The 51035-nt window shown below is 61.5% G+C and carries 37 protein-coding genes and 3 pseudogenes; 17 read left to right on the top strand and 23 right to left on the bottom strand.

Annotated elements, in window-relative coordinates; genetic code table 11:
- The first annotated feature begins 468 nt into the window (after window positions 1–468).
- The 4 genes from ACS5PJ_RS21255 (at window position 469) to ACS5PJ_RS21240 (ending at window position 5371) form a co-directional block, all read left to right on the top strand.
- Entirely contained in the window at window positions 469–1854 is a 1386-nt protein-coding gene (locus tag ACS5PJ_RS21255; protein ID WP_439436835.1) for a dihydroorotase, read from the top strand.
- 2 nt (window positions 1855–1856) lie between these two features.
- Complete coding sequence (locus ACS5PJ_RS21250; RefSeq protein ID WP_439436834.1) at window positions 1857–2663, top strand: IclR family transcriptional regulator; 807 nt, start codon at window positions 1857–1859, stop codon at window positions 2661–2663.
- 2 nt (window positions 2664–2665) lie between these two features.
- Complete coding sequence (gene ertE / locus ACS5PJ_RS21245; protein WP_439436833.1) at window positions 2666–3940, top strand: N-carbamyl-l-glutamate amidohydrolase ErtE; 1275 nt, start codon at window positions 2666–2668, stop codon at window positions 3938–3940.
- Between the two features lie 63 nt (window positions 3941–4003).
- The gene (locus ACS5PJ_RS21240; protein WP_439436832.1) at window positions 4004–5371 is read left to right on the top strand and encodes an MFS transporter; all 1368 of its coding nucleotides are present in this window, start codon (window positions 4004–4006) and stop codon (window positions 5369–5371) included.
- Between the two features lie 434 nt (window positions 5372–5805).
- Here the strand turns inward: ACS5PJ_RS21240 and ACS5PJ_RS21235 are convergent, their stop codons facing one another.
- From ACS5PJ_RS21235 to ACS5PJ_RS21215, 5 genes are all read right to left on the bottom strand, one after another.
- Window positions 5806–7197 (bottom strand): ApeA N-terminal domain 1-containing protein, encoded by a 1392-nt coding sequence (locus ACS5PJ_RS21235; protein ID WP_439436831.1) that lies wholly within the window; start codon window positions 7195–7197, stop codon window positions 5806–5808.
- 1510 nt (window positions 7198–8707) lie between these two features.
- Window positions 8708–9721, bottom strand: coding sequence for an inositol 2-dehydrogenase (iolG, locus tag ACS5PJ_RS21230; RefSeq protein WP_439436830.1), 1014 nt, complete (start codon window positions 9719–9721; stop codon window positions 8708–8710).
- Window positions 9722–9766: 45 nt separating this feature from the next.
- A complete protein-coding gene (locus ACS5PJ_RS21225; protein ID WP_439436829.1) occupies window positions 9767–10633 on the bottom strand; it encodes a sugar phosphate isomerase/epimerase family protein in 867 nt (288 codons plus the stop codon).
- A 14-nt stretch (window positions 10634–10647) separates the two neighbouring features.
- Window positions 10648–11730 (bottom strand): Gfo/Idh/MocA family protein, encoded by a 1083-nt coding sequence (locus ACS5PJ_RS21220; protein WP_439436828.1) that lies wholly within the window; start codon window positions 11728–11730, stop codon window positions 10648–10650.
- 147 nt (window positions 11731–11877) lie between these two features.
- On the bottom strand, window positions 11878–13506 hold the full coding sequence (locus ACS5PJ_RS21215; RefSeq protein ID WP_439436827.1) for an IclR family transcriptional regulator: 1629 nt from the start codon (window positions 13504–13506) through the stop codon (window positions 11878–11880).
- A gap of 303 nt (window positions 13507–13809) precedes the next feature.
- Here ACS5PJ_RS21215 and ACS5PJ_RS21210 point away from each other — a divergent pair, with 303 nt between their 5' ends.
- The 9 genes and pseudogenes from ACS5PJ_RS21210 (at window position 13810) to ACS5PJ_RS21170 (ending at window position 26025) form a co-directional block, all read left to right on the top strand.
- A complete protein-coding gene (locus ACS5PJ_RS21210) occupies window positions 13810–14967 on the top strand; it encodes a substrate-binding domain-containing protein (protein ID WP_439436826.1) in 1158 nt (385 codons plus the stop codon).
- Window positions 14968–15051: 84 nt separating this feature from the next.
- Window positions 15052–16590 carry a multiple monosaccharide ABC transporter ATP-binding protein gene (gene mmsA / locus ACS5PJ_RS21205; protein WP_439436825.1) on the top strand — a complete coding sequence of 513 codons (1539 nt, stop codon included), beginning with the start codon at window positions 15052–15054 and terminating at the stop codon, window positions 16588–16590.
- Window positions 16591–16691: 101 nt separating this feature from the next.
- Window positions 16692–17828: a multiple monosaccharide ABC transporter permease gene (mmsB, locus tag ACS5PJ_RS21200; RefSeq protein WP_439436837.1), complete on the top strand. Its 1137-nt coding sequence runs from the start codon at window positions 16692–16694 to the stop codon at window positions 17826–17828.
- 77 nt (window positions 17829–17905) lie between these two features.
- Window positions 17906–18985: a maleylacetate reductase gene (locus ACS5PJ_RS21195; RefSeq protein WP_439436824.1), complete on the top strand. Its 1080-nt coding sequence runs from the start codon at window positions 17906–17908 to the stop codon at window positions 18983–18985.
- 50 nt (window positions 18986–19035) lie between these two features.
- Window positions 19036–19986 carry an aldo/keto reductase gene (locus tag ACS5PJ_RS21190; protein WP_439436823.1) on the top strand — a complete coding sequence of 317 codons (951 nt, stop codon included), beginning with the start codon at window positions 19036–19038 and terminating at the stop codon, window positions 19984–19986.
- Window positions 19987–20137: 151 nt separating this feature from the next.
- On the top strand, window positions 20138–20983 hold the full coding sequence (locus tag ACS5PJ_RS21185) for an intradiol ring-cleavage dioxygenase (RefSeq protein ID WP_439436836.1): 846 nt from the start codon (window positions 20138–20140) through the stop codon (window positions 20981–20983).
- Between the two features lie 146 nt (window positions 20984–21129).
- On the top strand, window positions 21130–21837 hold the full coding sequence (locus tag ACS5PJ_RS21180) for a molybdate ABC transporter substrate-binding protein (RefSeq protein WP_439436822.1): 708 nt from the start codon (window positions 21130–21132) through the stop codon (window positions 21835–21837).
- Between the two features lie 353 nt (window positions 21838–22190).
- Window positions 22191–23753 (top strand): IclR family transcriptional regulator, encoded by a 1563-nt coding sequence (locus ACS5PJ_RS21175; protein WP_439436821.1) that lies wholly within the window; start codon window positions 22191–22193, stop codon window positions 23751–23753.
- 1298 nt (window positions 23754–25051) lie between these two features.
- Window positions 25052–26025 (top strand): annotated as a pseudogene (locus tag ACS5PJ_RS21170) (aldo/keto reductase).
- Between the two features lie 418 nt (window positions 26026–26443).
- Here the strand turns inward: ACS5PJ_RS21170 and ACS5PJ_RS21165 are convergent.
- Window positions 26444–27787, bottom strand: coding sequence for an MFS transporter (locus tag ACS5PJ_RS21165; protein ID WP_439436820.1), 1344 nt, complete (start codon window positions 27785–27787; stop codon window positions 26444–26446).
- A 177-nt stretch (window positions 27788–27964) separates the two neighbouring features.
- On the opposite strand from ACS5PJ_RS21165, the gene ACS5PJ_RS21160 reads away from it, so the two are divergent.
- On the top strand, window positions 27965–28492 hold the full coding sequence (locus tag ACS5PJ_RS21160) for a VOC family protein (protein ID WP_439436819.1): 528 nt from the start codon (window positions 27965–27967) through the stop codon (window positions 28490–28492).
- 279 nt (window positions 28493–28771) lie between these two features.
- On the opposite strand, the gene ACS5PJ_RS21155 is transcribed toward ACS5PJ_RS21160, so the two are convergent.
- The 3 genes from ACS5PJ_RS21155 to ACS5PJ_RS21145 form a co-directional block, all read right to left on the bottom strand.
- Entirely contained in the window at window positions 28772–28975 is a 204-nt protein-coding gene (locus tag ACS5PJ_RS21155; protein ID WP_439436818.1) for a GntR family transcriptional regulator, read from the bottom strand.
- Window positions 28976–29146: 171 nt separating this feature from the next.
- A complete protein-coding gene (locus ACS5PJ_RS21150) occupies window positions 29147–29896 on the bottom strand; it encodes an SDR family NAD(P)-dependent oxidoreductase (protein ID WP_439436817.1) in 750 nt (249 codons plus the stop codon).
- Window positions 29893–30657, bottom strand: coding sequence for an SDR family NAD(P)-dependent oxidoreductase (locus tag ACS5PJ_RS21145; RefSeq protein ID WP_439436816.1), 765 nt, complete (start codon window positions 30655–30657; stop codon window positions 29893–29895). Before ACS5PJ_RS21145 ends, ACS5PJ_RS21150 begins: the two co-directional genes overlap by 4 nt.
- 205 nt (window positions 30658–30862) lie before the next feature.
- On the opposite strand from ACS5PJ_RS21145, the gene ACS5PJ_RS21140 reads away from it, so the two are divergent.
- From ACS5PJ_RS21140 to ACS5PJ_RS21130, 3 genes and pseudogenes are all read left to right on the top strand, one after another.
- A complete protein-coding gene (locus ACS5PJ_RS21140) occupies window positions 30863–33073 on the top strand; it encodes an alpha-ketoacid dehydrogenase subunit alpha/beta (RefSeq protein WP_439436815.1) in 2211 nt (736 codons plus the stop codon).
- A gap of 64 nt (window positions 33074–33137) precedes the next feature.
- Window positions 33138–34394 carry a dihydrolipoamide acetyltransferase family protein gene (locus ACS5PJ_RS21135; protein WP_439436814.1) on the top strand — a complete coding sequence of 419 codons (1257 nt, stop codon included), beginning with the start codon at window positions 33138–33140 and terminating at the stop codon, window positions 34392–34394.
- Window positions 34395–34707: 313 nt separating this feature from the next.
- A pseudogene (locus ACS5PJ_RS21130) lies at window positions 34708–34836 on the top strand (transposase); the annotation flags it as partial.
- Window positions 34837–35832: 996 nt separating this feature from the next.
- On the opposite strand, the gene ACS5PJ_RS21125 reads toward ACS5PJ_RS21130, so the two are convergent.
- The 14 genes and pseudogenes from ACS5PJ_RS21125 to ACS5PJ_RS21060 form a co-directional block, all read right to left on the bottom strand.
- Window positions 35833–37542, bottom strand: a complete 1710-nt coding sequence (locus ACS5PJ_RS21125; protein WP_439436813.1) for an acetolactate synthase catalytic subunit — start codon at window positions 37540–37542, stop codon at window positions 35833–35835.
- A gap of 27 nt (window positions 37543–37569) precedes the next feature.
- Entirely contained in the window at window positions 37570–38394 is an 825-nt protein-coding gene (locus tag ACS5PJ_RS21120; protein WP_439436812.1) for an SDR family NAD(P)-dependent oxidoreductase, read from the bottom strand.
- A gap of 48 nt (window positions 38395–38442) precedes the next feature.
- Window positions 38443–39639 carry an L-2-hydroxyglutarate dehydrogenase gene (lhgD, locus tag ACS5PJ_RS21115; protein WP_439436811.1) on the bottom strand — a complete coding sequence of 399 codons (1197 nt, stop codon included), beginning with the start codon at window positions 39637–39639 and terminating at the stop codon, window positions 38443–38445.
- 2 nt (window positions 39640–39641) lie between these two features.
- Window positions 39642–40616, bottom strand: coding sequence for an ornithine cyclodeaminase family protein (locus tag ACS5PJ_RS21110; protein ID WP_439436810.1), 975 nt, complete (start codon window positions 40614–40616; stop codon window positions 39642–39644).
- Between the two features lie 16 nt (window positions 40617–40632).
- A complete protein-coding gene (locus tag ACS5PJ_RS21105; protein ID WP_439436809.1) occupies window positions 40633–41667 on the bottom strand; it encodes a zinc-dependent alcohol dehydrogenase in 1035 nt (344 codons plus the stop codon).
- Between the two features lie 42 nt (window positions 41668–41709).
- Window positions 41710–42414: an ABC transporter ATP-binding protein gene (locus ACS5PJ_RS21100; protein WP_254753236.1), complete on the bottom strand. Its 705-nt coding sequence runs from the start codon at window positions 42412–42414 to the stop codon at window positions 41710–41712.
- Entirely contained in the window at window positions 42414–43136 is a 723-nt protein-coding gene (locus ACS5PJ_RS21095) for an ABC transporter ATP-binding protein (RefSeq protein WP_439436808.1), read from the bottom strand. The genes ACS5PJ_RS21100 and ACS5PJ_RS21095 overlap by 1 nt, the downstream gene beginning before the upstream one ends.
- Window positions 43136–44188 carry a branched-chain amino acid ABC transporter permease gene (locus ACS5PJ_RS21090; protein ID WP_439436807.1) on the bottom strand — a complete coding sequence of 351 codons (1053 nt, stop codon included), beginning with the start codon at window positions 44186–44188 and terminating at the stop codon, window positions 43136–43138. The genes ACS5PJ_RS21095 and ACS5PJ_RS21090 overlap by 1 nt, the downstream gene beginning before the upstream one ends.
- Entirely contained in the window at window positions 44185–45072 is an 888-nt protein-coding gene (locus ACS5PJ_RS21085) for a branched-chain amino acid ABC transporter permease (RefSeq protein ID WP_439436806.1), read from the bottom strand. Before ACS5PJ_RS21085 ends, ACS5PJ_RS21090 begins: the two co-directional genes overlap by 4 nt.
- A gap of 18 nt (window positions 45073–45090) precedes the next feature.
- Complete coding sequence (locus ACS5PJ_RS21080) at window positions 45091–46356, bottom strand: ABC transporter substrate-binding protein (protein WP_439436805.1); 1266 nt, start codon at window positions 46354–46356, stop codon at window positions 45091–45093.
- Between the two features lie 64 nt (window positions 46357–46420).
- Window positions 46421–47185 (bottom strand): SDR family oxidoreductase, encoded by a 765-nt coding sequence (locus tag ACS5PJ_RS21075; RefSeq protein ID WP_439436804.1) that lies wholly within the window; start codon window positions 47183–47185, stop codon window positions 46421–46423.
- A 20-nt stretch (window positions 47186–47205) separates the two neighbouring features.
- On the bottom strand, window positions 47206–48657 hold the full coding sequence (locus tag ACS5PJ_RS21070; protein WP_439436803.1) for an aldehyde dehydrogenase family protein: 1452 nt from the start codon (window positions 48655–48657) through the stop codon (window positions 47206–47208).
- A gap of 51 nt (window positions 48658–48708) precedes the next feature.
- Complete coding sequence (locus tag ACS5PJ_RS21065) at window positions 48709–49926, bottom strand: iron-containing alcohol dehydrogenase (RefSeq protein ID WP_439436802.1); 1218 nt, start codon at window positions 49924–49926, stop codon at window positions 48709–48711.
- Window positions 49927–50702: 776 nt separating this feature from the next.
- Window positions 50703–50915, bottom strand: a pseudogene (locus tag ACS5PJ_RS21060) (integrase core domain-containing protein); the annotation flags it as partial.
- Window positions 50916–51035: the final 120 nt, after the last annotated feature.

Below are 51035 nucleotides of genomic sequence, written 5' to 3'. Positions count from 1 at the left end.
CCATTATCTCCCGCGTCGAACGAGGCATCATCCGCAACGACGAACTCGCAACAAGCTACCGGACATGGCTCGAGGAGCAAGCGACTCAAGAAATGAATTGACAACCATAGGAGCATCACTGGGCTTCCGCGGAAACATGCGGAATCCGGCCCAATCCGACCCACATATGGCCCAGTCCGAGACCCAGAGTGTGGACATTGTCCACACCCCAATTCGCCCCTCCGCGCTAGCCCACAACGGCAACCGGCGCTCCCTCCCTCATTGAGGGTATTTCGTACCCGGGAAACACTTCGATTGTCGGTAGCCCCCCGTCTTCAGCTTCCACCGGCGGATACGACCCCAGCGACGCTGGCCGACAACCCCTGAATGCTGTCCAAAAGCGGCCATCAGCTGGCGTGACATAAGCGAAATTCTCAATCTACGGGAATCGCTTTGCTGTTCGGGAGAGGCCCCCGTCACACTCGAAGCATGAATTCTTCACCACGCCCTACGCTCGTCGTCACCGGGACGCTGCGCCTTCCCAACGGCAGCTACGGCCAAGGCTCGGTTTGGATCTCCGGTGAGACCATTGACCGCATCACCCCCGGCTCCCCCGGGAGCGAAGCCGAGCTCGACGGCGCCCGCCACATCGACGTCGGCGACGCCTACGTCCTCCCGGGCGCGATCGACGCCCACGTCCACTGCTACTCCCACGAGGGCGAGGGCATGCTTGCTGCAACCTGCTCTGCCGCGGCGGGCGGAGTCACGACCATCGTCGAGATGCCCTTCGACCGGACCGGCCCCGTCCGGGACGCGGACCTCGTCAACCGAAAGCGCGAGATCATCACCCGTGAGGCGGTCACCGACGTTGCCCTCATGGGCACGCTCTGGCCGGGCGGCGGGTGGCGCGAGGCTGAACCGATGGCGGAGGCCGGCGTCGTGGGCTACAAGGTCTCGCTCTACCACACTGACACGAACCGCTTCCCGCGCGTCGACGACGCCGAGCTGCTCAACATCATGGCTGCCACCACGGACGTCAAGCGCACTCTTGCCGTGCATGCCGAGAACAACGAGATCGTCCAGCACCTACAGCGCGTTGAGCGCGAGTCCAACCCCCTCGACCCGCTCACCCACGTGCGCACCCGTCCGCCAGTCTCCGAATCCCTCGGCGTCCTGACCGCGATGGAGATCGCCCACGACCGCGGCACGCGCCTGCACCTGTGCCACATGTCCATCCCCCGCGCGGTCAAGCTCGCGGCCTGGTGGAACGAGGACGGCGCGGACATCTCCCTCGAGACGTGCCCGCACTACCTCACGTTCACGGCGGACGACATGCACGCCCAGGGCGCCCGCCTCAAGATCAACCCGCCGTTGCGCGACCGTGAGCATGTGGAGGGCCTCTGGCAAGGAATCGGCGACGGACTCGTCCCCATCATCTCCTCTGACCACGCTCCCTGGCCCCTGTCGATGAAGTCCCACGAACACATCCTCGAGAACGCCTCGGGCGCTCCCGGCGTCGAGACCCTCGTGAACGTCACACTCGGAGGGGCCCTCAAACGGAGCCCGGACCCTGCCGCCTACTTCCACAACGCCGTCGCCGCTCTCACGTCCGGCCCTGCGGACCGGTTCGGCATCGGGGACCGCAAAGGCCGCCTCGAGCCGGGCTTCGACGCGGACCTCATGATATTCCGCCCCGACGCCGGCTACACCGTCGAAGACGACGCAATGCACTCCAACGCCGGCTGGACCCCGTACTCGGGCATGCGCCCGGGCGGGTTCGTCGAGAAGACGTTCCTGCGCGGCCGCCTCATCTGGGATTCCGCCAGCGGCGAGCTCGGGCAGGCCGGCTACGGCCGCCACGTGACGCGGGCCTAACCATGGACAGCGAACTGGAGAGGATCCTCGCCACGGGCCAGGAGGGATCGTCGATCCTGGCCCGCGGCCTGGGATTCCTGCACCTCGTCGCCGCTTCGAGCGGAGCGAGCGTGAAGGAACTCTCCGAGCGCGCCGGGCTACCCCTGGCCACCACCTACCGGATCGTGAACCAACTCCGCGAGGCAGGGTTCGTCGTCGAGTACGACGGCCGCATCCGCGCCGGCGCCGCCATGGCACCGGCCTCCACGGAGGGCCCCCACCTCGTGGACTACGCCCGTCCGGCACTTATTCGGGCAGCCCGGGCCACGGGTATCACCGCGGTCCTCACTGTCCGTGTCCACACCCTTGCCTTGTGTCTCGACGTTGTCCCGGCGGGGAGCTCGGGTGCCCCGGCCTTCCGGATCGGCGCGACCCGAACCCTCTATGCCGGAGCGAGCGCGACGCCGCTGCTCGCCTTCGCGGCGCCTGCCGTGGTCTCCAACGTTCTCGCCTCGGGTATCAAGCGATACACCGCCGCGACGCCAACGGCGGAGGCCCTGCCGGCCAAGCTGGCAGACATACGCCAGCGCGGCTACGACCTCTCCCATGGCGAGATCCAGCCGCAATGGACGGCCTTGGGCCTGCCCGTGTTCGACAGGGGCAGCGTCTTCTGCTGCCTCTCGCTCACAGCGCCCTCTGCCCAGTTCACCGACGTCGACCGCCTTCTGGGGACACTCCACGAAGCAGCGGAACACCTCACGAAGCACCTCCCGGCGTCGTCCGACGGCCTGCCGTGGAACGCCACCGACCCCACCGAAACCGGAGACTGATCATGACCCAGACGCTCATCGAGCCGGACGCCCAATCCGTCGAGGCGGCCATCGCCGACCTCGCCGGCTACGTCGACTCCACCCAGGACGGATGGACACGGCAGGTCTTCAGCGACCCCTACCGCGCCTCCCGCGAGTTCGTCGCCAAACGGATGCACGACGCCGGCCTGGAAGTCACGCACGATGCCGGCGGGAACATCGTGGGTCGCCTCCCCGGCCGCGCATCCACGGCCGGGCTAACCCTCAAACCGATCATGACCGGGTCCCACACGGACACGGTGCGCGGCGGCGGCCGATTCGACGGAATCGTCGGAGTGCTCGGCGCGATCGAAGCCGTCGAGGCACTGCGCCGCGCGGGCGTTACCCTCAACCGCGACCTCTACGTGGTGGACTTCCTCGGCGAAGAGCCGAACGAGTTCGGCATCTCCTGCGTCGGCTCCCGCTCGATCGCCGGCATCCTCCTTCCCGAGCACCTGGACATGACCGGCGCAAGCGGGCAGAGCATGGGCAACACCCTTACGGCCGTGGGCCTTGACCCCCAGGCTGCCCTCGGGAACGCGTGGGCGCCAGGCTCGCTGCACGCCTACATCGAGCTGCACATCGAGCAGGGGCCCTTGCTTGAGCAATCGGGTCACGAGATCGGCGTCGTGACCGCAATCGCGGGCATCGACCGGCTCATGGCGAAGTTCATCGGCCGCTCCGACCATGCCGGCGCGACCCCGATGGACGCGCGCCTCGACGCACTCACGGCCGCCGCGGCGGCCGTGCTCACGATCGAGCGCGAGGGCTGCGGGGCGCCCGTGCACGGCGTCGCCACAACGGGCCGCATCGAATCCTATCCAGGCTCGTTCAACGTGGTCCCGTCCGAGGCACGGCTGTGGGCCGAGCTCCGCTCCACGGATTCGGAGTGGCTTTCCGGGGCCAAGGGTCGGCTCGCTCAGGAGATCGGCCTAGAGGCGGACCGCCGCGGCGTGTCCCACATGATCGAGTGGCTCACGGACCAGGACGCCGTCCCCACGGCGCCTGCGATCCGGGACGTCATCGCGGCCAGCGCGGACCGACTCGGCCACACGTGGTCGCCCGTCCCGTCCGGGGCCGGGCACGACGCTGCACACATGGTCCATCTCGGGCCCATGGGCATGATCTTCATCCCCTCCACCGGCGGGCGGAGCCACTGCGCTGAGGAATTCACGCCCACCGCCGACATCGTGCGCGGCATCCGCGTCCTTGCAGAGACCCTGTCCGAGCTGGACCGCGCCGAGACCCTTGCCGCCTGAGCGGCGCAGGTCACCCCATTTCCCCTTATCCTGTTCACACCACATCCATCCAAGGACCCCTCTATGTCCAAGACCCTCCCGTCTAAAGCAACCCCCGCCATGGGCCACGCGAAGCCAGCAGGCTCTGCCAAGCCCGGCAAGGATCCGCTGCGCAAGGTCGTTATCGCCGCTGCCGCCGGTAACGCCCTTGAATGGTTCGACTTCTCGAGCTACGCGTTCTTCGCCTCATACATCAGCGTCAACTTCTTCATGCAGGGCGACTCCTCGTCCGGCCTTATCGCGACGTTCCTCGTCTTCGCCGTCGGGTTCCTCGCCCGCCCGCTCGGTGCCATCGTCCTCGGCTCCTACGGCGACACACACGGCCGCAAGGCAACGCTGACCCTGACGGTTTCGCTGATGGCCGTGGGCACGTTCATCATCGGCTTCGCCCCGCCGTTCTGGGCGATCGGCATCGGCGCCCCCATCCTCCTGCTCGTCGGGCGGTTGTTCCAGGGCTTCTCCGCGGGCGGCGAGATCGGCGGCGCGACAGCGTACCTCGTCGAGAGGGCCCCCGTGGAGCGGCGTGCCGGCCTGACCGGCTGGCTGCAGGGCTCGATGGGCCTCGCCAATGCGATGTCGGCGCTCATCGGCGTCGTCATCACGTCCACGTTCTCCCAGAGCGAGCTTACGGAGTGGGCATGGCGCATCCCGTTCTTCATCGGACTGCTGATCGTCCCGGTCGCGGTGTACATCCGCAAACAACTGGACGAGACCGAGGAGTTCCTCAGCATGAAGGAATCGATGGGCGCCGAGAAGCGCTCACCGATCCGGGAGCTCTTCAAGCACTACCCGAAGCAGCTCGTCGTGGCCGCGCTAATGGCCATCCTGTGGACCGTGAGTGTCTACGCACTCGTCATCTACGCACCCACGTACTACTCATCCAAAACCGTGGCCCTCGGATTCACGCCGAACGAGGCCTTCTGGGCCTCGCTCGTGGGGAACGTGTTCATGATTTTTGCGTGCGTCTACGCAGGCCGCCTCGCCGACCGGTTCGGCACCGAACGCACCCTGCGGTGGATGACATGGGTGCTCATCGCCGTCCCCGTGCCCGCCCTCTTGGTGCTGCACGCGGTCCCGACGCTACCGGTGCTCATCGTGGTCCACATCGTGCTGTGCATCGCGGTCTCCGGCTTCGCGGGCATCATCCCCTCGGCCCTCGCCCGCGTGTTCCCAGCGAAGGTCCGCTCGACCGGAACATCATTCTCCTACAACATCGCGGCGATCTTCTTCGCCGGCTTCACCCCGGCGCTCATGACCTGGGCCGTGCAAATCACCTCTTTCGCGACGGGCATCTACGTGGTCCTCGCCGGGCTCGTGGCCCTCGCGACACTCCCGGCCTTCCTCCGGCTCATCGCCAAGCAGGAGGCGGAATCCGCGATCGCCGCCAGGTGACTTTCGACGGACCGAGTACACCGCACCTGGGCCCGTAGACGCACGATGCCGGTGGCTCGCCTTCCCAAGGCGAGCCACCGGTTTCACGTAAACGCCGCCCATACGCCTGTGCCGGCATGGGGAACCCGTAGCGCAGCGCCGATTCAGCGGAGGAAGGATTCAATTCTTCTTGGTTGGCCGCTCTGTTCAAAGCCACCTTCGAATACGGATCGCCGAGCGCCTCCCGCAGCTGCGCGGGCCCTTGATCGCTGGCATTCGGTTCCAGGTGGCCGAACAGTACACATGCCAGTTCTCGGCACCGCCGGGAAGTTTTTACAACTCGGCCGGGCGACGAGGACTACTGCGTGATCCCGAGCATGACGCTGACAGTCGCGACCCATTGCCGTCTACATGGACGGGAAAAGTACCGGCTGTGATCAACGACGGAGCTGTCCTCAAGCTTCCTCAAGGGCAAGAATCTCCTCCGGGCGGGCGCCGAACTTGCCCTCGGAATTGACGTAGACATTCATATCGACGATCTGCTTTTTGAACTGTACGAACTCCCAGTCCTTCCCGATTGTCTCTATCAGCCTCATAGTCGGATCGAGTAGCTTTAGGGCCAAGGTCCGCACGACCATAAGGGCAACCTTCCCGGCGACGTATGTATCCTCGGGAGAAGGCATCGGTCCGCGTTTGGCATGCTTGACGTCGTTATAGTTTCCCGCAATTGCCTTGGCTAGTGCCATTCGGGACTCCGCAATTTCGGACCAATCGAGATTCGCCGCGTCCAGGCAACGGAAGACAAAGGTGGCAGTAGTCGGGCGCCCTCGGAACCACGAAGATTTCTCTCCCTCAACCTCGCCGATGATGAGGCCCGCCGCCTCCAAACTCACGGATGCGTTGAGGATGTGGTCTTCCAAATAGGACTCTGGTCGTCGCAGCGTTCCGGCGGCGGGGTGAATAACGCGCTGCCACTGGTCGAATTCAGCCATCCAACGCTCCAGTCCCTCGGCCCCTATGTCCGAAGCAGTCGCCAGTGGATGCTTCAGTTCCTTTGGGAGAGGCCGCCAGTAATCGGAGACAGTGTTCTCGGACACCATTTCAAAGAAGGGCACGTCAACAACCTTGCCGGTCAGAACCTTTGCATTGAACCGCGAGTCACGTATCTCGTGGCGCCTGAAGACGACCGGCTGACCGTACATCAGCGTCAACAGCGCTGCGACTTTTCGTTGCTCCTCGAAGTGGTCCGCGCATGGTCGGGACGTTTCATACTTCGTCGTCAGACAAACCCACTCCCGTACGCGAAAGCCTGCCTCCTCTTGGTCCGTCACCCAATTGGTGCTCAGCTCGAACGTCACGTCCCCGTGTGTCCAGGTCAAAGCGGGAGGAGACTCCACCGCAACATTAATTTTTTGAACGCGATTCCTTTCGTCCGGCACGAAGGAGTACGAGGTGGCACCCATGTTCGTCCACTCGGTAAGCCCGTCGATATTCGAGCGGAGTTCCGTGACCTCCAAGGCGTCCTCGAAATCGCCGTCACGATCCTTGAAGACCACCTCCCTCGGCGTCACCTGAACTGTCGAAAAGCCCTGGCCCCCGAAGTTGAGCGAAGATCCAGATGTTCGGCACCCGTACAACGTGAACCGACCGCTGCCCGTCAGCAACTGAAGATTGGACGGCGGTCGGCCTGCCCGCGCCCAACCTTTCACTGACTCGAACTGGGGAGTGTTGTTGAGAAACGGGACCACGAGGCTGATCCCCTTCCCCTCCTCAAAGGCCAGCATCCCCGTTACGTATGGCGTTCCATCAACATTGTCGACTATCAGACCCGGAACGGTTTCTCCCATTGCCAAACCTTGCTTGTTCACTACGGTCCCCCGATGTTTGAGCTGAGATTTGGAGTGTAGCTTGCCGTACTGACAGCCGTCCTAAGGATGTACTTGTCATGTCGGCCGAGCAATATGTAACGGGTCAATCCCGTTCCCGGGCAGCCTGAAAGCGTCAGGCCGTTGGCGCGGTGATGGGGGCGAGATAAGCGTTTCCGGCTGGGTAGTCCTGATCAAGGCCTCCTGCCAGTACCGCGGTCGTCGCCAGTCCTATTGCTCTGGCTTCAGACAACTGTGGCGCCGTGGGCGTCGATGCCGTAGGCCAGTGCGCTGGCGGCGCTGATTAGGGTGAGTAAAAGGTGGGTCCAATGGGAGCAGCTCCTTCTCCTGACTGCTATCTGTAGTACCACTGCAGGTCAGAGCACTGTTGGGTCGGCAGACGATTCGAACCGAAGATCCGGCCCTTACTTCCTGGACAAACTTGCGACTGGGTGCAAAAAGCATTCGGAGTAAGACTGCAGGTCAGGGCCATTTACCAGCCGTGTGGACGGATTGGCACCGAGCAAAGTCCCCGGATATCGGCCAAAATTCGGTCCTGCGCAACGCGGGACCCCAGAGTAAAACCGCAGGTCAAAGCAACAATCTGGAGCCTCCTGTCGGAGTCGAACCGACGACCCCCGCTTTAGGTCCGGACGCCTACTGACAGACCGGGAAGGTGCTGTTTTGCCCGGAATCTAGGGGTTTCGGCTATCTACGATGATTGATGAATGCTTGTGGATTGTCGTTGATTGGGGTGAGTAAAAGGTGACTCGGTTGCAGTTACTGGCGGCTGGAGGGGCGTCTGCTGCCCTTCCGAGAAATCCTCCTCTCAATCAGAGATTCTGGACTTCTTGCCCTCTTCATGGCAGAAGTTCGCGCCAAGCTCATGCTCGATGGCCCTATAGGTACCAGACAGCCCTGTGGTAAGCCGCCCTTCCGAGGCTCGGAGCCAGCCCAGTTCATCGAGCTGCTTCCATAACGGGACGACCCCTATGACGAAAGGCCGGTTATCGGCGTAGTAACCAACAACAGCAGAAATACTTGCGAGAACTCACGTTTCCATGTCAAATTCCGGTTTGCGCAGGAGTTTCCTCTTTAGGAGCAGGCGCAGCCGAGTCAATCCCGCGCTGCAGCCCGTCTTCCGTTACATCGGGCACTGATACTGGTCCGAGGATGAGTCCTATTGGTTACGCCAGGATACTTCCGGGACAAGATCTGACATTAGTAGCATGCGTCGTTCCCCGAGTTCATTTTCGAGGATCCACACCACACCGATCTCCGGGGAGGCTTCCACTACTTGCCCGCGAACCGGAGACCCGTCGTTTATTGTGCCGGCCACAAAGTCGCCTTTTTGGACCTTGTAGGCCCACCCTTTGGTCGTCATACTCGTCTCCTACATTCCGGTGGTGTTAGCCGAATTTTCAATCCTCGGACGGTGGTCATATATGCCGGAGGCCTCACCTGGTGCGTTGGAAGCCTCCGGCCGGCAGGACTAGAACTCGACGACGCTCACGGACTTTCCGGTGGCGGCGGACTCGGCGGCTGCGTTCGCCAGGACCAGTGCCGATACGCCATCCGCGAAGTTGGGTGAGGTGGGTGCTCCTGTGCGGATGGAGTGGGCGAAGGCCTCGAGTTCGGCGTAGTAGGCCTGGGGGTAGCGCTGGAGGAAGAACGGGAAGTAGGGGTCTGACTCTTCCGTCCCGGAGGCACCGGACTTGCGAACGGTCGTCGGGGCCACGTTGCCGGCGGACAGCATGCCTTTGGCGCCGAAGGCTTCCAGTCGCTGGTCGTAGCCGAAGGCGCAGTGGCGGGAGTTTGTGATGGTGACGAGTTCGCCTTCACTGCCGCGCAGTGTCACGACGGCGGAATCGAAGTCGTTCAGCTCGGCGATGTCTTTGCTGAAGACGTTCGTTGCTACGGCGGTGACCTCGACGATGTTCGGGATGAAGGAACGTGCCATGTCCAAGTCGTGGATTGTCATGTCCCTGAAGATGCCGCCGGAGGTGGCGATGTAGTCGCGTGGGGCGGGTTCGGGGTCGCGGCTTGTGATGGTGAGCTGTTCGAGCTTGCCGATTTCGCCTGCCTCGACCCGGTTCCGTACGGCGGCGAAGGAGGGATCGAAGCGTCGGTTGAATCCGAGCATGATGGGAACGTTGGAGTCTTTGATCTGTTCGCGGCATGCCAGGACGGTGTCGATATCGAGGTCGATGGGCTTTTCGCAAAGGACGGCGAGGCCCTGTGCGACCGAGCGTGAAATGAGGTCGACGTGGGTGTTGGTGGGCGAGCCGATGATGACACCGTCGAGTCCGGTTTCGGCGAAGACTTCCTCGGGGTCCTGCACTGCCCGGGCGCCGGTGTCCTCTGCCAGCCGGCGGGCCCCGTCGATGAAGGGGTCGGCGATGAGAACGAGGTCAATGTCCGGGTGGGCTGCGATGTTGCGGGCGTGTACCTGCCCGATGCGGCCTGAGCCGAACAGGGCCAGGCGCAGGCGTCGGTCTTTAGACATGGTGTGTGAACCTTTCAAGATGGTTTGGTGAGGCGGGCGGGGTGGTCAGCGCTGGTGCTGCGCGCCGGGAAAGCAGGCGATCGCGGTTTCGTACGCCCGCTTGAGGCCTTCGGTGAGGGGGAGGCTGCGGTGTTCGGCCGAGATGATCTCAACGCCCCACGGACCTTGGTACCCGGCGTCGAGGGTCCGTTCGATGAACGTGCGGGTGTCGAAGTCACCCTCGCCGCAGTAGGCCCGGTTGTTGATTGTGTCCTCGAAGAGGGTGCCCACGACGTCCTTGTAGCCGTCGTCGATCTCAACGGCGGCGACCCTTTCCATGGGCACGACGTCCCACAGGTCCTTGTGCGACAGGCCGCCCCTGTAGGTGTGCCAGATGTCAATCATGAGCCCGGCAGCGGGGCTGTCGGACTGGGTGACTACTTCGACCGCTTCCTGCGTGGTGCGCAGGTGGGAGAAGGGCGTCGCCTCCAGTGCCAGGCGGATGCCGGATTCGGCGGCCTCATCTGCGAGGTCGGAGAAGGCACTGGCAAGGGTTGCGAGCGGAAGCGGGTCATCCGCCATGCCGGCGCCAACCTTGATGTGGCGGGCACCCAGGGCTCTGGCGGCTTCGAAAAGCTCGGAACGGTGGATGTCCGATTCTGCGCGTTCAGCTCCGGTGGCCCACCAGCCGTTGAGGAACTCGACCTCCACGATGCCGATGCCGGCCTCCCGGATCAGTCGTGAGAGTTCGGCGTACCCGATGGTGTCGCGGGCCTGGACAAGGTCTGCATGAACGAGCCCGACGCCGGACCATCCGGTCTGCGCGATCGAAGCGATGCGCTCGGCCATCGAAAGGGGGCTGCGTTCGTCGGGGCGCCCGGGCGCGGCGTCGCCGGCGCTGATCCAGCAGGATGCAATCAGCTGTGGGGTCATCGTGTTCTCCTTGGTCATGCTGACTCCACCTCGATCGAGGCTCCCAGCTCTTTTTCCGAACGGTAGCAGGCGTCGACAATGCGGGCGACGGCCAGTGCATCCGCCACAGGTGCCACAACCGGAGAACCCGTGCGGATACTGTCGACCCACCCGCGCATTTCGGGGTGGAAGTTGCTGATGTTCTCCAGCTCGGGCAGCTCGGAGAACTTGTTCGTTTCGGTGCGGGCAAACGGGGGCGTGAAGTAGCTTTCAGTCCATTCAGTCCAGCCGGCCTTCCATCCTGCCCGGTCCTGGTCGACATAGACGCGAAGTTTCTGGGGGAGGACGCCGATTTCGATCATCCCGGCGGTGCCGTACACGGAAATGCGTGAGCTCTCGAACCACTCAAGACGATCGTGACCGTCGAAACTGAACGTCACGGACATGTCCCGATAGTTCAGCAGGACGGCTGCGGAGTCCTCGCGGCTGGTTTCATCGGAGAGGCGGGGTGACTTGTGCACGCGGGCGTTGACGGAGTCCGGGACTCCGAAGATATGCACAAGGGAGTCGAGCATGTGGCATCCGATGATCCAGAGCGCTCCGCCCATGTCTGCCGGCTGGTTGAGGTGTGCGGTGAGATGTTCGCCCACGAGCGCGGCGCCTCGGGCCGAAACACTGACCACGTCCCCGATCACGCCGGTCTCTATCAGCTCCTTCGCCTGGCCGATGGACCGGGCCAGCCGGACGTTGTAGCCGACCTGCACGACCAGGCCGGGCCCTGCCTGCGCTTCGGCCTGGGCCAGCTGCAGAAGGTCCTCGACCGTACCGCCGCCCGGCTTTTCCACAACCACTGATTTCCCGGCCGCCAGTGCCCGGAGTGCATGCGGGACCATGTCTTTGCTCTTGGAATGAACCATGACCGCATCGATGCGGCCATCCTGGAGCACTTCGTCGACGGTCCTGGCCTCCACGCCGTACTTCTCGGTGAAGTATGTCAGGCGCGGGTCGTCGTCGGCAGCAGCGACCACTTCAACTCCTTCAATCTCACGCAGGGCGCGAACCCTGGCCGAGGCGTGCGGGTGGGTTATTCCCAGAAGTCCTACGACAATCGGTTTCACGGCATTGTCTCCTGTCGATTGAGCCCTGAGGCTCGGTCGGGGTTTTTGTGTGGTTGTGCTTGTGGGCCAAGGCTGTCCCCGCTCCGGTGCGAGAGATCTACAGGCAGCATTTGGTGTCATCTAATGGACAAGCTGTCCAGAATCATGTCATGCCGGGGATGCGTGGTCAACTATGGCGCGAAACACATCCATGTGATTCGTGACAGGGAGGGACGGTGCCCCGAGGTAGTCTGACAGCGCCCGCGCTCCCCGGAGAACGAGCTCAGCTACGGGGTCGCCGTCGGTGCGAGCGAGAAGCCCCTCGCGCATGCCACTGACCGACAGCGAAGCGGCCACTTCACCACGGTGGTTGAAGATGGGCGCGCCGACGGCGGCAATGCCCGGGGTCACCTGGTTGTCGCTGCGCACGAAGCCCTGCGCCTTGATCTCTTCAAGTTCCGCGTAGAACTCGGACCGCGACCGGCCCCGGAGCCATGGTTCGCCAGTATTGGCCGCGATCGCGGCGTACTCCTCCCAGGATTCACGTCCCTCGAACGCGAGGAGGGCGCGCGGAGCGGAACCGACGTGCAGGGGAAGTGACTCCCCCAACTGAAGGACACGGCTGTTAACGCGAATCCCATCGATACGCTCGATGCAGACGGCCCGCGTGCCGCGCCGGATGCACAGGAAGGTTGTTTCTCCGGTCGCTTCATGGATTTCCCGAAGGATCGGGGCGGCCGCCCGCCGGATATCTGCCCGACGCGAGAACTCGCCTGAGAGCGCAACCAGCTTGCTGCCCACACGGTAAGCCCCCCGGTGACCGATCTGTTCCACCCAGCCCGCTTCCGTCAAAGTAGCCAGCATGCGGTAAACCGAACTCACGGGTTCTTCGAGGAGTTCGGTGAGCCGGGCCGAGGTGGCGATCCGTTCTTCAGCCAGCGCCGCCATCAGGGCACTTGCCTTGGCGATGACGGCGGGGGTCCGCGGAGCTTCCCGCCCAGGGTCCTGCGGTTCCTCGGCTCTGGCGGTATGCCGGGGGACGACAGTGGCGCCGTCTTCGGCCGTGAACGCTGTGATGGCCTGCGCTGCTGCATTCAGCGCCTGCCTGGCGACCGCTTCCTGCCCCAGCACGCTTCCCCGAAGTCCGGCAGCCGCTATGGCTCCCAGCAGGGTGCCGTCGCGGCGGAAAACCGGGACACCTACCGAGGCGACGCCTTCGATTACTTCGCTGTCCTCGATGGTCCATCCGCGCAGGGCTGTCTGCTGAATTTTCTTCCTGAGCGCATCGGCGGTGAGGGGCGTCTGTGATGCGATGCGCTCAAAGGGGCCACATTGGAGAAGAGCTTTCTGGAATTCCGGGGAAGCAAAGGCGAGCAGGGACCGGGACGCTGCCCCTGCATGAAGGGGAATGGTGCGGCCCGGGGCCAGATCGAGGAGATTGACATCGGAACCCTCAACCTGGTCGAGGCACACCGCGCCGTTCTCACGCAGGACACAGAAGTACGCGCTCATTCCCAACTGCCCGCGGACCCAGCGCAGCTGGGCATGCAACCCTGCGCGGTCGACGAGGGCATCGGCCGCAGCGTCCCCCAGCGTGAGTATGGCCGTGCCAAGTTCAAGCCTGCCCTCACCTGCCGGGCGGACCAGCCGGGCCTGTTCCAACGCCGCAACGATGCGGTAGACGGTCGGCCGCGGCTCAGAGATGACCTTCGCCAACTCCGCCGGCGTCGACTGCCCGATGCGGGCAAGCTCGTCGATCACCTGGCTGGCCTTCTTCAACAACTGAATGGTGCTCATTGACCGCCTCTTCCATCGCCCTCGAGGGGACTAGCGCTTGTAGTTCCCGGGCCCCGCGGACGCCCTGGCCCGTGACTGCAAATCCATGTTCTGTACGTCCGGCTGCGGTGCATCATGCTGGCCATGACCGACGCGGCGCGAATGTAATGTGCGACACCACTAGCTTTCTTAGGTAGTACTGTGCGAACATGTTGTCCATTGTACGGCACTAAGTGCTGGCAGTCACAGATAAAACTTAGGCGCGGCATTCATGACGCGCGGAAGTGGCCCCAAGGGCCACTCGGGCTCCAAAGGAGGAGAACGGTGCAAAAGAAATTTTTCCTGGTCGCTGCAGCTACGGCCGCTTCACTGGTACTGGCGGGATGTGCCGGTGGCGGCGCCGGTTCCGGCGGCGGATCCAACGGCTCCCCCGCCGCACCCAAGGACACCCGAATCGGTGTTTCCCTGCCGAGTCAGGATGAGGAGCGGTGGATCACCGACGGTTCCGCCATCAAGGAGGGCCTGGAGAAGATCGGTTACCAGGTGGACCTGCAGTACGCCAACAACGACATTCCCACCCAGCAGCAGCAGGTGGACCAGATGATCACCCAGGGCGCTGACCTTCTTCTCCTGGCCCCGCTGGACGGGACCGCGCTGACCCCCCAGCTTCAGGCTGCCGCGGGCTCGAACATCCCGATCATTTCCTATGACAGGTTTGTCAGGAACAGCGCCGACGTTGACGTCTACGTCACCTTCGACAACTTCAAAGTTGGAGCACAACAGGCAACCTCGCTCCTCATCGGCCTGGGCGTGCTCAACAAGGACGGATCCGAGGGCAGTGCGAAAGGCCCGTTCAATATCGAACTGTTCGGCGGCTCGCTGGACGATAACAACGCGACGTTCGTTTTCAACGGCGGCATGTCCGTCCTGCAGAAATACATCGACAACGGCACTCTCATCATCACCTCGGGGCAGAACAAACTCGCCCAGGTCGCCACGGAAAACTGGTCCCAGCAGAAGGCCCAGGAACGCATGGACAACCTGCTGACCGCCAGCTACACCGGCGGGCCGGCGCTCCACGGCGTTCTGACCCCCAACGACAGCGTCGCCCGCGGCGTCATCACCTCGCTGCGCAACGCCGGTTACGGCCCGACCCTCACCTCCACTCCGAAGCCGATGCCGGTGACAACCGGTCAGGACGCCGAGGTCGCCACGGTGAAGCTGATCAACGACGGCGTCCAGTTCTCCACCGTCTTCAAAGACACCCGGACCCTGGCCGCGCAGGCGGTAAGCGCCGCGGAGGATCTCCTGGCCGGCAAAGAGCCCCAGGTTAACGACACCAAGTCCTACGACAACGGATCCAAGATCGTCCCCTCGTTCCTCGTGCCCATCCAGCCGATCTACAAGGAAACCATCAAAACCGCTCTGATCGACAGCGGCTACTACACCGCTGCAGAGGTCGAAGCCGGCCGGCTTCAGTAGCACCCGGGAGGGGCGCCGGTCCTTCGCAGGCGCCCCTCCCCCAAACCCTTTTCCCTTCAAGACCCCTGAATAGGACGGCGTGCCATGGTCGAACACATCCTGGAAATGCAATCCATTACCAAGTCCTTCCCCGGCGTCAAAGCGCTGTCCGGCGTGTCCCTGGCAGTGGAGCGCGGCGAGGTCCATGCGATCTGCGGCGAGAACGGCGCCGGCAAGTCCACCCTGATGAAGGTACTCTCCGGGGTCTACCCGGCCGGTAGTTACGGCGGCGAGATCCTCTTCAAAGGGCAAACCTGTTCCTTCTCCGGTATCCGGGATTCCGAACACGCCGGCATCGTGATCATCCACCAGGAACTGGCACTTGTGCCCCACCTGTCCATCGCCGAGAACATCTTCCTGGGCAACGAGCGCCGCGGGAAGTCCGGACTCATCGATTGGCACAGGACCAACGCCGAGGCTGGCGTGCTGCTGGACTCGGTGGGCCTCCGCGAGGAACCCACCACACCGGTCGGGCAACTCGGCGTGGGCAAACAGCAGCTTGTTGAGATCGCCAAAGCCCTGTCCAAAGAAGTGCAGCTGCTCATCCTCGACGAGCCCACAGCAGCTCTGAACGACAACGACTCCGCCCACCTGCTCGGACTCGTCCGCGACCTGCGCAGCCAGGGCATCACCTCGATCATCATCTCCCACAAGCTCAACGAGATCGAAGCGATCGCGGACCACACCACCGTCATCCGCGACGGAAAGACCGTGGAAACGCTCGACATGGACGCCCCCGACGTCAACGTCGACCGGATCATCAGGGGAATGGTGGGCCGCGACCTCGAAGCCTTCTACCCCTCCCGGGACTCGAACCCCGGAGAAGTTGTGCTCCGGGTAGAGGACTGGACGGTGAAACACCCGACCCAGGACCGCCTGGTGGTTGACCAGGCAACCTTCGAAGTCCGGGCCGGAGAGGTTATCGGCATCGCCGGTCTTATGGGGGCAGGGCGCACCGAACTGATGATGAGCGTCTTCGGCCGGTCCTACGGCCGCTACATCTCGGGCCAGGTGTTCATGCACGGCAAGGAAACCAGGACCCGCACCGTGGCCGAAGCCATCGAAGCGCGGATTGCCTACGCAACCGAAGACCGCAAGGCCTTCGGCCTGAACCTCATCGACGACATCGCACGCAACATCTCCGGCGCCGCGCTGGGCAAGCTGTCCAGCTGGGGCTTCGTCAATCATCACGAGGAGGCCGCCGCGGCCGAGTACGCGATGAAATCGATGAATATCAAGGCCCCGAACGTGAAATCCATCGTCGGGAAACTCTCGGGCGGCAACCAGCAGAAGGTCGTGCTTTCCAAGTGGCTGCTCACCGACCCCGAGGTACTCATACTCGATGAGCCGACCCGCGGCATCGATGTCGGCGCCAAGTTCGAGATCTACACGCTGATCAACAGTTTTGTGGACGCCGGGAAAGCAGTGGTGGTCATCTCCTCTGACCTGCTCGAACTCCTCGGCACCTGCGACCGCATCTACGCCCTTTCGACAGGCCGGATTACCGGGGAACTGGCGGCAGCCGATGCCTCCGAGGAACGCCTCATGACACTCATGACCAAAGACAAGGAACTCATCGCATGACCATGACAGCCCCCAAGGGATCCCAAAAGGGGAAAGCCCCGGCTCCCGCATCAGTCGTCACCGCAGGCACCAGCGAAATCCGCGAGCTGTTCACCCGGAACATGCGCACCAGCGGTATCTACGTCGCACTCGTAGCGCTCATCGCCCTCTTCGGCGTCCTGACCGGCGGAGCCTCGCTCGGGCCGGGAAACATCACCAACATCGTCCTCCAGTACTCCTACATCCTGATCCTGGCAATCGGGATGGTCATCGTGATCATCGCCGGCCACATCGACCTCTCGGTCGGTTCCGTGGTCGCCCTCACCGGAGCTGTCTCGGCGGTGGTCGTCATCAAATACGGCCAGCCATGGTGGGTGGGCGTCATCGCCGCCCTCGTGACCGGGCTGCTCATCGGCGCCTGGCACGGCTACTGGGTGGCCTACGTCGGAATCCCGGCCTTCATCGTCACCCTGGCAGGCATGCTCCTGTTCCGCGGCCTGACCCTGGTCGCGCTGAACAACGTCTCACTCTCCCCGTTTCCTGCCGAGTACGGCCAGATCGCCTCGGGCTTCCTCAACGGGCTCCTGGGCGGCGCGGGCTACGACGTCTTCACTCTTGTCATCTTCGCCGTCGCGGTGGCCGGTTACGCATTCAGCCAGTACCGCACCCGCAAGGCGCTCATCAGCTACAACCAGCTGGTTCCCTCATTCCCGCTGTTCATCGCGAAAATCGTCGTTGTCGCGATCGCGGTCATGACCTTCGCCTGGCAGCTCGCCACCGCCCGCGGCATGCCGATCGTCCTGATCATGCTGGCCATCCTGATCCTGGCCTACAGCGTCGTGATGCAGAGAAGCGTCTTCGGTCGCCAGGTCTACGCCATCGGCGGCAACGTGGTCGCGGCAGCACTCTCAGGGGTCAAGGTCCGGACCGTCAACTTCTGGATTTTCGTGAACATGGGCCTGCTCTCGGCCCTGGCCGGCATCGTCTTCTCCTCACGCTCCAACGGCGCCCAGCCCGGCGCCGGCAACATGTTCGAACTCGACGCGATCGCCGCAGCATTCATCGGCGGCGCCGCAGTCACCGGCGGCGTCGGCAAAGTGGCCGGGGCCATGGCAGGCGGCCTGATCATGGCCGTCATGAGCAACGGCATGCAGCTGATGGGTATCGACCAGTCCGTGCAGTCCGTGATCAAGGGCCTGGTGCTGCTGCTGGCCGTCGCATTCGACATCTACAACAAGCGCCGCGCCGGCTCACGCTGACCGCCCCCACCCATTCAGGGACACCCACGCATGAACGCACTGTTCAGCGAAAAGAATTCATCAAAGGAGCAACACCTATGACTCGCCAGTTTGTTTACGAAGCCCTGCCCATGCGGGTGCGGTTCGGCGCCAACTCACTCTCGACCCTCCCAGAGGAACTCGACCAGATAGGGCTCAAGCGGGTCCTGGTCCTCTGCTCCCCCGAACAGGAGGAAACCGGCCAGCGGGTGGCCGCGGCACTGGGTGACCGCTGCGTGGGCGTGCTGCCCGAAGCCGTCATGCACGTCCCCAACGAGGTCGCCCAACGCGCCAGCGACGAAGCAGCGCGGGTCGGTGCCGACGGCTGCGTCGCCGTCGGCGGCGGCTCAGCCATCGGACTCGGCAAGGCAATCGCACTCAAGCACGGCCTTCCGATCGTCGCCGTGCCCACCACCTACGCCGGCTCCGAAATGACCCCCGTGTGGGGCCTCACAACCGACGGGCGCAAAGAAACCGGCCGGGACCCCCGGGTACTGCCCCGCAGCGTTGTCTACGACCCCGAGCTGACCGCAACACTGCCGGCATCGATGTCGGTGACAAGCGGCATCAACGCCATCGCACACGCCGTCGAGGCCCTATACGCCCCTGACGCCACCCCGATCATCTCGCTGATGGCCGAAGAAGGAGTCAAAGCCCTCGCCGCCGCTCTCCCCGCGATAGTCGCCGATCCCTCCGACCCGGAAGCCAGAAGCAACGCACTCTACGGTTCCTGGCTGTGCGGGGCGTGCCTGGGCGCCACTACGATGTCCCTGCACCACAAGCTGTGCCACGCCCTGGGCGGGACCCTCAACCTGCCCCACGCCCAAACCCACACAGTGGTGCTCCCCCACGCCCTCAGCTTCAACCAGCCCGCAGCGCCCGAGGCCACCGCAGCCCTTTCACGGGCCCTCGGTGGCGCGGCAGACCCGGCCGAACGCCTGTGGGAGATCGCCGGCGAACTTGACGCGCCACGGTCCCTCGCCGACCTCGGCATGCGGGAGGAAGACATCCCCCGCATCGCCGAAGAGGTCACCAGCCGCTCCTACGGCAACCCGCGCCCCATCACATACGACGACGTCGTGGGAATCCTGAACGCCGCCTGGGCCGGGAAGCCGCCAAGCTCCAACCCCGCCGCCTGAACCCGGACACCCGGAAATCCGTTCCGCCGAAACTACCTAGGAGACCGACCTTGCCCACCAAACGGACCATCGCCCCGGGGATCGAAGTATCGCCCCTGGCGCTTGGCACCAACGTCTTTGGCTGGACCGCCGACACCGACACCTCGCACGCGATCCTCGACGCCTACATCGAAGGTGGCGGGAATTTTCTGGATACCGCAGATTCCTACTCCTTCTGGGGAGAGGGAAATTCCGGCGGCGAGTCCGAATCCATCATCGGCACGTGGCTGGCCGGCCGGCCCGACCGGGATGACCTCGTGGTGGCAACGAAGGTCAGTCACCACCCCGACCTCCAGGGGATGGCCCCGCAGACCATCCGTGCCGCCGTCGATGGCTCACTCACCCGCCTCGGCATCGACACCATCGACATCTACTACGCGCACTTCGATGACCCGGGAACACCTCTGGCCGACAGCATCGCCGCGATGTCCTCGCTCGTGGACGAAGGCAAGATACGGTCCATCGGAATCTCCAACTACTCAGCAGAGCGTATCGAGGAATGGCTGAGGATCTCCGAGCGGGAAGGATTCCACACCCCCGTCGCGCTGGAACCCCAATACAGCCTCATGGAGCGGGGCATCGAAGCAGACACCCTGCCCCTGGCCAACAAACACCGGCTGGCAGTCATGCCGTACTACTCCCTGGCCCACGGCTTCCTGACAGGAAAATATGCCGGGACGGCGCCGATCGAGGGCCCCCGGGCCGCCGACGCTTCCAAGTACCTCACGCCTCAAGGACTGAGGGTCCTGGACGTTCTGCGTCTCGTGGCTTCGAACCATAATGTCCAGGCCGCCTCCATCGCACTGGCTTGGTTGGCTGCACAACCCGGGGTCGTTGCCCCCATCGCCAGTGCGCGGACCACAGGGCAGGTCCCCCCGCTGCTGGAGGCCATGGACATCAGACTCGCAGACGTCGAACTTCAGGACCTCGACGACGCATCCCAGGCCCTGGTACGCGCCTAGAGAACCGGCCCATCCCACCCCGAACAGGCACCGCCGCCGCCCCACCTACAGCTAGGAAACCATCGTGACCAACCAGACACGAGTCATTGAAACCGGCACTCATCCAGGCCCGCACCCCGTCTCCGAGGCCCAGCAGAAGGTCGAGGAGAAACTGATCCAGAATGTGCTGGCCTCCTTCGAGAACTGCCAAGACCCGAGACTCAAGCAACTCATGCAGTCGCTGACCCGGCATATCCACTCCTTTATCCGTGAAGTGCGGCTGACAGAAGCCGAATGGAACGCCGCCATCAACTTCCTGACCGCAGCCGGCCACATCACCGACGACAAACGGCAGGAATTCATCCTGCTCTCCGACGTGTTCGGAGCATCGATGCAAACAATCGCCGTCAACAACGAAACCATCGACAACGCGACCGAGGCCACAGTCTTTGGCCCCTTCTTCGTCGAGGACGCACCGGAAATCGAGAACGGGGGGGACATCGCCGGCGCCGCTCCCGGCCAGCCATGCTGGGTCGAAGGCAGCGTCAAAGACACCGCCGGCAACCCCATCCCCAACGCGAGAATTGAAGTATGGGAAGCCGACGAAGACGGCTTCTACGACGTGCAGTACTCTGACCAGCGAGTATCCGGCCGCGCCCACCTCTTCAGCGACACCGAGGGCAACTACCGGTTCTGGGGACTGACCCCAACCCCATACCCGATCCCCCACGACGGACCGGTGGGGGAAATGCTGGAGGCCGTCGGACGGTCACCCATGCGCGCCTCGCACCTTCACTTCATGGTCACCGCACCGGGCCTGCGGACATTGGTAACGCATATCTTCGTCCGCGGTGACGAACTGTTGAAGCACGACAGCGTTTTCGGGGTCAAGGAATCCCTCATCAGGGACTTCGAAGAACAGGCACCCGGCACCGCTGCACCCGACGGACGCGACCTCGACGGCAGGTCCTGGGCCAGAACCCGCTTCAACATCGTCCTGGCCCCGACCGAAAGCTAGACCTCCTGCCACCGGTCAGACCGAGCACAGCCGCCAGCACCTGACGGGCCGCCGGACCCGACAAGGGACTGACAGCGCCTCGTGCCCACTCCCACCTTCCTCGCTGGGCACTGCCCGCATTCCCGACCCCGGATAAGGACAGCCACATGAGCACCGACGAAAATGGCCCGAAAGTCTCGCTCTTCTGCGCTGCCGCGCTGAAGTCAGCCATGGAAAGCCTGAGTCTGGAGTCACACAGCGCCGACCTCGGCGCCACCGTGGACATCATCTACGCCTCAACCAACTTGTTAGTACAGCGGATCGAGGCCGGCGCACTACCGGACGTGATCATCGGCATCTCCGACACCCTCCAAGACCTGGCGGCCACGGGCATTCTCCTGCCCGGCTCAGTAGTCCCCTTGGCGAAATCCGGAATAGGCATCGCAGCGTCCCCCGAGATAAAAAAGCCGGACATTTCCACAGTCACATCCCTGGCGGGAACCCTGGCCGCGGCCAACTCCGTAGCCTACTCCCGCAGCAGCCCCAGCGGACTGTACTTCCAGACCCTGATCACAAAGCTCGGCATCGCCGACGAGGTCAATTCCCGAGCCACGCTCATCGACCACGGACCCACCACGGCAGCCGTCATAGACGGACGGGCAGACCTCGCCGTCCAGCAGATAAGCGAACTCCTGCACGTACCCGGCGCAAAGTTCATCGCCCCCTTACCTGACCCCGTTCAGCACTACACCAGCTTCTCAATAGCCCTCGCGGCTACAGCCGCCGGGAGACCGGCACCTGAAGCACTCATCCGCATTCTCACCGGGCAGCGCGCCAGGACCGCCTACGCCGAAGCAGGGCTGGAAGTCTCATAGCCTCCAACGCCAGTCCGCACGCCCCCATGGTCGGTGAGTTCCCGTCACTGGCCCAGGGCAGCTCCCCCTTGCTGGGGAGTTCGGCCCAGTCCGTGTACCGACGACCAGGCGGTGGAGCTGCAGATCACACCAAAACAAAGCGGCTGACCCGTCCAGATCGGCGTAGCGCAGCCAACCTTGAGTGCACGTTGCATATAATGGACAGGGTGTTCGTGGGATACTCTCTGCCTGTGTCGTTGCTGTAGACCGCTGCCCGGTGAACCGAATTTTTTCTCCCTGCGCATGAACCAGAAGGATGACGTCCTGCAATTCACCTCGCCTGGCGCGAAGTAGTTCGATTCAAGGGGTACACTATGCCGCAACCAGCCAAGCTGATTCAGCTGGTGCTCAAAGCAACACAATTGGTGGATGAAGCATCCGCCCTCGGCCCCTCGACTCCGGCGGACCTGGCTAAAGCTGTCAACGAACCGCGGCCTTCGGTCTACAGGATCATCAGTTCGATGGAACAGTCAGGGATTCTGCGCCGTTCCCCGGGCGGCCTCGTTGAATTAGGCACTGGGATCTTGCGGTTGGCGGAAGCGGCAACCGCTGCCCTCCTGGATCATGCGGCCCTCAATACCCTGCTCGAGGGTATCCAGTCCGAGCTTGGGCTTACAGCCGCATTCTGGATACCACGCAACGGGACCGCCGTCTGCTTGGAGCAAGTCGACTCCACGGAAGTCGATCTCCACGAACTATCATCTGGGCGGATCCTTCCACTCCACACCGGCGCCGCATCCCACGTGCTCCTGGCATGGCAATCCCCCGAAGTACTCAACGAGATCCTTGCCAAAGCTCCCTATACGCAATTGGCGTCAAGGACGCCCACTGACGCCCAGACACTTCGCAAGCTGGTTGCAGACACCAAACGCCAGGGCTGGAGAATGGAATCCAACGAGGTGGTCGACGGAATCGCAGCCTTGGGATTTCCCGTATTCAACCCGGACGGCAGCATTTTCGGTGCCTTGACAGCAGCAGGTCTGGTCGACCAGGTCCTCAACCAACAGGACCAAGCCAAAACCGTTCTCGCTGCTGCCGCGCAGACCCTGACCAATCTCATGACGGAATTCAAGCCGATCCCGACCGCCCATCAGTTCGCTGCCCCCGAACCGACCGAATCGGTATTGGCCAAGGCCAGCTCCCTCATGGATGCGCTGGCCGTCGAACGCGTCTCAACCTCGGCGAGAATCGCCGACCTCATAGGCGAACCCATCAGCTCCGTCTACCGCATGTTAGGCACCCTGATTGAAGCCGGTTGGATAGAACAGCTTGGCCACCGCGGTTCCTATCGAATCGGCAGTAAGATGATCTCCCTCGCGGGCAACCTGTTGAACCAACTCGACTTGCGGCGGGCAGCGCTTCCCGTGCTTCGCGAGATCCACGACGCAACCGGGGAAACAGTATTCCTTTGCATCAGGAGCGGTCTACGAGCTGTATGTATCGAGCGAATAGACGGTAAGCGAGTCAACAGTCGCCGCTTGGCCCTTGGCAGCTCATTGCCATTGCACATCGGTGCCGCACCCCGCGCATTGCTGGCTTTCGACACCCCCCAGTCCTGGGAGGGGTACGCCGCGGTCATGGGCCAGAGCTCGGACTTCAACCTCGGCGCGCAATCCCGAGCGGAATTCTATGCAAAACTCAAAGAAATCCGCGATGCCGGCTTCGCCCTTAGCGACGACGAAGTAACCCTGGGAATGGCCGCCGTAGGCGCCCCAATTTTTGATCACCGCGGCCACGTGATCGCGTCCCTATCGGTCAGCGGCCTCCGAGAAGGCATCCTCCACCAACCTGATTCCTCACCCAGCATCATCGACTTAGCCTGCCATGGGGCACGACGGCTTTCAACGTATTTTGGAGCCCCGGCATCCTCCAACTAGCGGGCCTCCGGTCGACAGGGACCAGGTCATCGAGGAAGCCTGGCACGCCGTTCATCGCTCGGTCGCGAAAGTCCACCGACGCAACACCAAGTTCGCCCAAGCAGGGTCGCTCTCGTGCATCTTCGCATTCCACCATATTTCCGATATTGGCTAGGGTGGTTGTCAGGTTGGGGCACACCCAAACCTGACATCACGCGCCCGAGCGCGCCAGGTGTGTGAGTCGGGCACGTACACGTTCCTTAAAGCAGACGTAACTGTGGACACTGTCCACACCCCCTTTGGCAGGACAACAGAGCACCCCGAGCTCGCGTGACGCCAGGGAGCAGCCTTCAAAGAAATCTTTGCGCCAGAATCGGCTGGGTCATGTGGTCCCCGCTCCCCTCGGACCATGAACAGGTGTTGGCCACCCCCGACCAACCCGACAGAACCGGAACGAGGAACCGTATACCCAGACCACAGCAGGCGGAAGGCCCACCAGCCAGGGCCTTGAACCCGCACCCCACACCTGAACAGGCCACCGCGGCGGCCAGGCCACAGCCCGTGCCCTAGCGTCAGAGGGACGCCACCACAAGCTTCGTACACACGTTAAAGCAAAACCCCCTCTGACGAGGGGGAATGCTGTGCCCAAGGTGGGACTCGAACTGCATTCCAGGCCCTGCCAACACTGGGAATCCGCGAAAACTTGCGGAGTCCGACCCGATCCGGCACCGGTACGACCCAGTCCGAGACCCAAAGTGTGGACACTGTCCACACGCCCTCTTCTCCCCCACCAAAAACCTCCCCCAAACAGCCGCACCCGCATTGATAGGACAGGGTGCGGCGCTTCTTTGCCCAGAAAGGCTTGATCCTGCTGGAAGATATGAACCTCGACTGGCACCGGGTCCTGCCAGCACTCGTTGCAGGCTCCCGGGCACGCCCGCACGGCACTGAGTGTCCAGGCTCTGCATAATGATTCCACCCCCTTCGAATCATTCTGGTCCGACCGGCGGACAGCTGCATGACCGGTGGCGCCCCTCAGACCCTGTCCGCGGATACAACAGACACACGAAAACAAGGGAGCCATTGCGGCGGCACCAGCCCCCGCCACGGCCCGGCGCCAACGATCAGTGCCTCGCCGCAAAGTAGTCGCTGGTTCTTCAAAACCCGACGGCATCTGCCTCTGCCCGCGGCACTGTCACGGTGGGATCGGCCGGGACACCGTGCGTACGCCCACAGTGGGCCGTTTTTCACATAGCGTGGGGCCAAGGCCCGCGGCCGGGCCCGGGACTGTGACTACGACTATTTGGCGGAGGACGAACGTGGAATACATCAAACTCGGCAACACCGGACTCGACATCTCGCCGCTGGCCCTGGGATGCATGACGTACGGGGACCCGGGCCGGGGTCCGCATCCCTGGACGCTGCCGGAGGACCAGAGCCGGCCGCTGATCCGCCAGGCCGTGGAGGCGGGCATCAATTTCTTTGACACTGCCAACGTGTACTCCAACGGCTCGAGCGAGGAATTCCTGGGCCGGGCCCTGGCCGATTTCACCTGCCGGGACGAAACCGTCATCGCCACGAAGGTGCATGGGGTGATGCGGCTGGGCCCGAACGGGCGGGGCCTGTCACGCAAGGCCATCTTCGCCGAACTTGATGCCAGCCTGACCCGGCTGGCAACGGACTACGTGGATCTGTACCAGATCCACCGGTGGGACCCCGCCACGCCGATCGAGGAGACTCTGGAAGCCCTTCACGACGTCGTCAAAGCCGGCAAGGTCCGCTACATTGGCGCATCCTCGATGGCCGCCTGGCAGTCCAGCAAAGCGCTGCACCTGCAGCAACTCAACAGATGGACCCGTTTCGTCACCATGCAGGACCACTACAACTTGATCTACCGGGAGGAGGAACGCGAAATGTTCCCCCTCTGCGCGGACCAGAAGATCGGGGTACTGCCCTGGAGTCCCCTGGCTCGCGGGAAGCTCACACGGGACTGGAACGAAAAAACCAACCGCTCGGAGAAGGACGAGTTCGGCAAGACCCTCTACACCACCGAGGAAAGCGACAGGGCGGTCGCCGAAGCCGTGCGCGTCATCGCCGAACGCCGCGGCGTACCCCGCGCCCAGGTCGCCCTGGCCTGGGTCCGCTCCAACAACGTCGTCTCTTCGCCGATTGTCGGGGCAAGCAAACCGGCCCACCTTCAGGACGCCCTCGCCTCCCTGGAACTGACGCTCACCCCCGAGGAAAAGCCGAACTGGAAAATCCCTACGTCCCACACACAGTCTCCGGATACTGAGCAGAAGCCGCCTGACATCACCCAATATCAGCACCAACCGCGCGATTGACTGAGGCCAAAGCCGCGGCTTCAGAGCCCGAGAGAGAATCAACTAAATGCCAACGCCGGGCCCACCGTTAAACGGACACACCCGACCACCGCCAGTTTTCCAACGAAGGTGGCCGAGCCACGGTGCCTCTCCACTCTTTAGGTGTCGCGTGTCCCCTCAGTTCTGGCAAGGTAGGTAGGTGTTCGTTCCCTACGGCGTGTCCCTGTCTTCCTCTACAGGATTACTAGGAGGCCAAGTGGGAATATCGAGATATACATCTAAGCCCGTCGGTGCGGCCCATCTATTACCACGGGTCACCGGCGAGACGGCCGTATCGCCGGTGCGGCGGACACGTTGCGCCGACGAATTTGGGATTGTTTCGCAAGAGGGTTACATAGCTTTATCCAGTTCACGCAGGTCGATTCCGCGGGTTTCCCTCATCGTCAGCGTCGCGACCAGGGTGCATATGCAAAGTACAACAATGTAGACGCTGAAGATCCAGCCAAGGCCCCAACCTACGAAGAGCTGGTTCAGATATGGTGCGGTGCCGCCAAAGAGCGCGACGCCAAGCGAATAGGCGAAACCGATCCCCCGCGTGCGCATGCTCGTGGGGAAATTTTCGGCCTGCATTGCCGCGAAGATGGAGGACGCCAGCGCCCAAAGGGTCAGTGCAATTGCCTGCGGGATGAACAGGGACCACCAAGTGTCCGAAACCATGGCGGACAGAGGGAACACCAAAACGGAGGAGCTGATGGCGAAGAACAGCACCTGGCGCTTGCGTCCGATGCGGTCCGAAAGCATACCGAACAGCGGCAAGCTGATCAGCGCTACGCCCTGCGCGGACAGACTCATCCAGTAGGCCAGCGACGGGTCCATGCCCCGGCTGGTGATGGCGTACGTGGAAATGTAGCTGCTCCAGGTGTAGTGCACAGCCGTGATGCCTGCAGTGAAAAGGACCATGCGCGTAGCCGTCTTGATGATGCGCGTTCGCGGCCACGCCTTGGCCTCGGCCTGAACCTGCGCCGGCGAGGCGTCTCCTTCCTCGTACACGTCCGACTCGTCCATGTGGCGACGCAACAGCAGGGCGGCGACGGCCAGTACGGCGCCGAGCAGGAACGGAATGCGCCAGCCCCAGTCCATGACGTCTTCTTTGTCAAGTACATCGGTGATGACCGCTCCGAGCAGGTAGGCCAGGATGGATCCGCCGACGATCGCCACGTGGATAACCGAGGACCACAGTCCCCGGCGGTTGTTCGGTGCGATTTCCGCAACATAGGTGGTGGACGTTGCCGACTCTCCGCCGTGGGCGAAGCCCTGGATAACCCGGGCGACAAGGAGGATGACCGCAGCCCAGACGCCCACGCTGTTGTGGGTAGGCATGACGCCGATGACCAAGCTTCCGGCTGCCATCATGAGCATGGTGGTTACAAGTACAAATTTGCGGCCCTTGCGGTCGGCGATCCAGCCGAAGACGACGCCGCCGAGTGGGCGGAAGAGGAAACTGACAGCAAAGATGCCGAGGGTGGCCAGGATTCCGGACGCCGTGTTCGACGATTCGAACATCACCTGGGCGATGAAGGGCGCGAACACCGCATAGGCACTCCATTCGTACCACTCGAGGACATTGCCAACTGTACTGGCGACGAGGGACTTGACCTTGGATCTGGAGGCGGCCCGTGAGGACAGAACCGGGGGCCGGTCCTGGACCGTGGTTGAGGACGGGAAGTCTGACATGGAAGCTCCTGGGGATGGTCACCGACATTGGTGACGTGCATTACGTTGGACTACACTGACATGGCTTGGATCCAGCGACAAACCAAATAGCTACCCATTATCGTCGTTGCACTTCACATTCAGGAATATGGATCCAACACGGAGGGTTTGGCGGCCACGACTCCATGAAGGAGAGCGATGAACAGCGATCAAGGATTGCCCGGGCTTCGGGGCACGGACCACATTGGCCTTACCGTTCCGGACATGGAACAGGCACACGAATTTTTCGTTGGCGTCCTGGGCTGTGTGCGCGTCTACTCGCTCGGGCCGTTTTTGCCCAACGGTAACTGGATGGCCGAGCACCTTAACGTCGACCGGGACACGACGATGCGCGAGATCCGGTTCTACCGGTGCGCCAATGGCTCCAACTTTGAGGTCTTCCAGTATGAGACTCCTGCGCAAAACACCGTGCTGCCGCGCAACAGTGACGTCGGCGGTCACCATCTGGCGTTCTACGTTGATGACCTGGACACGGCGGTAACTTATCTGGAGTCCAAAGGCCTCCGCGTGCTGGGCAGCCCGACGGCCAGCACTGGGCCCAGCTTTGGCCAGCGCTGGGTGTATTTCCTGTCCCCGTGGGGCATGCAATGTGAACTCGTCAGCTTCCCCAACGGTAAGGCCTATGAAAAAGAGGCCACCGTAAGGCTGTGGGACACTCGCGCCTGAGGATCCGAGGGCATTCTCCGAAGAAAATATCCGGGTGGCGGGCCAGTTCCTGGCGCGTTCGCCGGAGGTGCCCATACATCAGCTGCTCGGCTTCTTCGCCGTCGCCGCGCCTGAACGTCTCCACCATCAGCCGGCGTTCGCAGGGCGTCAGTCGGAGTCCATCCCCACCGATCAACTGGGTGTAGGCCCGGGGAATGTTGCGTCGTGTTCCACAGCCGCGCGCCATGGAGTACAGCATTGGCATCTTCGCTGCCCCTTAGCTCTCCAGATAGAAACTGCTTAGCTCTCCAGATAGAAACTGCGGTCCAGCTTTAGATATTGTTCGACATCGTCGGCGGCTTCGATAGTGGCGGCCATTTCCGCCCAACGCGTGATGTCGTCGTCGGTGTAGTTTACGGCCGCCAGCCTGACGAGCACGTCGGATTCCAGGATCCCCAGCGCTTCGCGGACCGGCAGGCGGCTAGCGCCGAATTCCTCGGACACGATTTCCTGCCGTATACGCTGGCCCGGCTGAAGACTAACGCTGAGAATTTCCGGCCCGAAGGCTGTCGGCAATGCGGCGACTAGCAGCCTCTTTTACCGGACTGTGCCTACCGTTCAATGCCATGTCTTTCAGCTTAAGGTGTTCACGACGGAAGAGACGGCATATGCCGCTTAGCCGGCCATGAACAGGCCGCCGTTGACATGGATAGTTTCGCCCGTGATGAAGCTGGAAGCCCCGCTACAAAGGAATGCAGCCACGGCGGCCACTTCCTCGGGCTTTCCATACCGTCCGAGGGGCGTTCCGGTAAGCATGTCAGCCCCCCGGGCTTTGACAAGGTCCGCGACCATAGAAGTCTCGATGGTGCCTGGCGAAATAGCGTTGACCCGGATCCCGGGGCCCACCTCATGGGCCAGACTTCGGGTCAGGGCGATTACGCCGGCTTTGCTGGCCGCATAGTGGCCGTGGTTCTTGCTTCCGCGGTGTCCGGCAACAGATGCGAAATTCACCACTGCCCCGCCCGGACGCACCATGGGGATGGCGGCGCGCAGAAGCTGGAACACACCGTCCAGGTTCACGGACATCACCTGTCGCCATTGGTCGTCGCTAATCTCGACGACCGGGGACTCCGGGTAGATCCCTGCCACGGGAATGACGAAGTCCAATCCGCCGAATCGTGTGCGCGCCAGTTCAAGAGCGGTCGAGATATTAGCCGGGTTGGAAGCATCCCCGGCCACCGCGCAAATCCGCTTGCCAGCCCCAAGCTCTTCGGCCAGTTCCCGCAAGCGGACCTCATGCAAGTCCATCAACACCAGGTGCGCCCCAGCGTCATAAAAGGTCCGGGCTACTTCCTTGCCGATGCCACCGGAAGCGCCGGTGATCAGTGCGACCTTGCCGGTGAAATCGAAATCCATTCTGCTCATGAGTACCAGTTCCCGTCCACGGTCATGCCGCCGTCGACCATGAGCAGATGCCCATTGACGTACGAGGACGCCGGGGTGGACAGAAAGTGAATGGCCTCGGCGATTTCCTCCGGGTCGGCAAAGCGTCCCAGCGGGGTCCGGGCCTTAATCAAGGCGTCGTCAAGCTTGCCTTCGGCCACCAACGTGTCAGTAAGCGCCGTGCGCACATAGCCGGGCCCGACCGCGTTCACGCGGATCCTGTCGGGTGCCCACTCCACGGCCAGTGTCCGTGTCAGTCCCACGATGCCGGCCTTGGCTGTGGTGTAGCTGGCCCGCCCCGGCATGCCGGTCAGCGACGCCACGGATGCCAGGTTGACGATAGTACCGCGGCCGGTCCTCTTCAGCAACGGATACGCCGCCCGACACGAACGCATGGCGCCGGTGAGGTGGATGTCCAGCATGTGCGTGAATTCCTCGTCGCTTACCTGGCTGCTGGGGCCTGGCCGGGCAATCCCAGCCGAGTTGACTACGGCGTCCAGTCTGCCCTCGATTTCTCGGATGCTCTGGAAGCCGGCGAGGACGCTGGCGTTGTCAGCAACGTCAACAACGGCTCCCCGGGCTCGACCACCGAGCTCCGCCAGCGCCTTATCCAAGGCCGGCCGTGCAAGGTCTAACAGCACCGCCGTTCCACCGTCGGCAATCCAGCGCCTGGCCGACTCCAGGCCTATGCCTGAAGCCCCTCCCGTGATAGCAGCAACAGGGGGCCGCAGATTGTTCTTCATTGATGAAACTCCTGTCCAAGTCACGCTGACGTGTATCAATATTGGATCCAATACTACGTCCAGATCCCTTCTTTGGGAATGTTTTGACCAAGATAACGGTTGCATTGGATCCGACTAATAAGTATCGTGGAAACTAGTGACCCGAGTCACCCCGCCCGGATCCTTCGTTCCGGTAGGGCCCCAATACCTTCCGTGGAGAATTCCGATGGCTGAAACAACACCGCTCACGCCCGATGTCGAATGGGTCGAACTGCGCACTAGTGAAGCTGATTGGAAGAAGGCAGACCCTTCGCTACTGAAGACCATGTTGGTGCAGATGCAGATCATTCGTTCTTTCGAGGAGAGCGTCCTTGAGCTCGCCGGTGAGGGTCTGGTGCATGGGCCGGCGCACTCAAGCATCGGGCAGGAGGGCGGCGCCGTTGGGTCTGCGATTGATCTGCGTCCCGGTGACGGTGTCAACGGGACTCACCGAGGCCATCATCAGTTCCTGGCCAAGTCACTTGCCTATCTGGCGCGACAGACGGGCGGGCGTATGGACCCGATTTCTCCTCTCAGAGAAGATGTCAGGAAGTTGCTTCAGCGTACGCTGGCAGAGATTCTCGGACTGGAGCAGGGCTTCAGCCGTGGCCGTGGGGGCTCGATGCACCTTCAGTGGACGGAAGCCGGGGCACTGGGGACGAACGCGATCGTCGGCGGCGGCGTGCCGCTGGCCGCTGGCAATGCCTGGGCGCAGAAGCACGATGGTGCCCGGACCGGTGGAGACACTGACCTAACCGTGACGTATTTCGGTGACGGGGCGACGAACATCGGTTCGGCGCTGGAAACGATGAACCTCGCCGCAGCGTGGAAGCTTCCGCTGTGTTTCTTCATCGAGAACAACCTCTACGCTGTGTCCACGCACGTAGCGGAAGTGACCGGGGAGTCCCGCCTGTCCGGCCGCGGCCCTGGCTTCGGTATCCGGTCCTGGCGGGTTGACGGCATGGACCCCTTAGCCGTGCACCTGGCAATGGAACAAGCCGCCGAACATATGCGCTCCGGCAACGGCCCGGCGCTCATCGAAGCCGAGGTCTACCGCTACTTCCATCAGAACGGCCCCTTCCCCGGCAGTGCGTTCGGCTACCGCAGCAAGGCCGAGGAGAAGTCATGGCGAGACCGTGACCCCATCCTTCGTGTCGCAAAAGAACTCAAGAATCTGGGACACATGGACGCCCTAGCCATCAAGGACATGAACGGGAAAATCAAGAACGCCTGCGACGACGCCGTCGCCGCCCTGACTGAGCAGGACCCCGAAGCCAAGCCCGGCAAACGAAGGATCCGCCCCGAGCTGTGGCCAGATCCCGGTTTCGTTGACGTCGGCGTCCGCGGCGATCTCTCCGAACTCGAGGGGGCACGCACCGAGGAGGAAGCCACGTTCAGCGGTGAGCTCGCCGAGCGCAAATTCATCGACTCGGTCGCTGACGTGATGCACGCACGGATGGACAGTGACAAATCCGTCGTTGTCATGGGCGAGGATGTCCACCGGCTCAAAGGCGGCACCAACGGTGCCACTCGCGGGCTCAAGGACGCCCATCCGGAGAGGATCCTGGGCACCCCGATCAGTGAAAATGCATTCGCAGGGCTCGCCGGAGGTATGGCCATGGACGGGCGCTACAAGCCCGTGGTCGAGTTCATGTACGCGGACTTCATGTGGGTCGCCGCCGACCAGCTTTTCAACCAGATCGGCAAGGCACGCCACATGTTCGGCGGGGAAGGAAAAATGCCGCTGGTCCTTCGTTCCAAGGTCGCAATGGGAACCGGCTACGGCTCGCAGCATTCCATGGACCCGGCCGGCATTTTCGCGACCCAGCCCGGCTGGCGAATCGTCGCCCCGTCCACCCCATTCGACTACGTTGGGCTGATGAACACCGCACTCCAGCTTGAGGACCCAGTCGTCGTCCTAGAGCATGTGGACCTCTACACCAGGAGCGGCGCAGCCCCCGTCAACGACTTTGACTACCAGATTCCCTTCGGCAGGGCCGCGATTCGCCGGGAAGGCAGCGACATCACCGTGCTGACCTACCTGGCTATGGTCCAGCCCGCCCTGGATGCAGCCGCCTACGCCGAGCTCGACGCCGAGATCATTGACCTGCGCTGGCTGGACGCGGCAAGCATCGACTGGGACACTATCGGCGAATCCATCAAGAAAACCAACAACGTCCTGATCGCCGAGCAAGGCGCCCGCGGCACCTCCTACGGCAACTGGCTCAGCGACGAAATCCAGCGACGGTTCTTCGACTACTTGGACCAGCCCATCCAGCGCGTCACCGGGGCGGAAGCGTCGCCGAGCATCTCCAAGGTCTTGGAAAGGGTAGCCTTCGCAGGCCGCGCCGAAATGGACAAGGGTCTGGCCGCTGCCGCCCACAATCTGGGCCGCTAAGGCCTGCCCTTTACCGCTCCTACCTCCCGCCGACCCACGGCTACCCGTTTCTGGAGAAACTCTTATGGCAACATTGCTGAACATGCCGGCCATCCTCGCTGACGCGACCGAGGCTGTGCTTTACAAATGGTTCAAATCCACCGGCGACTCCATCACTGCCGGCGAACCCATCGCTGAAATCGAAACCGAGAAAGCCACCGTGGAAATGGAAGCTGAAGGGGACGGCATCCTCGCCCGGCTCATCGCCCAACCCGGTCAAACGGTCGCCGTTGGCGCCCCCATCGCCGTCATCGCGGCGGTCGGCGACGCAGAGAAGGACATCGAGGCCGTCCTAGCGACCGCTTCCTCCCAACCCGGCGAAGCTCCGACACAGCACGTCAGCGCCGCTTCCGGCCCTGACGTCGACACCGCACGCGTGTTCAGCTCCCCGCTGGCCCGCCGACTTGCCCGTGAACACGGTCTGGATGTATCCGCGCTCAACGGGTCCGGACCCGACGGACGAATCATCCGCCAAGACGTCGAAAGCGTAATCGCGGCGCAGCTCACATCGACGGCCGCAATCCCTGCCCCCGTGCCGGACCAGGTGGCTTCGACTATTCCTTTGGCTGCCACCCCGGCCCCGGTTCGGGGACCCGCTCAGCCGGGCGGTGAAACTATCCCCTTCACCCGCATGCGCCACGCAATCGCACGCCGGCTGACCGAATCCAAAACAAGTGTCCCGCATTTCTACCTCACCCTGGACGTACGCATGGATAACCTGCTCGAGCTGCGCAAGCAGGTCAATGCCACCGCGGTCCGCAAAATTACGGTCAACGACCTTGTCGTGAGGGCAATCGGTCTGGCGTTGCGTGACGAACCGGATGCAAACGTCAGCTTCAACGGCGACAGCATCATCCGGTACAGTCACGCCGACATCTCGGTCGCCATAAGCACTGATGGCGGCTTAGTCACCCCCGTCGTCCGCAGCGTCGATACGATTTCGATAACCGAAATCAGCTCAACCATCGCAGACTACGCCGCACGGGCCCAGACTGGAAAAATCCGCCCCGGCGAACTTTCCGGAGGAACGTTTACCGTCAGCAACTTGGGCATGTTCGGGACGAAAGAATTCACCGCGATCCTCAACCCTCCGCAGGCCGGTATTCTTGCCGTCGGCTCTGCCGAATTACGACCCGTCGTCGTCAACAGAGAACTGACAATCGCCACTGTCATGACCTGCACCCTCTCTGCCGACCACCGGGTCGTGGACGGAGCAGTTGCTGCCCGCCTGATGGCTGCGTTCAAGCAGCGCATGGAGAATCCTCTGTCGATCCTTATCTGATAGGCAGTTTTGGCATTTCTGAACCGATGAAGGCGCCGAACCAAACAGAAAACTCAATGCCTTCCACTCCTCTTGTTGCCGAGAACCGACACCTTGTCTAACAGCCCCGCGGTCCGTGTTGACTCTTAACCGTCGCGCGGCCGGCCACAGCGCGCCGAAGCGACAGCTTCTGACCGACAACATCTTCCTAAGGAGATCGCTTGCGCAGGCCCCTGCTGTCACCATGTCACCCGCCACCGGCGAGTAAGCTGCCACGGAGATCTCGGACTGTGGGCCTTCTTTAAGTGGGGGTCTACCGAAAGTAGAGATCAGCATGACCGCATCACGTAAACGATTTACCCAGGAGTTCAAGGACGACCTGTGCCGCAAGGTGGTAAACACGTCCAAGCCGATCAAGGAGGTGACCACCGCGTACGGTGTCGGCGCCGAGACGCTTCGTAACTGTCACGAAGGGCGTCAGAGGCGCCAGGCCACGCGACCGCTGGCGCTCTCTCGCACAAACCCCGGCGCTGAACCGCACGAATAGTGGCGCTCAAAGCTTCAAATACTCAGGGGTGAAGGACCGCGAGGCCAAACGGCGGCACCGAGGTGGATCGGACGGTCTCGGAGCGAGTCGGGCTGAAGGAGCTCGAGCGTGATTATCCCGGTGTCCAGATCATGCCGAGGTCTGCCTGAACCCATACCTCAGGGCCGGGCAGGTGCTGGAAACGCAATAACTCAGAGGCTTCCAGAAATTCCAGCAGGGTGTCTGCCGGTGAGTAGCGCCCGGGAATAGTGTCCGGCGGTCCGGTCCAGCGCCCATTGCTTGAAACCCAGGTCGGCGTGCAAGTGGGCTTGGGTCGATTCAAGGGATTCGTGGACCAGCCAGAGGCAACTGGTCGCGGTGGCGATGCCGGCAGCGATCCTCCGCATGGAGTTGGTGTGCCTGAGAACGTGCGGGGTCACGGCTTTTGCCGCCAGTGCCGGGCAGGTGGTGGCCGCAGCGGGCGTATGGACGCGGAGCCGTTGCGCGACCGTGTCGGCTGTCAGCGGCCGGCCTCCGCTTGGGCGGTGAAGACCGTGGATACGGGAGCGGCTGACGCTTACCCTCATACCATCACTGACAGCCTGCAGGACCAGGCCGTGGCAGCGTCCAGCGGCGTGATCCGCTCTCGCCCAATACATGGGACGGTCAGCGTATGCCTCGCCAAAACTCTTCTTCTCGCATCTAATGACCCATTGCTACCACCACCACAGCTTCGCCAACCGGCTCGCCGTCCGGACCTCAGTCATGACTACATCGAGTCCTGGTAGAACCGCCAAGGGCCAAAGGCCCGAACGGCCCACCGCCCCCGTCAGCAGCCCTCACACGAACACCCGACGCAAAGCCAAGCAAATGGTATTGCCTTATACAAATCCCGATGCCGGCGACTGACGAGGTACCGGCCACTGATGGGCCCTATCTGATGGTATCCGGGGGGTTGGAGTCCCAGGCTGCAATCGCCGGATAGGAGTCAGCATCCGTGATGACCTCAATGAGGAAGAATTGGCTGCCGCTGAAGGCCGCCTTTAGCGCGGTCTCAAGTTCGGCAGGCGTCGTTACGCGGCTTGCTTGCGCGCCAACTGCGCGGGCAATGGCCGCATGGTCGACTGGCGAGAACGGAATGGCCGTTGTGAATTCCGAAAATGAGTTCAACTCGGCATGCTTTTGGAAGCCCAGGATGGAGTTGTTCAAGAGTACGGACACGATGGGCTGATTGCTCCGGACGGCTGCCTCCATCTCGGCCCACACGTGGCCATAGCCGCCGTCGCCGCTGATACAAACAACACGCTTGTCCGGGAACGCTGCCTGCGCTCCCATAGCCATGGGAAGACCCCACCCCAGGCCGGCAAGGCCGCGAGGAGAGATAAATCTTTGCCCGGCGGACTTGGCTGTTAAGTAGTTGGACATCCACAGAGTCGAGTAGCTGGCGTCGGCTACCGCGATATCATCCGCTTTCAAATGATCATTCAGGACCGACATCACGTACTGCGGCGTGAGTTTGTTTGAGGGTTGGTTCGCGCGAAGCTGCTCCACATCGGCTGCGGCTGCTGTCTTTGCCAGGGCAATCCGCGACGCAGCGCAGGCCCGGCTTTGACCCCGCCGCGTCAGGTCGATTTTGCCCAATTCAGCAATGATGTCCTCCAGACCGAGGCGTGCGTCTCCGACAAGACGGACGGCCTGATAGTTGCGGCCAATCTCGACTCCATCAACATCCAGATGAATGTAGGTTGCATCACGCGGAAACAACTTCCAGGCGTCCGTCCCGTTTTCGTTGGTGCGCGTCCCGACAAACAGCACTACGTCGGCATCTGCCACGAGCGGGCGCGTCAGGTAATTGGGCGCCTTCGCGCCCAGCGCGTTGCCGATAACACCCAGGGAGAGCTCGTGCGTTTCGCTGACAGCGCCCTTCCCCATATTGGTGGTTGCCACCGGGATGCCGCTGAGCTCCTGAAGCTGTCCAAGCGCTTTTACTGCACCGGACAGATGGACGCCTCCGCCGGCCACAATCAGCGGCGAAACCGCTTCTGCCAGCAGTTTGGCTGCCTCGACGACGCGGGCGCCGTCGGGACGGGAGCGATCCAGCGGAAATCCTCCCATCTGGGAAGTCCGGGCAGTAACTTCCGTCTGCTCAACATCCATTAAAAGTACGTCCCGCGGAACCAACAACGCCACGGGGCCAGGACGTCCGGTCGTGGCGATCGTAACAGCCATGTCAACGTAGTCGTTGATCCGCGTCGGATCATCCAGTTGCTTCACCCATTTGGTGCAAGATGCAAAGAGTGCCACATGGTCAAATTCCTGGAAGGCATTCCGGCCGCGTTGGCTGACAGGTACTTCTTGGACAATGGCGATGACCGGTGAGGACGCTTTCATGGCCTCCGCCAACGGGGGTACGAGCAAAGTTGCGGCGGGGCCGTTCTGCGCTCCCACCAGGGCAATCCGGTTTGACACCCGCGCGAAGGCATCTGCCATGGCTCCGCCAGCGTTCTCAGTGCGGTACGGGATCTGGCGGATGCCGGCTTTCTCGGCGGCCAGAAAGAACGCCGACGGCAGGGACTGCCCAAAGACGTCGGTCACTCCGTGCCTGCGGAAGGCGGCGACCATTATTTCGGCAACTGTGGGCATAGCGTGCTCCTTATGAGTATAGAAAATTTACGGTCGTGACGTAGCAAAATTCAGGGCGCCGCCGTCGACGACAAGGATCTGGCCGGTGACGTAGCGAGACGCACCCCCTGCGAGGAATTCGATAACACTGGCGCATTCTGCCGGAGTCCCAATTCGTCCCAGCGCCACATTTTTGTGGATTCTTTCTTCGCCCATCTCGGCGAAAACCGTACTCAGACGTCCGGTGGCTATGTAGCCGGGTGCCACGACGTTGACTCGGATGCCCCGCGGCCCCAGTTCGTTAGCAAGGAAGCGTGAGTAGTGGGCAACCGCTGCTTTTGCGCTTCCATAGGCCGAGAACATGGGTTCCACCGCGGCTTCCCCCGCCTGGGACCCGACATTGATAATGCTGGATCCTTGTTCCATGAGCGGAATCGCAAGCTGACAGGCCAGGACCGTGGTGACGAAGTTCCGCTCCATGTTCTCCCTCAGATCGCTGATCGGGAGGGTGCTGGGCAGCGTGTCGGCCCCCGCTGAATAGCTGCCACCGCCCACGTTGTTGACCAGTACATCGATCCCGCCCCATTCAGAGCGGATGGACTCCATCACATCAGCCATGCCGTCCTGGTCAGTGGCATCAAGCTCGTAGCCCAGGGCAGCCCTGCCCAAATCCTGGATTTCCCCGACGACGGTGTCGTTTTTCATGTCGTCTGCTTCAGGCTGAAAGTCGCGATAGGAGTGCAAATTAATGTCCGTAACGGCAACGTCCGCGCCGGCCTTGGCAAGGTGCAGTGCATAGTTACGCCCCAGACCGCGGCCGGCACCGGTCACAAGAATGCGCTTGCCGGCCAGGCCGGTATTTTCCCTTGACATATGGTTTCCTTCAACTCGCCGGATCGGTGCCGATTCGGCACCCAATTCCTAGGACCTGACAAAGATGTACTTATCTAGAACATAATCAGCTATGGACATTGCGGCCGTCGCTGCGGGGGAAGGCGCATTCCTCAGCAGCGTGACCGGTCCTACCTGGTCCACCGCAAAGTCATCCAACAGTGAACCGTCCGCACTCCAGGCCTGCGCCCGAACTCCGGCCGCTGTTTTGGACGTAAGGTCGGACAGCTGTAGTTCGGGGATGAATCTCTGCGCCTCCTTGTAGTAAAGAGGCTTGATCAGGGACGAAGCGATCTCCTTTATCCCCATCCGCCAGTGCTGCTTTGCCAGCGCGGGCGCACCTGGCCAGGAGAGCGAATCCCAGGTGTCCTTCACGGAAACTTTCGCCCAGCTGTAGCCTTCGCGCGCCATCGCCGGCACAGCGTTCGGGCCAACGTGGATATCGTCATACACCCCGCGGGTGAAGTGCACTCCAAGAAAGGGAAACCGTGGATCCGGCACTGGATAGATCATTCCCCGGACGAGATGCTGCTTTGCGTTTGCCAGACCCCAGTATTCGCCACGGAATGGCAGAATCTTGGGGCTAGCCGGAGCTCCGATCAGGCGGGCAACGACGTCGGACTGCAGGCCCGCGCAAACGATGAGCCGATCAAAGGAAAGCTCCGCGGCGGTAGTGGTAACCCTGACCTTTCCTGCCTGCTGGACAATAGCAGTAACCTCGTGCCCCAGAAGGATGCTGCCCCCGCCCTTCCGCACATCCTCGGCCATAGCCTCAGTAATAGAGGCATAGTCGACGACCGCGGTACGGGGAGAGTGGATGGCGGCAACCCCGGCCACGTGAGGCTCGACATCCTTCATCTCCGCAGCGCTCAACCGCCGAAGCCCGGGAACTCCATTCGCAACAGAACGGGCCTCAATGGCGTCGAGATAGGGAGTCTCCTTGTCCGTCACGGCAACGACCAACTTCCCGACCTCGCGGTAGGGGAGCTTTTTCTCCTGGCAATACTCTTTGGTCAGCTCCCGTCCCGTGGAACAAAGGCTCGCCTTCAAGGAACCTGGTGCGTAGTAGAGCCCCGCGTGCACGACTCCCGAATTACGGCCGGTTTGATGCATGGCCACACGGTGTTCCTTTTCCACCACAGTGACCATCAGGCCACGTTCCGCGAGGGCCCGGGCTATGGCAATCCCGACGATACCTCCCCCAATGATGCCGATGTGGTCCGTCACAACTACCGTCGTCCTTCCGTAATACCGCCTGCAATCGGCAGCTTTGTCCCGGTGTTTTTCGCCGTGGCCTTCTCGAAGACAATGCGTGCGAGAGCTGTGTCCCAAGAGCCTGCCCCTTGAGACACAAAGACGGTAATCTGGGCGTCGGAGGTGCGTCCGGACTTCTCGCCCGCGACAATGTCGCCTAAAAGCCCCACGTTGTCCCATGTGATTGCGCCTTCGGCGACGGCCCGCCGCAGCGTTCCACCTTCAATCTTTGCCTGCTCCCGGTCATCGGTGACAAGTAAGTCCGCCGCCGCCAATACAGCTCCAGACGCTTCGCGGTTCTGCGGGTTATTTGATCCCGCGAAAATGTAGTGCGTTCCAGCTTTGATATGCCGTTGTTCAACCAAAGACTCTTTGGACGACGTCATAGTGGCAATAATGTCCGCCCCCTCAAGTGCGTCGTCGATTGTGTGCTTGGCCACGACCTCGACGGGAAACTTTTCTGCGAAGCGTTTCGCGAAATCCTCAGCCTTAGAAAAGTTCCGGCTGAATACTTGGACGGTTTTGATCTCCGTGGACCGGACAATCGCTTCGGCCTGGGTCCAAGCTTGATACCCGGAACCGATTAGGCCCAGCACCGTCGCGTCCTTTCGGGCAAAGAAACGCGCAGAGATTCCGGAGGCGGCGCCCGTGCGCAGCTGACCGATGCGGTCGGCTTCCATCAAAGCGTCACAGTCTCCATCAGCGGAGAACAGGAGCAGCCAGAATTTGGCGGACCCCCCACCCGTGACGTAGATTTTCGCAGCCAGGCTGTTCACAGGGCCGACCGCGCCGCCCAAGAGGTTCAGGTTCATTCCGTTCAGGGCTGCCCGTGAGCGAATGGCGTTATGCACCGTTCCACGGCCCTGGCCTGCCAACGCGGTTTCGACGGCCTGGAGAGCGTCGTCCATGTCTGCCAATTCGGAAACATCGTGTTCTGATAGAAAAATCATGCTATTACCCCTAAAGTCATCTTCTTGTGGTCGTCCAGTCAGCGACAACGACAGCCTTGATGACCGTCGTTTGCTCGGTAGCTTCTACCGCCGCCAGTACGCTTTCCATTGGGAATTCTGTAACCATCGAGGCCAGCCGTTCCTGGTTGGCCAGCAAAAGTTCTGTTGCGGCCCCGTAGTCACCGCGTGTGTAGCCGTAGGTCCCCTGGAGCCGCGCCTCGCTTCGCACCAACTGGTTCACGTCCAGGTGCGGAAGTACGCCGAAGAGTCCGGGAACGACAATCGTGCCACCGCGGCGGACGAGCGTAACGGCGGTTTCAAGAACAACGGCAGCACCGGTGGCCTCTATCCAGGCATCTATGGGGCGTCCGTTTCTTGTTCCCTCGATGCCTTCGTGGCCGCGGACAGTGGCAAAGCCCAGTTGCGACGCAAAGTCCAGTCTCGTCTGGGAGCCTTCCAGCGGTCCTACGAGCTCTACATCGGCGCCTAGCTTTTCGGCGAAAAGGCCGCACAGTAGTCCAACGGGTCCAGGCCCCGAAACAATGATCCGTTGGCCCTGCAGATTTTCGCTCAACTGCCGGACGGCGTGTATGGCGACGCCAGTGGGTTCAACAAGAGCAGCCATTGACGAGGAAAGTTCGTTGTCAATGGTCACCGTCCTGCCAGCATCGAGGACAAAGAAATCCGCAAGAGCGCCGTCGAAGGACAGCCCGAGGCAGTCCCGCTGCGGACAGAGTTGCGGCGTTCCGCCGGCACAGACGGAGCAGTTGAGGCAACCGTCTATGGCCAAAGGAACGACGCGCTCGCCAATCCGTGTGCTGCTGACATCCGGTCCTACCGCATGGATTATGCCAACAGCTTCGTGTCCCAGTACCACTCGTTCCGGCAGCCACTCGTATCCGGCATGGCTGTTAACAGCATGGATATCGCTTCCGCACAGTCCTACAGCCTCCGTCCGGATAAGCACCTGTCCCGGCCCCGGCATGGGAAGGGGAACCTGCCTAAGGGCTATGTCCCCCTTCTTCCGGCTTTGCTTCAAGAACGCCGTCATTTGTGTGCTCATGCTGCTGCGGACCCATTTCCGAGAGTAGTGTCAATGGCCCAGATACGATTCGCGAACGAGAGAACTGCTGAGCAGTTCCTGGACAGGTCCTGATACACGCGTCACACCGCCATCGATGATGAACCCGTGGTCGGCGACGGCCAGCGCATTCTGCACATGCTGCTCAACGAGGAGCACGCACATGTTTCCCGTCGCAATCTCCTGGACCAGCGAAAACATTTGTTTCACGATTATCGGCGCCAATCCCAAGGACATTTCGTCGATCATTAGCAACTTGGGCTCCGACATGAGACCGCGCCCGACGGCTACCATTTGTTGTTCTCCACCGGAAAGCAGCCCTGCGTCCTGAAAGCGGCGCTCCCTTAGCTTGGGAAAACGGTCATAGATCCCGTCCAACCTGGCTGTTGTCTTTCGGTCCTTGCGCTTGCTGTAACCCCCGAGGATGAGATTGTCCTCCACACTGAGAGTCCCGAAGAGTTTCCGCCCTTCAGGAACGTGGACGATGCCCAGGCCAACACGGTCCTGGGGCGACGCCGCCGTAATGTCCTCCCCTTGGAAGTGCACAGTTCCGCTCGCGGCCGGCACGATTCCGCTAATTACCCGAAGGGTGGTGGACTTGCCGGCCGCGTTGGGTCCGAGCAGTGCCACTATGCCGGATTTTCCGAGGGTGAGATTTACGTTTTCCAGAGCCTGTGCGTCGCCGTAGAAGGCGGAAATGTTTCTTACATCCAGCATTAGTCTTCCTTACCCAGATAGGCTGCTATGACCTTCGGATCGTTCACAACTTCATTGGGCAGGCCCTCCGAGATCACCACTCCGTGGTCCAGGACAAGGATCCGATCCGAAACTTCCATGACTGCCGACACGAGGTGCTCAATCATCAAAATCGAAACGCCGCGGTCCCTGACTTTCGCGACGAAGGGAAGGACGTCGATAACCTCGCGGCTGTTCAACCCTGCAAGAACCTCGTCCAGAAGCAGGAGCTTCGGCCCCGTTGCCAGTGCACGTGCGACTTCGACACGTTTGCGTTGGGCCAGAGTCAGGCTCTCCGCCGGCTTGGGCGCCAGGCCGCCGATGCTAAGTTCCTCCAATAGCTCGGCCGCCCGCTTGCGCGCCGTCTTGACGCTCGCATCATTGACCAACAATGGCACCATGACATTTTCCGCGACTGTCATACCCTTGAACGGTCGAACCACTTGGAAGGTACGGCCAATGCCGCAGCGGGCGCGGCTGGCCGTGTCCAACCTAGTGATATCGTCGCTGTCAAATTCCACTGTTCCGGAGTCGGGGAAATGCATCCCGGAGATAAGGTTGAAGAAGGACGTCTTTCCAGCTCCGTTCGCTCCGATAAGGCCAATAATTTCCCCGTGTTTCAGTTCGAGGGAGACTCCGCCGACTGCCTGAACGCCGCCGAATCGCTTCGAGACGTTGTCCACCTTCAAGAGGGTGCTGTCCATTAGCTGTGCCTTCCTGCAGTAGTGGAAACGTGGTCGTCGTCGGCTATCTCCTCCGTTGATCCGTCTTCGCTGTCCCCACTGCCTGCGCTCCGTTCCGCCGGACGGAACCGGCGGTAGAGCTTGGTGAAACCCGCAACGATCCCGCCGGGCATCACACGCACCATAACGATGAGGACAACGCCGTAGATCACGAAGTTCAGGCCCTGAGTGGCGCCCGAGAACGTGGTCCGCAGCCATTCACCCAGGGGTGTCATGAGGAGAGCTCCGACTATCGGGCCGAGCAGCGTCCCCATGCCGCCGATGATCCCGTTCAACGCCGGCTGAATGGAATACAGAGTTGCTGAAAAGTTGGTCTCTGGCTCTATAACGAAGAAGTACATGGCAGTGAACGCGCCGAATGCCCCAGTAAGTGCCGCGCTGATGACGAGCGCGGTCAGTTTGAGTCGCGGGGTCCGAACGCCCAGGGCGCGAACGGCATCTTCATCGGAGGCTACAGCCCGAAGGTGGTAGCCCATCTTCGAATGATAAATCCAGACGGAGATGCTGATGGCGATCAACGTCATAAACAGAACAATGTAGTAATACGGCTGACGCTCCTGGAATGAAAGAAGAGCCCAGCCCTCGGCAGGAGGAGTCGTGATGCCCACCGAACCGTTGGTTAGACCGACCCAGTAGATAGCAATCAGGCGAAGCACCTCCACAAACGCCAGCGTGGAAAGCGTGAAGAACGGTCCGCGCAGGCGCAAAAGCGGAATTGCCAGGCATAACGCCCCGATGCCTGCCGTCAACATTGCGGCAAGAATCCCGAGCCAAGGATTGATATTGAGGTTCACGTAGAGAAGTGCCACTGTGTACGAACCAATCCCGAAAAAAGCGGCATGGCCAAGTGAAAGGATGCCCCCAAAGGCGAGAATGTTCCAGGCGACAGTAATTCCTACGTAGATAAAGATCATGACGCAGATGTGAAGGACGAATTGATCGGCAATGAACAAGGGCAACAGTGCGGCGATAGCGACGGCGCCAATAGACAAGAGGTAATGAATCTTTTTCATTTCAAACCAACTTCCGCATTGCTGGCAGAACCGCCGAAGATGCCCTGAGGACGGGCGAGTAGCACAATGATGAAAACCACGAAAACAGCCACAAGCTGCAGTGCCGGATCAATATATGTGCCCACCAGCGTCTCAACCGCGCCCAGGAACAGCCCTCCAACCAGCGATCCGACCATGTTCCCGAGGCCGCCGAGGACAACGACGACGAAGGCCAAGAGCGTGAAGTGTGCACCTGCCAGCGGGAATACCGAGTGGAACGGCGCGATGAGAACCCCGGCGATGGCGGTTATGGCTGTTCCCAGCCCCATTGCAACCAGATAGTAGTTCTTCACCGGAATTCCGATAAGCCCGGCGGTTTCGCGGTCTTCGGCGAGTGCCCGTAGCACCTTGCCGATCAGGGTTTTTTTCATGACGTAAAACAGCACAGCGACCAGTACCAGCGCCACCACAAATGCGGTGATACGGCCGTACGTTGCGCTGACACCGAAAACCGTCACATTCTTTTCCCCCCACGGAAACTGGGTGCTGCGAAACTGACCGCCGAAGAGCACAAGTGCCAAGTTCTGCAGCAGGATCGACAATCCCAGAGTGACGAAGATCTTCATCGTTGGAGACGAGTTCTGCATGGGTTGCAAAATGAATCTCTGCAGCGCCATTCCGAACACAAACATCAGTGGCGTGATAATGAAAATAGATAGATACGGGCTCAGGTTCCAGGCAGACCACATCCAAAACGTGGCGTACATCGCCATCATCACGAATTCGCCATGAGCAAAGTTGATGATCTTGACAACCCCAAAGATCAGGTTCAGCCCGACCGCTATTAGTGCATACACGCCGCCCAACAGCAGACCTGCCACGAGCGCTTGCAGAAAGAGACTCATTTTGTCCTTCGATGGCGGTCAAACGCCGAACGGCGTGACGATTTCCGGTTCACGAACGGCGGCTTCCGGCGGCCAAACAGTTTCGAGCTTTGTGCCCTTCCACTGCATGATGTACACGTCGGAACGCTCGTTCTGATTTTTGTCGTTAAGTTCAAAACCCCATCCTGCTGCGGTCTTGCCCTTGTCCAGCTTGAAAGACGTCGCAGCCTTGCGGAACTCGGCCGGATCGTCCTTTCCACCTGATTTCTCCAGAAGGTCAAAGAGCAGGTTCGCACCGGTAAAGTTCGCCAGGGCATGCCCGGAGGCAGGGAGACCCTGGTATCGCTCTTTGTATTTGGATGTGAAGTCCTGAATGCCTGGAGTGAACTTTTCATTGACGTAGATCTGGGTGAAGTCAACATCGAAGATTCCGTCGGCCGCGTCACCCAGTGCTTCATGGAAACTCTTCAAGCTGTGGCCTCCGCCGGTTCCAATAAAGGCACCCAGTTTAAGTCCGTTATCCCGAATCTGCCGGCCGAGAAGGACCGCGTCCGCCGCATATGAGACCGCCATGACAATGTCAGGCGACTTATCCTTCATCCTCAAGACGGTCGATGAAAGGTCAGTGGATTTGGCGTTGTAAGGCTCCGTGGAGAAATTCACTAGCCCGGCCGTAGCGGCGTCCTTTTTGGCGTTCTCAGCGACGGACTGCCCGTAAGCCGAGTCTTCGTGGGCAAGGATCACTTTGAGATTTGACACCGGCTTGCCCAGCTTTTCCGAAAGGTATTCGCTGATGAACCTCATTTGCATCTTTGTGAAGTCCCCTGCGGACGGGTTGAAACGATAGACGTTCTCATAGCCTCGGGCTGTAATTTCCTCGGACACCGCGCCCAGTTCGACGAAACTCCTGCCTCCCCGGGCAAACACTTCCGAAGCAGCGAGTGAGAGCGCCGAAGAGTAGGAGCCGATCGCCAACTTGACGTCCGGGCTGGATGCCAGGCGGCGTGATTCCGAGGTAGCAGCGTTGACATCCGGAATGTCCGCGAACTTCAGTTCAATTTTTCTTCCTGCGACGCCGCCGGCCGCGTTGCGCAGATCCGTTGCGATCTGTACTCCCCGCCAGGATTCTTCTCCGAGCAGCGCGAGGGGTCCCGACACAGGGAAGAACGCCCCGATTTTAAGAGTTGTCTCTCCAGCAGATGCTGTGGCACAGGCTGCCAGCGTTGGAACCGCTGCTATACCGATAATACCGATTCCCGAGAGCCTCATGAACTGCCTGCGGTCCACGTTCATACCTTTTGCCATTTTTCCTCCACTTTTACTAACGAGCGTAAATAAGACAATGCGCAGAAATTCCTGTTTATTTTTCCTAGCTGGCTGTCCATCCGCCGTCTACCATGAGCATTTGCCCCGTGATGTAACCGGATGCCGCAGACGCCAAGAAGATGGCGGCTCCAATCAGGTCTTCCGGATCTCCGAATCTATTCATCGGTATCCGATCAAGCATTCTCTGCTTCCTTGAGCCATCCTTGAACGCCGCTTCCGTTAGTTGAGTGCGGAAGTATCCGGGGCCGATCCCGTTTACGCGAATTCCTCTCGGCGACCACTCACTGCTTAGACTTCGCACCACGCCGTAAACACCGGATTTGCTAGCCGTATAGGCGACGACATCGGGAACAGAGAGATGGCTCGTTAGTGAGCCGATGAAGATGTGGCTGCCCTGCTGCCCGCTTTCCAACTGGCGGCGGCCAATCTCCTGACTCAACATGAAGGGAGCTGTGAGATTCACACTCATAATCCGGTCCCATTCAGCAACAGGAAAGGTTTCCGCCGCCTGGCGGTGCTGTACTCCCGCGGCATGGACAACTATGTCCACCGAACCGCCGAGCTGCTCTTCCACCGCGTCGAGGAGACCGGGAATGGCATCGGTATCCGCAACGTCGGCTTCAAAGGGAAAGGCATTGGCCCCGATCTCCGCCGCCGCGGCCGTCACTTCCCCGCGAGTCCTGGAGATGAGGGCGGTATGGGCTCCCGCGGCAGTCAAGCCGCGGGCTATGGCTTGTCCCAGGCCCCTGCCGCCGCCGGTCACGAGTGCCCTTTTTCCCTGCAGCGAGAACATGTTTAGCTCTGTCACAATAGTCCTTTGTTAGTCCGCTAGTGCGTTCTGATGGCGACGGTTTTGGTCCGACTGTAGAAATTCAGCGCCTCGGTGCCCTGTTCCTTGAACGCAGAGCCGGACTCTTTGAAGCCACCAAACGGGTGATGAATATCCCATCCCGTGGTTGGCTGGTTTACTGATACCTGCCCGGTGTCGACGCCCTCCACGAACTGAAAAGCCCGTGCAAGATCTTTGGTGAAGACCGCACTTGAAAGGCCATACGAAGAATCGTTGACGGCTTCAATGGCCTCCTCGGGCGTATCCACCACAATCATCGAAAGCACCGGCCCGAAAACTTCCTCGCGCCAGATAGAGCTGTCCCGAGCGATCCGCAAAAACGTAGGCTGCACAAACGACCCCCCGGATTCAAGCTCGCGCGCCGCGGCGGAGACGGCTAGCACTTGCGCACCCTCCGCTATCGCTTTCGCGACATGTTCCTGAACGTCCCGCTGGGCTTCCCGTGAAACAACCGGCCCCAAATCCGCTCCCGGAATGTTGCCCGCCGCTACGCGCAGTGCCCGAACGGCCGTGTTGACTTTCTCTACAACCTCCGTTTCAACGCCGCGTTGAACGATCAGCCGGCTGGTCGCAGTACAGCGTTGACCGGCTTGGGCAAACGCACCTGCGACAATTGCGGGCACGGCGAGGTCAAGGTCAGCGTCTTCCAGCACCACTGCTGCATTCTTTCCGCCCATTTCCGTCTGCAACCGAACACCGGTCCCAGCGAGTCTGCGTTGCAGTCCGAGGCCGACTTCCGTTGATCCGGTGAAGGAAACGGCTTTGATCGCGCCATACGAAAGTAATGCATCGCCAATGTCTGAACCACGACCTGTTACGGTTCCGAGAACGCCCGCCGGCACGCCCGCGTCGTGCAGGATTTCAGCCAGTTTCAGGGCGATGACGGGTGTTACTGTTGCCGGCTTGATCACGACTGCATTGCCTGCCAGGAGGGCTGGCGCCATCTTGCGAGCCGGGGTCAGCAGGGGATCATTCCATGGCGTGATAAGCAGGACGACACCAACGGGCTCCTGGATCTGGCTGGCGAAAGTGTTAGGCCTTCCATCGGGAAGGTAATCTCCGAACGATGCCCGCGCGAGCCCTCCGTAATACTCAAAAAACTCCGCGGACTTTCCGACTTCGCCAGTTGCTTCCGCCTGGGTCTTACCCATTTCGGCTACGATCACATCCACGAGCTCGCTGCAGCGGGCGCGGATGAGCCTTGATGCCTCAATGAGAATGCGACCACGCTCAAGATGGCCGGTGCCCTTCCACACCTTCGCTCCCGCCTCTGCAGCCGAGAAGACAGAGTCGAGGTCGTTAGGAGTCATTGCAGGAACTTGAGCAATAAGTGCATCGTTGGTTGCGGGGTTTGTAACGTCAATTGTCCCGCCGGCTGCAGCGTCAGCAAAACCGCCATTCACCAGGTTCTTGACCAGTCCGTACGTCATTTCTCAATACTCCTTAAACCATTTCCGGTTGACACCATTCCGGCTTGGGACTCACTGGACGTTGCTGTAGGCAGTCGATTTTGCAAGACCAAACGCGGCCGGCAAGTCGCCGGTACGCATTGCTGTCAAAAGTTCTGCTAGTTTCGCCTCGTCGAGCAGAACAGGATTTGTTGGACGGGGGTATTCCGCAACGCAGCGGGCCGCCATGACGGCTTCAGTACCCGTCGGAATCATGGCTTCGTCCAACGTCGTGGGCAGGCCCAGCCGCCTCGTTAGTTCCTGTATCCACCGTGCGGCATCAGAAAGCTCAATGCTGCTTCCCCCCGTGATGACGGAAGCCAGGGTCGAAGCAAGTCCTGGATCCAGAGTCCGGTTATAGGCAATGCAGTAAGGTAACGCGAGTGCGCACGACATGCCGTGCGGCATGGGCCGCTCATGGGCCAGACAGTAGGCCAACGAATGGCCTACCACTACGCCAGCGTTAAGTGCTTGGCCGGCCAGATGCGATCCCCACAAACAATTCGCCAACGCCTCCTGATCCCCATTGAAAGCGTTCTCAAGGTTCGCCGCGAGCAACTCGATAGCCCGGAGTGCGTGGTGGGCGGACAGAACGGATGTCGTTGTCGCCATGAGTGATTCGACCGCATGGGCCAAGGCATCCATGCCGGTGGCAGCGATGACGCTCGTGGGCAGTGATGCAACGAGGTCTGGATCAATAATGGCCACGGAGGGAACGTAAAGAGCGCATGAGGAGACTCTCTTGGAGCCTGCAACGGTCACCATGGCAACCCTTGTCGCCTCAGCACCGGTCCCGCAGGTCGTTGGTATGAGCACTAATGGAGCAACGCCGTTGGGCGGCTCAACAACGCCCAGCCAATCGGCGGATTTTCCTTCATTGCAAAGGAGCAGTGAGACGATCTTTGAGGAATCGAGTACCGACCCGCCGCCCATGCCAATGACCACCCGCACATTGGCGTTGCGGGCCATCTCTGCAGCGGCATCAACAAGCTCGCTGGATGGCTCGCTGCCGAAGCCGCTTGCTACGGTCACCTCGTAGCCATTGTCTTCGAGATCCCGAATGAGCTCATCTGCCAGGCCCGTGTTGAGTACGGCATCATCGACCGCCACTAGAACACTTCCAGCGGTGATCTTTAGCTGGGATTGCAGAACAGACGCGATCTTGCTCGAGCTTCCGCGGCCACCAATAACCACGGCTGGAGCGAGGAACGTCGAGACAGAATCCGTGCCCGGCCACCAATGTTTGGACATCTTCGTCACCTTCTAATTGGATACAATTCCTAGTACATAACCACAGAGTGTGACGCACGTCAATACCTGAACTCGGCTGGGCAAGGTCGGAATCTTGTCGATTCGAACGCTCAACCAATCCACTCGAACCGGATTTTTGCCCAGATATCCGGGGTTTTCAGTAGCTACTGTTGAGTAGAACATCAACTGGCGACCGACAAAAATTTCGATGGACTGCAGAGAGCGCGTCCCGGGCTAAATTCCTAGTGGATCCGATCTGATCAAAAACCGACTATTGGCGGACAGGTTGCAATTGAAGCGAACCCGCGCCAAAACGAGGAGAAACCCCGATGCCCAACTCGTGATTCCGTCGCGTTTTCCGGTTGACTTGGCGTTCTCATCGGGCTGGTCGCTTAGAGGCTGGTAACCACGGATGGTGAGTCTCGACGTTTTATTGGGCCCAACGTCTGAACAACCGGGTGGACTTGCCGGGGCCGCAGTATGTTAAGTCGAACGAGCACCAACACTGCGGGTTACTCACTTAGTAGGCTCTGAGATCAAATCGCTGTGTTTTTGACGACGGTCACGCGACTAGGGCGTGTCTCCCAAATAGGCTGGCAGTTGGCTGGAAAACTTGGGTGACTATCTCGTTTCCAAGTCTTTGCCGATGATCAGTGGGCCCGCGTTGAGCCGTTTCTGCCCAGTTCCGACGGCCAGCACGGCCGCGCGTTCCGGAACCACGCCAGGTCGTGGAGGGCATCGCCTGGGACTGGCCCGGCTTCTGTTGACTCGGGGTCTTAGGCCGCTGTGAGCGCGGTCCGGTTGATTGTTTCATATTCGATGGGCGTGAGTTTGCCCAGCCGTCTTTGCCGTCGCCGGCGGTGGTAGGTCCTTTCGATCCAAGTCGTGATGGCGAGCCGGAGTTCCTGCTTGGTGAGCCACCGCTGACGGTCCAGGACGTTCTTCTGCAGCAGCGAGAAGAACGATTCCATCGCGGCGTTGTCCGCGCATTATCCGGCTAATATGCCGGGATGCCGGGGATTGGCCGGTTAAGGATTTAGCTGTTTCGGGTGGTCAGTTTCCGGAGCTGTTCTTCGTGGCGCCTCACGCTGGTGGCGAGGGTGTCGAGT

Source organism: Pseudarthrobacter cremeus (assembly GCF_051857465.1).
Lineage (GTDB): Bacteria > Actinomycetota > Actinomycetes > Actinomycetales > Micrococcaceae > Arthrobacter.
Note: the sequence above shows the minus strand (reverse complement) of the source record. Positions and strands in the feature narration are given on the sequence as shown.

Excerpts from the sequence above, each read along its gene's own strand:
- ACS5PJ_RS21255 (WP_439436835.1), top strand. The coding sequence starts at position 469 with ATGAATTCTTCACCACGCCCTACGCTCGTCGTCACCGGGACGCTGCGC.
- ACS5PJ_RS21250 (WP_439436834.1), top strand. The coding sequence starts at position 1,857 with ATGGACAGCGAACTGGAGAGGATCCTCGCCACGGGCCAGGAGGGATCG.
- ertE (WP_439436833.1), top strand. The coding sequence starts at position 2,666 with ATGACCCAGACGCTCATCGAGCCGGACGCCCAATCCGTCGAGGCGGCC.
- ACS5PJ_RS21240 (WP_439436832.1), top strand. The coding sequence starts at position 4,004 with ATGTCCAAGACCCTCCCGTCTAAAGCAACCCCCGCCATGGGCCACGCG.
- ACS5PJ_RS21235 (WP_439436831.1), bottom strand. The coding sequence starts at position 7,197 with ATGGGAGAAACCGTTCCGGGTCTGATAGTCGACAATGTTGATGGAACG.
- iolG (WP_439436830.1), bottom strand. The coding sequence starts at position 9,721 with ATGTCTAAAGACCGACGCCTGCGCCTGGCCCTGTTCGGCTCAGGCCGC.
- ACS5PJ_RS21225 (WP_439436829.1), bottom strand. The coding sequence starts at position 10,633 with ATGACCCCACAGCTGATTGCATCCTGCTGGATCAGCGCCGGCGACGCC.
- ACS5PJ_RS21215 (WP_439436827.1), bottom strand. The coding sequence starts at position 13,506 with ATGAGCACCATTCAGTTGTTGAAGAAGGCCAGCCAGGTGATCGACGAG.
- mmsA (WP_439436825.1), top strand. The coding sequence starts at position 15,052 with ATGGTCGAACACATCCTGGAAATGCAATCCATTACCAAGTCCTTCCCC.
- mmsB (WP_439436837.1), top strand. The coding sequence starts at position 16,692 with ATGCGCACCAGCGGTATCTACGTCGCACTCGTAGCGCTCATCGCCCTC.
- ACS5PJ_RS21195 (WP_439436824.1), top strand. The coding sequence starts at position 17,906 with ATGACTCGCCAGTTTGTTTACGAAGCCCTGCCCATGCGGGTGCGGTTC.
- ACS5PJ_RS21180 (WP_439436822.1), top strand. The coding sequence starts at position 21,130 with ATGAGCACCGACGAAAATGGCCCGAAAGTCTCGCTCTTCTGCGCTGCC.
- ACS5PJ_RS21175 (WP_439436821.1), top strand. The coding sequence starts at position 22,191 with ATGCCGCAACCAGCCAAGCTGATTCAGCTGGTGCTCAAAGCAACACAA.
- ACS5PJ_RS21165 (WP_439436820.1), bottom strand. The coding sequence starts at position 27,787 with ATGTCAGACTTCCCGTCCTCAACCACGGTCCAGGACCGGCCCCCGGTT.
- ACS5PJ_RS21160 (WP_439436819.1), top strand. The coding sequence starts at position 27,965 with ATGAACAGCGATCAAGGATTGCCCGGGCTTCGGGGCACGGACCACATT.
- ACS5PJ_RS21150 (WP_439436817.1), bottom strand. The coding sequence starts at position 29,896 with ATGAGCAGAATGGATTTCGATTTCACCGGCAAGGTCGCACTGATCACC.
- ACS5PJ_RS21145 (WP_439436816.1), bottom strand. The coding sequence starts at position 30,657 with ATGAAGAACAATCTGCGGCCCCCTGTTGCTGCTATCACGGGAGGGGCT.
- ACS5PJ_RS21140 (WP_439436815.1), top strand. The coding sequence starts at position 30,863 with ATGGCTGAAACAACACCGCTCACGCCCGATGTCGAATGGGTCGAACTG.
- ACS5PJ_RS21135 (WP_439436814.1), top strand. The coding sequence starts at position 33,138 with ATGGCAACATTGCTGAACATGCCGGCCATCCTCGCTGACGCGACCGAG.
- ACS5PJ_RS21125 (WP_439436813.1), bottom strand. The coding sequence starts at position 37,542 with ATGCCCACAGTTGCCGAAATAATGGTCGCCGCCTTCCGCAGGCACGGA.
- ACS5PJ_RS21120 (WP_439436812.1), bottom strand. The coding sequence starts at position 38,394 with ATGTCAAGGGAAAATACCGGCCTGGCCGGCAAGCGCATTCTTGTGACC.
- ACS5PJ_RS21110 (WP_439436810.1), bottom strand. The coding sequence starts at position 40,616 with ATGATTTTTCTATCAGAACACGATGTTTCCGAATTGGCAGACATGGAC.
- ACS5PJ_RS21105 (WP_439436809.1), bottom strand. The coding sequence starts at position 41,667 with ATGACGGCGTTCTTGAAGCAAAGCCGGAAGAAGGGGGACATAGCCCTT.
- ACS5PJ_RS21100 (WP_254753236.1), bottom strand. The coding sequence starts at position 42,414 with ATGCTGGATGTAAGAAACATTTCCGCCTTCTACGGCGACGCACAGGCT.
- ACS5PJ_RS21095 (WP_439436808.1), bottom strand. The coding sequence starts at position 43,136 with ATGGACAGCACCCTCTTGAAGGTGGACAACGTCTCGAAGCGATTCGGC.
- ACS5PJ_RS21090 (WP_439436807.1), bottom strand. The coding sequence starts at position 44,188 with ATGAAAAAGATTCATTACCTCTTGTCTATTGGCGCCGTCGCTATCGCC.
- ACS5PJ_RS21085 (WP_439436806.1), bottom strand. The coding sequence starts at position 45,072 with ATGAGTCTCTTTCTGCAAGCGCTCGTGGCAGGTCTGCTGTTGGGCGGC.
- ACS5PJ_RS21080 (WP_439436805.1), bottom strand. The coding sequence starts at position 46,356 with ATGGCAAAAGGTATGAACGTGGACCGCAGGCAGTTCATGAGGCTCTCG.
- ACS5PJ_RS21070 (WP_439436803.1), bottom strand. The coding sequence starts at position 48,657 with ATGACGTACGGACTGGTCAAGAACCTGGTGAATGGCGGTTTTGCTGAC.
- ACS5PJ_RS21065 (WP_439436802.1), bottom strand. The coding sequence starts at position 49,926 with ATGTCCAAACATTGGTGGCCGGGCACGGATTCTGTCTCGACGTTCCTC.